General features: G+C 57.7%; 48 protein-coding genes (1 of these 48 running past the window's edge). 31 read left to right on the top strand and 17 right to left on the bottom strand.

Going from position 1 to position 57671, the window contains the following annotated elements; all coding sequences use genetic code 11:
* On the bottom strand, nt 1-396 hold a 396-nt coding region (locus AC5FXY_RS17675), incomplete at its 3' end, for a hypothetical protein (protein WP_493558035.1).
* A gap of 232 nt (nt 397-628) precedes the next feature.
* A complete protein-coding gene (locus AC5FXY_RS17680; protein ID WP_493558036.1) occupies nt 629-1099 on the bottom strand; it encodes a DUF4199 domain-containing protein in 471 nt (156 codons plus the stop codon).
* A gap of 308 nt (nt 1100-1407) precedes the next feature.
* Here AC5FXY_RS17680 and AC5FXY_RS17685 point away from each other — a divergent pair, with 308 nt between their 5' ends.
* Both AC5FXY_RS17685 and AC5FXY_RS17690 read left to right on the top strand, forming a co-directional pair.
* The gene (locus tag AC5FXY_RS17685) at nt 1408-3033 is read left to right on the top strand and encodes an ABC-F family ATP-binding cassette domain-containing protein (protein WP_493558037.1); all 1626 of its coding nucleotides are present in this window, start codon (nt 1408-1410) and stop codon (nt 3031-3033) included.
* A 69-nt stretch (nt 3034-3102) separates the two neighbouring features.
* Nucleotides 3103-4020, top strand: coding sequence for a hypothetical protein (locus AC5FXY_RS17690; protein WP_493558038.1), 918 nt, complete (start codon nt 3103-3105; stop codon nt 4018-4020).
* Between the two features lie 100 nt (nt 4021-4120).
* Here AC5FXY_RS17690 and AC5FXY_RS17695 read toward each other — a convergent pair whose 3' ends face one another.
* Complete coding sequence (locus tag AC5FXY_RS17695) at nt 4121-4282, bottom strand: lmo0937 family membrane protein (protein WP_493558039.1); 162 nt, start codon at nt 4280-4282, stop codon at nt 4121-4123.
* 339 nt (nt 4283-4621) lie between these two features.
* Between AC5FXY_RS17695 and AC5FXY_RS17700 the strand changes: the two genes are divergently transcribed.
* From AC5FXY_RS17700 to AC5FXY_RS17710, 3 genes are all read left to right on the top strand, one after another.
* The gene (locus tag AC5FXY_RS17700; RefSeq protein WP_493558040.1) at nt 4622-5512 is read left to right on the top strand and encodes a 3-hydroxybutyryl-CoA dehydrogenase; all 891 of its coding nucleotides are present in this window, start codon (nt 4622-4624) and stop codon (nt 5510-5512) included.
* A 249-nt stretch (nt 5513-5761) separates the two neighbouring features.
* Nucleotides 5762-6304 carry a peptide-methionine (S)-S-oxide reductase MsrA gene (gene msrA, locus AC5FXY_RS17705; protein ID WP_493558041.1) on the top strand — a complete coding sequence of 181 codons (543 nt, stop codon included), beginning with the start codon at nt 5762-5764 and terminating at the stop codon, nt 6302-6304.
* A gap of 177 nt (nt 6305-6481) precedes the next feature.
* The gene (locus AC5FXY_RS17710; protein WP_493558042.1) at nt 6482-7426 is read left to right on the top strand and encodes an isoaspartyl peptidase/L-asparaginase family protein; all 945 of its coding nucleotides are present in this window, start codon (nt 6482-6484) and stop codon (nt 7424-7426) included.
* Nucleotides 7427-7490: 64 nt separating this feature from the next.
* On the opposite strand, the gene AC5FXY_RS17715 is transcribed toward AC5FXY_RS17710, so the two are convergent.
* On the bottom strand, nt 7491-8315 hold the full coding sequence (locus tag AC5FXY_RS17715) for a 2,3,4,5-tetrahydropyridine-2,6-dicarboxylate N-succinyltransferase (protein ID WP_493558043.1): 825 nt from the start codon (nt 8313-8315) through the stop codon (nt 7491-7493).
* Nucleotides 8316-8409: 94 nt separating this feature from the next.
* Between AC5FXY_RS17715 and AC5FXY_RS17720 the strand changes: the two genes are divergently transcribed.
* The 4 genes from AC5FXY_RS17720 (at nt 8410) to mnmE (ending at nt 12999) form a co-directional block, all read left to right on the top strand.
* On the top strand, nt 8410-9624 hold the full coding sequence (locus AC5FXY_RS17720; protein ID WP_493558044.1) for a glycosyltransferase family protein: 1215 nt from the start codon (nt 8410-8412) through the stop codon (nt 9622-9624).
* A 75-nt stretch (nt 9625-9699) separates the two neighbouring features.
* Entirely contained in the window at nt 9700-10710 is a 1011-nt protein-coding gene (locus AC5FXY_RS17725; protein ID WP_493558045.1) for a 3-oxoacyl-ACP synthase III family protein, read from the top strand.
* Between the two features lie 166 nt (nt 10711-10876).
* The gene (locus AC5FXY_RS17730; RefSeq protein ID WP_493558046.1) at nt 10877-11536 is read left to right on the top strand and encodes a metal-dependent transcriptional regulator; all 660 of its coding nucleotides are present in this window, start codon (nt 10877-10879) and stop codon (nt 11534-11536) included.
* A gap of 80 nt (nt 11537-11616) precedes the next feature.
* A complete protein-coding gene (mnmE, locus tag AC5FXY_RS17735) occupies nt 11617-12999 on the top strand; it encodes a tRNA uridine-5-carboxymethylaminomethyl(34) synthesis GTPase MnmE (protein ID WP_493558047.1) in 1383 nt (460 codons plus the stop codon).
* Between the two features lie 295 nt (nt 13000-13294).
* On the opposite strand, the gene AC5FXY_RS17740 is transcribed toward mnmE, so the two are convergent.
* Nucleotides 13295-14191 carry an aldo/keto reductase gene (locus AC5FXY_RS17740; protein WP_493558048.1) on the bottom strand — a complete coding sequence of 299 codons (897 nt, stop codon included), beginning with the start codon at nt 14189-14191 and terminating at the stop codon, nt 13295-13297.
* A 282-nt stretch (nt 14192-14473) separates the two neighbouring features.
* Here AC5FXY_RS17740 and AC5FXY_RS17745 point away from each other — a divergent pair, with 282 nt between their 5' ends.
* On the top strand, nt 14474-15760 hold the full coding sequence (locus tag AC5FXY_RS17745; protein WP_493558049.1) for a citrate synthase: 1287 nt from the start codon (nt 14474-14476) through the stop codon (nt 15758-15760).
* 144 nt (nt 15761-15904) lie between these two features.
* Here AC5FXY_RS17745 and AC5FXY_RS17750 read toward each other — a convergent pair whose 3' ends face one another.
* From AC5FXY_RS17750 to lepA, 7 genes are all read right to left on the bottom strand, one after another.
* Nucleotides 15905-16261: a hypothetical protein gene (locus tag AC5FXY_RS17750; RefSeq protein ID WP_493558050.1), complete on the bottom strand. Its 357-nt coding sequence runs from the start codon at nt 16259-16261 to the stop codon at nt 15905-15907.
* A 96-nt stretch (nt 16262-16357) separates the two neighbouring features.
* Nucleotides 16358-16732, bottom strand: a complete 375-nt coding sequence (locus tag AC5FXY_RS17755; RefSeq protein ID WP_493558051.1) for a hypothetical protein — start codon at nt 16730-16732, stop codon at nt 16358-16360.
* Nucleotides 16733-17054: 322 nt separating this feature from the next.
* Nucleotides 17055-18995 carry an OmpA family protein gene (locus tag AC5FXY_RS17760; protein ID WP_493558052.1) on the bottom strand — a complete coding sequence of 647 codons (1941 nt, stop codon included), beginning with the start codon at nt 18993-18995 and terminating at the stop codon, nt 17055-17057.
* A gap of 11 nt (nt 18996-19006) precedes the next feature.
* Nucleotides 19007-19588 carry a 7-carboxy-7-deazaguanine synthase QueE gene (locus AC5FXY_RS17765; RefSeq protein WP_493558097.1) on the bottom strand — a complete coding sequence of 194 codons (582 nt, stop codon included), beginning with the start codon at nt 19586-19588 and terminating at the stop codon, nt 19007-19009.
* Nucleotides 19589-19803: 215 nt separating this feature from the next.
* Nucleotides 19804-20715: a bifunctional 5,10-methylenetetrahydrofolate dehydrogenase/5,10-methenyltetrahydrofolate cyclohydrolase gene (locus AC5FXY_RS17770; RefSeq protein ID WP_493558053.1), complete on the bottom strand. Its 912-nt coding sequence runs from the start codon at nt 20713-20715 to the stop codon at nt 19804-19806.
* Between the two features lie 543 nt (nt 20716-21258).
* Nucleotides 21259-21441 (bottom strand): hypothetical protein, encoded by a 183-nt coding sequence (locus tag AC5FXY_RS17775; protein ID WP_493558054.1) that lies wholly within the window; start codon nt 21439-21441, stop codon nt 21259-21261.
* Between the two features lie 99 nt (nt 21442-21540).
* Nucleotides 21541-23328: a translation elongation factor 4 gene (gene lepA, locus AC5FXY_RS17780; protein ID WP_493558055.1), complete on the bottom strand. Its 1788-nt coding sequence runs from the start codon at nt 23326-23328 to the stop codon at nt 21541-21543.
* Nucleotides 23329-23456: 128 nt separating this feature from the next.
* On the opposite strand from lepA, the gene AC5FXY_RS17785 reads away from it, so the two are divergent.
* The 7 genes from AC5FXY_RS17785 to AC5FXY_RS17815 all read left to right on the top strand — a co-directional run bounded on the left by AC5FXY_RS17785 (nt 23457) and on the right by AC5FXY_RS17815 (nt 32303).
* On the top strand, nt 23457-24314 hold the full coding sequence (locus AC5FXY_RS17785) for a hypothetical protein (RefSeq protein ID WP_493558056.1): 858 nt from the start codon (nt 23457-23459) through the stop codon (nt 24312-24314).
* A gap of 114 nt (nt 24315-24428) precedes the next feature.
* Entirely contained in the window at nt 24429-25292 is an 864-nt protein-coding gene (locus AC5FXY_RS17790) for a carboxypeptidase-like regulatory domain-containing protein (RefSeq protein ID WP_493558057.1), read from the top strand.
* A 26-nt stretch (nt 25293-25318) separates the two neighbouring features.
* Complete coding sequence (locus tag AC5FXY_RS17795) at nt 25319-26431, top strand: WD40/YVTN/BNR-like repeat-containing protein (protein WP_493558058.1); 1113 nt, start codon at nt 25319-25321, stop codon at nt 26429-26431.
* Nucleotides 26432-26573: 142 nt separating this feature from the next.
* Nucleotides 26574-27434 carry a carboxypeptidase-like regulatory domain-containing protein gene (locus AC5FXY_RS17800; RefSeq protein ID WP_493558059.1) on the top strand — a complete coding sequence of 287 codons (861 nt, stop codon included), beginning with the start codon at nt 26574-26576 and terminating at the stop codon, nt 27432-27434.
* A 90-nt stretch (nt 27435-27524) separates the two neighbouring features.
* Nucleotides 27525-28268, top strand: coding sequence for a DUF434 domain-containing protein (locus tag AC5FXY_RS17805; protein ID WP_493558060.1), 744 nt, complete (start codon nt 27525-27527; stop codon nt 28266-28268).
* A gap of 309 nt (nt 28269-28577) precedes the next feature.
* A complete protein-coding gene (locus AC5FXY_RS17810) occupies nt 28578-28724 on the top strand; it encodes a T6SS immunity protein Tdi1 domain-containing protein (RefSeq protein WP_493558061.1) in 147 nt (48 codons plus the stop codon).
* Nucleotides 28725-28826: 102 nt separating this feature from the next.
* Nucleotides 28827-32303 carry a methylmalonyl-CoA mutase family protein gene (locus AC5FXY_RS17815; RefSeq protein WP_493558062.1) on the top strand — a complete coding sequence of 1159 codons (3477 nt, stop codon included), beginning with the start codon at nt 28827-28829 and terminating at the stop codon, nt 32301-32303.
* Nucleotides 32304-32354: 51 nt separating this feature from the next.
* Here the strand turns inward: AC5FXY_RS17815 and AC5FXY_RS17820 are convergent, their stop codons facing one another.
* Entirely contained in the window at nt 32355-33674 is a 1320-nt protein-coding gene (locus tag AC5FXY_RS17820; RefSeq protein ID WP_493558063.1) for a P-loop NTPase family protein, read from the bottom strand.
* A 278-nt stretch (nt 33675-33952) separates the two neighbouring features.
* On the opposite strand from AC5FXY_RS17820, the gene AC5FXY_RS17825 reads away from it, so the two are divergent.
* The 3 genes from AC5FXY_RS17825 (at nt 33953) to AC5FXY_RS17835 (ending at nt 38191) form a co-directional block, all read left to right on the top strand.
* Nucleotides 33953-34558, top strand: a complete 606-nt coding sequence (locus AC5FXY_RS17825; RefSeq protein ID WP_493558064.1) for a GrpB family protein — start codon at nt 33953-33955, stop codon at nt 34556-34558.
* Between the two features lie 186 nt (nt 34559-34744).
* Complete coding sequence (locus AC5FXY_RS17830; protein ID WP_493558065.1) at nt 34745-36544, top strand: peptidoglycan D,D-transpeptidase FtsI family protein; 1800 nt, start codon at nt 34745-34747, stop codon at nt 36542-36544.
* A gap of 213 nt (nt 36545-36757) precedes the next feature.
* Nucleotides 36758-38191 (top strand): APC family permease, encoded by a 1434-nt coding sequence (locus AC5FXY_RS17835; protein ID WP_493558066.1) that lies wholly within the window; start codon nt 36758-36760, stop codon nt 38189-38191.
* A gap of 87 nt (nt 38192-38278) precedes the next feature.
* Here AC5FXY_RS17835 and AC5FXY_RS17840 read toward each other — a convergent pair whose 3' ends face one another.
* Nucleotides 38279-38785 (bottom strand): GNAT family N-acetyltransferase, encoded by a 507-nt coding sequence (locus AC5FXY_RS17840; protein WP_493558067.1) that lies wholly within the window; start codon nt 38783-38785, stop codon nt 38279-38281.
* Nucleotides 38786-39038: 253 nt separating this feature from the next.
* Here AC5FXY_RS17840 and AC5FXY_RS17845 point away from each other — a divergent pair, with 253 nt between their 5' ends.
* The 6 genes from AC5FXY_RS17845 to AC5FXY_RS17870 all read left to right on the top strand — a co-directional run bounded on the left by AC5FXY_RS17845 (nt 39039) and on the right by AC5FXY_RS17870 (nt 45558).
* Nucleotides 39039-40814, top strand: a complete 1776-nt coding sequence (locus AC5FXY_RS17845) for a peptidoglycan D,D-transpeptidase FtsI family protein (protein ID WP_493558068.1) — start codon at nt 39039-39041, stop codon at nt 40812-40814.
* 125 nt (nt 40815-40939) lie between these two features.
* Complete coding sequence (locus AC5FXY_RS17850) at nt 40940-41536, top strand: hypothetical protein (protein WP_493558069.1); 597 nt, start codon at nt 40940-40942, stop codon at nt 41534-41536.
* A 14-nt stretch (nt 41537-41550) separates the two neighbouring features.
* Complete coding sequence (locus AC5FXY_RS17855) at nt 41551-42615, top strand: OmpA family protein (protein ID WP_493558070.1); 1065 nt, start codon at nt 41551-41553, stop codon at nt 42613-42615.
* A gap of 580 nt (nt 42616-43195) precedes the next feature.
* Nucleotides 43196-43861 carry a DUF2279 domain-containing protein gene (locus tag AC5FXY_RS17860; protein WP_493558071.1) on the top strand — a complete coding sequence of 222 codons (666 nt, stop codon included), beginning with the start codon at nt 43196-43198 and terminating at the stop codon, nt 43859-43861.
* Between the two features lie 219 nt (nt 43862-44080).
* Nucleotides 44081-45175, top strand: a complete 1095-nt coding sequence (locus AC5FXY_RS17865; RefSeq protein WP_493558072.1) for a bifunctional transcriptional activator/DNA repair enzyme AdaA — start codon at nt 44081-44083, stop codon at nt 45173-45175.
* A 245-nt stretch (nt 45176-45420) separates the two neighbouring features.
* On the top strand, nt 45421-45558 hold the full coding sequence (locus AC5FXY_RS17870; RefSeq protein WP_493558073.1) for a hypothetical protein: 138 nt from the start codon (nt 45421-45423) through the stop codon (nt 45556-45558).
* Nucleotides 45559-45682: 124 nt separating this feature from the next.
* Here AC5FXY_RS17870 and AC5FXY_RS17875 read toward each other — a convergent pair whose 3' ends face one another.
* Nucleotides 45683-49000 carry a glycosyl hydrolase gene (locus tag AC5FXY_RS17875; protein ID WP_493558074.1) on the bottom strand — a complete coding sequence of 1106 codons (3318 nt, stop codon included), beginning with the start codon at nt 48998-49000 and terminating at the stop codon, nt 45683-45685.
* A 227-nt stretch (nt 49001-49227) separates the two neighbouring features.
* Here AC5FXY_RS17875 and AC5FXY_RS17880 point away from each other — a divergent pair, with 227 nt between their 5' ends.
* From AC5FXY_RS17880 to AC5FXY_RS17900, 5 genes are all read left to right on the top strand, one after another.
* The gene (locus tag AC5FXY_RS17880) at nt 49228-50235 is read left to right on the top strand and encodes an alpha/beta hydrolase fold domain-containing protein (protein ID WP_493558075.1); all 1008 of its coding nucleotides are present in this window, start codon (nt 49228-49230) and stop codon (nt 50233-50235) included.
* A gap of 243 nt (nt 50236-50478) precedes the next feature.
* Nucleotides 50479-51105: a BamJ family beta-barrel-assembly machinery protein gene (bamJ, locus tag AC5FXY_RS17885; RefSeq protein ID WP_493558076.1), complete on the top strand. Its 627-nt coding sequence runs from the start codon at nt 50479-50481 to the stop codon at nt 51103-51105.
* A 183-nt stretch (nt 51106-51288) separates the two neighbouring features.
* Entirely contained in the window at nt 51289-51813 is a 525-nt protein-coding gene (locus tag AC5FXY_RS17890) for a hypothetical protein (RefSeq protein ID WP_493558077.1), read from the top strand.
* A gap of 94 nt (nt 51814-51907) precedes the next feature.
* Entirely contained in the window at nt 51908-53878 is a 1971-nt protein-coding gene (locus AC5FXY_RS17895) for a KUP/HAK/KT family potassium transporter (RefSeq protein WP_493558078.1), read from the top strand.
* 135 nt (nt 53879-54013) lie between these two features.
* On the top strand, nt 54014-55582 hold the full coding sequence (locus tag AC5FXY_RS17900; protein ID WP_493558079.1) for a S8/S53 family peptidase: 1569 nt from the start codon (nt 54014-54016) through the stop codon (nt 55580-55582).
* 261 nt (nt 55583-55843) lie between these two features.
* Here the strand turns inward: AC5FXY_RS17900 and AC5FXY_RS17905 are convergent, their stop codons facing one another.
* Together AC5FXY_RS17905 and AC5FXY_RS17910 are read right to left on the bottom strand one after the other, a co-directional pair.
* A complete protein-coding gene (locus tag AC5FXY_RS17905) occupies nt 55844-56482 on the bottom strand; it encodes an NAD(P)H-dependent oxidoreductase (protein ID WP_493558080.1) in 639 nt (212 codons plus the stop codon).
* Nucleotides 56483-56549: 67 nt separating this feature from the next.
* Nucleotides 56550-57671, bottom strand: the 3' portion of a protein-coding gene (locus AC5FXY_RS17910) for a M61 family metallopeptidase (RefSeq protein ID WP_493558081.1). Its footprint extends 684 nt past the window's final position; 1122 of the gene's 1806 nt are visible here — the last part of the coding sequence; the start codon falls outside the window, past its right edge; it ends in the stop codon at nt 56550-56552.

Below are 57671 nucleotides of genomic sequence, written 5' to 3' on the forward strand. Positions count from 1 at the left end.
ACCCAAGCCATTGCCGGATGTGTTAGCATCGGTGGGAGACTGGTCCTTCCGCTCATCTCCTTGCAGCTGCACGAGTTGAGAAGGCGTTAGGATTCGGCGGCATTCCTGTTCGTATTGAGATTCAAGTTCAAGGATTTTGGCCTGTCGCGCTTGAGAGTCGTTGTGGAACTGCCAATCTATTTCGTCTAGCTGAGTAATCTTAATCTGGTTGATAGTTCGCAGGCGAACGAACTGCGCTTCGGTCAGGTGCAGCCGAGCGGCCATCTGCCGGGTAGCTTCTTCGGCACTGGCCATCAGCTTACGGTCTTGCGGCTGCGGAACCAGCCGGTCCTGCATCTGAGCGGACGCAGTAAATGTAATGGCGCATAGTAGCGCCGTCAGGTAAAGAAATTTCATGGTGGAGGAGCAACGAAAGGTGGAGAGCACAACGAAGCCTAGGTCATTCAGACAGCGGCTTCATTATGTACAAATATATATTAGAAGAGTTTCAAAATAAAGCAATTCTTTAACAATTTTTTATTGGCCCTTTGTTCCATTTTGATACACGCTTCCCAAACTGGAAACGCAACAAAAAAGGCCCTGCATTCGATTGCAGGGCCTTTTAATCAAATCAATTACTTGACAACCACTACTCTATGTGCTGCATTGGTTTGTGGTCGGGGCTCTTAAAATACTGCATAGCAATCAGCGAAATAATCATTCCCCCCATTGCACCTTGCAGAACGATGGCCAAGAAGGCAATAGTCACTGAAAGATCGAAGCCGAACAGGTCACGCTCCCACAGGAACTCCATAAACTGGGGGAACATCACAGCGTAGATAATAAAGAATAGGCCGAACACGGCGGAAGCCACCATGGCCGTAATAATGCCCGTACCAAAGCCGTGCAGGTAAGGCATACGGTCATGACGCGCTCTTTTGAAATGAGCTATTGCCATACATACCCCGACGGCCAGCACTACTTGGTTAAGCCAGCTATACGTGAGGTTCGAGGCGAAGCCGAATACATTAGCAATCAAAAAATAGAGAATCATGCCCGCGGCAGAAAACAAGCCGTATCGGATTCCGTTGCGTTCGGGAGAAAGAAGGGTATCAGCCATAAGGCAGTCGGATTTAGAGTTATTGAGAAGGGATGCCGACGCGTAGTTGCGTGTAAGTCATGCCACTACGTCCGTTGAGGTGCTTTGCCTTCTTAATACTGCAATTTCCCGGCTGCGGTTGTACCAACGAATGCTTTTTCGTTTCCTTCTATCGGCCAAGCGCTTGATAATGAAGTCGCAGCCCGAGGGATTTTTTAGGGCTTCGTCGTTGTTGGATATCAACTTAGGACAAAAAGCACGGCTATTTTTTAGCTACCTTTGCGCGGTTTTTCGGCGCCGGTCCGCCCCCCATTGCTCAATATTTCTGCATGATCAGCACTACCAATGTCAGCCTGCGCTATGGCAAGCGCGTGTTGTTTGAAGACGTTACCATCAAGTTCATGCCCGGCAACGTGTACGGCCTCATCGGGGCCAACGGGGCGGGCAAATCCACGTTCCTGAAAATCCTGTCGGGCGAAATAGAGCCCAACACGGGTTCCGTGGACATGCCGAAAGGTGCCCGCTTGTCGGTACTGAAACAGGACCAGTTTGCCTACGACCAGCACCACGTGCTCCAAACCGTAATCATGGGCCACCAGCGCCTATGGAAGGTGATGGAAGAAAAGGACGCCATTTACGCCAAGGCCGATTTTTCGGACGCTGACGGTGAGCGGGCGGCTGAGCTGGAGGGCGAGTTTGCCGATCTGGAAGGCTGGAACGCTGACTACGAAGCCGCTGAACTGCTCTCCGGCTTGGGCATTGGCGAAGACAAGCACTATACCCAGATGGCCGACCTCGGCACCTCGGACAAAGTGCGCGTGCTGCTGGCTCAGGCCCTGTTCGGCAACCCCGACGTGCTGCTGCTTGACGAACCGACCAACGGCCTCGATGCTGAGACCGTGCTGTGGCTAGAAAACTTCCTCGATAATTTCCAGAACACGGTAATCGTGGTCAGCCACGACCGCCACTTCCTGGACGCTGTGTGTAACTACATGGCCGACCTCGACTTCTCCAAAATCACCATGTACCCCGGCAACTACTCGTTCTGGTACGAGTCGTCGCAGCTGGCATTGCGCCAGCGTCAGGAGGTGAACAAGAAGACCGAAGACAAGCGGAAAGAACTGGAAGAATTTGTACGCCGCTTCTCGGCCAACGCTTCCAAATCCAAGCAGGCTACTTCGCGCCAGAAGCTGCTCCAGAAACTTACGTTGGAGGAGATTAAGCCTTCCTCGCGCAAGTACCCCTACATCGCCTTCAAATCGGAGCGAGAGGCTGGCAACCAGCTGCTGACAGTGGACAACCTGTCGGCGAAAGTTGACGGCGAAGTGGTTTTCCGCAATGTGTCGTTTACCCTCGATAAAAAGGACAAGGTGGCCATCGTAAGCCGTGACGACAGGGCCGCTTCCCTCCTTTTTGACATCCTGTTTGAGCAAACGAAGGCTTCTACTGGTTCCTTTAATTGGGGCACCACTATTACGCCCTCGTACTTCCCACGCGAAAACCAGGAGTTCTTCGACACCGACCTGAACCTGGTGGACTGGCTGCGTCAGTACTCCACAGAAAAGGACGAGTCGTTTATCCGGGGCTTCCTGGGCCGCATGCTGTTCTCCGGCGAAGAGTCGCAGAAGAAGTCCAACGTGCTCAGCGGGGGCGAAAAAGTGCGCTGCATGCTTTCCAAAATGATGATGGAAGCTGGCAACGTGCTCGTACTCGACGACCCGACGAATCACCTCGACTTGGAAAGCATCACGGCCCTGAACAACTCCTTGCGTGACTTCCAGGGCAGCATGCTGTTTGCCTCGCACGACTTGCAGTTCATTGATACCATCGCCAACCGTATTATTGAGTTGACGCCCGATGGAATCATTGACAAGCGTATGACGTACGAAGAGTACCTTGCCGACGAAGTCATCAAAGCCCAACGCCAGCGCATGTACCAAACGGTCGGCGCCTAACGTTTCGAAGGCCGCGGATGCAACGCTCCGCGGCCTTTTTGTTTCTTGACGTAACAAGCCTTTGCTCTTATGAAGCGTTTTCTGCTGGTCGCTGCCATGGGTGCAGCCGGGGTTCTGGCCGCCGCTCCCAATACCCAGGCGCAAGACACCCCCGTAAAACCGCAGTTGCCCACGGGCCCGCCCATGGTGCCCCCTCCCACTCGGCCACAGCCACAGCCGCCTGTGACCCAACCGCAACCTGCTGCGCAGCCTCAACCGCAGCAGCCGGTGCAGCCCCCCACCCGCTCAAATACCATCGACGACGACAACCGGCCAGCACAGCCCCTACCTGGCTCGCCGGCGCCGGCCCAACCGGCCCCCACTACGCCCGCTGGCACGGGCCGCGGCATAGATGATGACGGCCGCCCCGCCCAGCAGCTGCCACGCAATGGTACCGTGCCCGGTGCAACGGTGCAAACAGAGCGAGAGCCCAGCAAATATTTCCTGTACGGCAGCCCGTTGCGGCTCGGCTTGAGCGGCAACGACTTTAACGGAGTCAACATCTCCGCTGGTTTTGCTCCGGCGCTGGGATACCTCATAACCAATAAGCTAGCGGTAGCCGCAGGGCCGGTTTTCGTGTACCGCAACTCCTCCTTCGGGCCTGACGCGGCTACTTACGGGCTGCCAGACAATATCAAGATGTTGGACGCGGGTATCCGGGGCTTTGCGCAGCTTACGGTATTCAAAACCTTCTTTTTGCACGCCGAATACGAATCAACTCGTTCGCAAGACTTTATCTTGACGAGATTGGCTGGACAGAATCAATTCGAAGCACAAAAGGTCAAGCTGAATACGCAGGCCCTGCTGCTCGGCGGAGGCTACCGCCAGCAATTTGGTGACCGGTTTGCGGTAGACATTTCGCTGCTTTACAATGCCAACTACGATAGGAATTATTACCCCGTACTTACCCGACGTATCAGCTTAGTATACGAGTTAAAGGGTAAGTAATGGCTCCGCTTATCGGCAAGTAGTTCGTGTAAGACCACGAAAAAGGCCGTTCCCAAATGGGAGCGGCCTTTTTCGTTTTTCAAACTCAACAGATGGCGGCTTATACCGAGCCGCCGCGTATGAGACGGAGAATAATGGCAATGATGGCAATAACAAGAAGAATGTGAATCAGGTTGCCCATCCCAAAGCTATCGAAGCCTAGGAATCCCAGTAACCAGATAATGATCAGGATTACTGCGATGATGTACAGCAGGTTGCCCATGGCGGGGGAAGGTTTAGGTGAATGGTGTGGAAGAGAACGAAAGGCCTCGACCCGGATACATCCTGTTTGGGACTTGGCCGGTGAGACGTTCTGCCGGTTTGTACGCGGTGTTGTACAAAAGGATATGAAGCTGAACAAAAATTAATAAAAAATATAGCCATTTATCTATTTATCTAATTGATTCTGTGAGCTAAAACTCTTTGCCATAATTCTTGTTTAGGGCCCAAGCTCGGCCGTACGGCGGGGTTGCTGCAGTTGGGTGGCCCATTGGTTTAGGTTAGCTTTGCCGCAGCCTGCCAGCCTGGCTGCGTTATTTGCTCACTCTCCCCCTTCCCACACATGCTGAACGTCGCCGTTATTGGCTCGGGCACCATGGGCAATGGCATTGCCCACGTGTTTGCCCAGTATGGTTTCCCGGTTACCCTCATTGATATCAACCAAGCCGCGCTCGATAAAGCGGTGCTGACCATCGGCAAGAACCTGGACCGCCAGGTGGCCAAGGGCAGCCTCACCGAGGACGAAAAGACGGCTACGTTGGGTCGCTTGCGCCCCAGCACTTCGCTGGCCGAAGGCGTACGCGAGGCCGGACTGGTGGTAGAAGCCGCCACGGAGAACGTCGAAATCAAGCTGGACCTGTTTCGCCAGCTGGATGAGCTGACACCCGCTGACTGCATCCTGGCCTCAAACACCAGCAGCATTAGCATCACCAAAATTGCCGCCGTCACGAAGCGTTCCGACAAGGTAATCGGCATGCACTTCATGAACCCGGTGCCGGTGATGAAGCTGGTGGAAGTAATCCGCGGCTATGCCACCTCCGATGCCGTAACGGAGCAGATCATGGACCTCTCGCGCCAGCTGCAAAAGGTGCCGACAGAGGTAAATGACTACCCCGGCTTCGTAGCCAACCGCATTCTGATGCCGATGATCAACGAGGCTATCTACTCCCTGTTTGAGGGCGTGGCCGGCGTGGAAGAAATCGATACCGTAATGAAGCTGGGCATGGCTCACCCCATGGGCCCGCTACAGCTCGCCGACTTTATTGGGCTGGACGTGTGCCTGGCCATCCTGCGCGTGTTGCACGATGGCTTGGGCAACCCCAAATACGCTCCGTGCCCGCTGCTCGTGAATATGGTAATGGCCGGCCGCCTAGGCGTAAAGTCGGGGGAAGGCTTCTACACCCACACGCCCGGCTCCAAAGAGCTGGTGGTAGCACCGCGCTTCCGGAAGTAAGACAGAACAGATCTTTAAGAAACGGACCGTGGCCACTGCTGCGGTCCGTTTTTTTGCGGTTTAGCAAGCCGGTGCAGTCTAGGCTTCGTAGGTCGGCTGCGGTTGAAAAATCAACCGAGCTTCAAACTTTAAAAGCATCGTAAAGCTTTTGCTCGTATGCAACGCTGCTTGCTATTGCTGCCCTTACTGCTTGGCTTTACGCTGGCTGGCTTTGGGCAAGCCTCACCTGCTTCTCAATCAACGAAACGAATGGAACAAGCAACATTTGGCGCCGGCTGCTTCTGGTGCGTCGAAGCCGTATTTCAGGACCTGGATGGCGTAGATAAGGTCGAGTCGGGCTACACGGGAGGGCGCATCGCCAATCCTACCTATAAAGAGGTCTGCTCAGGCCTGACGGGGCACAATGAAGTGATACAAGTAACCTTCGACCCGACCCGAATCAGCTTCGAAGAGTTGCTGGAGATTTTTTGGAAAACCCACGACCCCACCACCCTCAACCGTCAGGGAAACGACGTGGGCACGCAGTACCGCTCGGGCGTGTACTACCACAACGACGAGCAGAAGCGCCTAGCCGAAGCTTATAAGCAGAAGCTCAACGAGGCCAATGCTTTCGGCAAGCCCGTAGTAACTGAGATTCTGCCAGCCTCCCCTTTTTATAAGGCCGAGGATTACCACCAGAACTACTACAATCAGAACATGCAGCAGCCCTACTGCCAGTTTGTGGTAAAGCCCAAGGTAGACAAGGTGCGGCAAGTATTTGCGGAGAAACTGAAGGCCGAGGTGAAGCGGTAATTTTGGCTTACGCTCAGCAAAGCCCGGCTTCGGCCGGGCTTTTTTTATGCCCTAATAGCCTGTTAAAACGCTTTTTTATAACCTCAGCACTACCAACCCTACCGGTACCCTTGCGTACCACTCCTGCCGCTCACTGACATTTTCCACACCCCATTCTTTACCTCACACAGCATCAGTATGGGCAAGTACGTCATCATCATCCATGGAGGCGCGGTAAACACAGATCCTTCCACTATTCCCCCCGAGAAGGAGGAAAGGCTAAAGCAAGGCTTGCATGAGGCTCTAATGGCTGGCTCAGAAATTCTGAGCCGGGGCGGCAGCGCCCTCGATGCCGTGGAAACCGCCGTGCAAAGCATGGAAAACAACGAGCTGTTCAACGCCGGTCGCGGCGGTATGTTCAACATCAACGGGGAAGTTGAAACCGAGGCTTCCATCATGGATGGCCAGAGCTTACGCGGCGGTGCAGTGAGCGGGCTTAAGCTCATAAAGAACCCCGTGGGCCTGGCCCGGCTGGTGATGGAGAAGTGCAAGCACACTTTCCTGACGGCCGAAGGAGCCCACGAGTTTGCCCTTTCGCAGGGCCTCACGCTACAAGACCCCAGCTACTTCAAAACCGAAGAACAGCGAGAGGAGTGGTTTGAAATTCTGCACGAAGCCCAGGTCGAACACGCCAACAAGAAAGATACCGTGGGCGCCGTAGCCCTGGACCAGCACGGCAATCTGGCTGTGGCCACCTCCACCGGCGGCATCGAGGGCAAGCTGCGCGGCCGCGTGGGCGACAGCTGCATCTACGGCGGCGGCAGCTACGCCAACAACGAAGTATGCGCCGTATCCTGCACTGGCGACGGCGAAATCATCATGCTGGGCTCACTAGCGCACGAGGTCTACGCCCTGATCAAGTACAAAGGCCTCACACTTCAGAGAGCCACGCGCGAGGCCGTAGAAATGTACGCTGACAAGCTGGCTGGTGACCGGGGTATCATTGCCATTGACCCAAAGGGCCATGTCTCCATCGACAGCAATACCAACGTGATGCGTTGTGCCTACCGCGTGGAAGAACAAGAGCCGTTCGTCGCGGTCTGGAAAAAAGAAGTGGACGAGCAGCTACGTCGGAAAAGGTAAGCCCAAACCCAACAAAAAAGCCCGATCGATTTGACCGGGCTTTTTTGTTGACAGATAGCGCAGCTTATACGGCCACGTTATGCTCGCGCAAGGCGTCGTTGAGCGACGTTTTGAGGTCGGTGCTGGGCTTGCGCTGACCGATGATCAGGGCGCAGGGCACGTGGAATTCGCCGGCCGGGAATTGCTTCGCCAACGAGCCCGGAATGACCACCGAGCGCGGCGGCACGTAACCGCGGTATTCCTTGGCTTCGGGCGTGCTTACATCGATGATGCGCGTGCTACCGGTGATGGTCACGCCGGCCCCTACTACGGCTTCTTTACCGATGTGGCAGCCTTCCACCAGAATGCAGCGCGACCCGATGAAGGCGCCGTCTTCCACAATAACCGGCGCAGCTTGCACCGGCTCCAGCACGCCGCCCAGGCCTACACCGCCCGAGAGATGCACGTGCGCCCCTACTTGCGCGCACGAGCCCACGGTAGCCCAAGTATCGACCATGGTACCCTCGCCCACGTAGGCGCCGATGTTCACGTACGAGGGCATCATGATGACGCCGGGGGCCAGGTACGCTCCGTAGCGGGCCACGGCGGGGGGCACCACGCGCACTTGCTGCTTGGCGTAGTTGGTCTTGAGCTGCATCTTATCGTGAAACTCGAAGATGCCCAGCTCGGTGGTGTGCATCTGCTGCAGCGGGAAGTACAGGATGACGGCTTTCTTGATCCAGTCGTTTACTTGCCAGCGCCCTTCTTCGGTAGCACTGGGCTCGGCCACGCGCAGCAGGCCGCGGTCGAGGTGGTCGATTACGTTGCGAATGGCTTCCTGCGTGGCCGCGTCCTGCAGGCGGCTGCGGTCGGTCCAGGCGGCTTCGATGAGGGGTTGAATGTCGGTCATAAGTCAGGCTGGGCGCGCCGGCGCGGGCCCGGTTTGGTAGGCAAAAATAACTGCCGCTTGGCAGCGGAGGCGCGAAAGTAGTAGGTTTGACCTTGTGCAGCCTTCTTCCCGTCCTGCTCCTGTTGTTTTACTGGCTTCGGTGCTGAAGCCCGTGGACGATACGCGCATGTACGAAAAGTTCGGGCTGACGCTGGCCGCGGCGGGCTACCGGGTGCACATTGCAGGCCGCAGCGCTGCTCACGCCACCAAGAAACTGACGGTGGAGCCGCACCCTATTTTCAACAACCACCGCCTCTCGGCCGACCGGCTGCGGGCCCAACTCCGCTACTGGCGCTTGCTTACGCACCGCAGCACGCGCCCCGATCTGGTAATCGTGCACGCACCCGAGTTGCTGCCGCTGACGTTGGTGTGGCAGGCGCTGGGCTCGGGTCGAAAGTTCTTTTATGATATAAGGGAGAACTACGCCCTGAACATCCAGACCCAGCAGGTCTACCGTGGTCTTGTGCAACGGCTGCTGGCTGGCGGTGTTCAGCTGATGGAAAAGCTTGCAGCGAAGCACGCCGCCACCGTTATTCTGGCCGAACGCAGCTATGCCGACGAGCTGCCTTTTCTGCCCCGGCTACGCACCATTGTACTGGAAAACAAGTATGCGCCGCCCCTTGGCGCAATCCTACCTAACACAGCTGCGCCCGTTTCCCTTCCCAGCAGCAGCCAACCTCTCCGCCTACTCTATTCCGGGACCATTTCGGCCTTGAATGGCATTTTCGATGCCATCGAGTTTGCCCGACAGTTACGTGTGGCGTGGCCGCAACTGCAGCTGACCATCATTGGGTACTGCCAGCAGCCTACGGAATTGGCGCGGCTCCGGCAACTCGTACTCGAACACTCCGGCTGGCTTCGCCTGATCGGCGGGGCTACACCAGTACCTCACCGCCTGCTGCTGGAACAGATCAGGCACCATCACCTCGGCCTGCTGCCGTATCAGGAGCACCCTAGTTCTTGGCGCTGCCTGCCTACCAAGCTGTTTGAATACCTCGCCACGTCCCTGCCCGTCCTGATTCCGCCCAATCCGCTTTGGGAAGCAGAAATTCGTTGCTATCAGGCAGGCTTGGTGGTGCGCTTTAACCAGCCGCTTTCGGCGGCCGCGGCCCACGCGCTGGCGGCCGAGCTGGGCAGCCGCCAATACTACCCGGCGGGCCCGGTTACGGCGGCTTACTGGCACTCGGAAGCTCCTCACTTGCTTGCTACCGTTGCGTCTGCCTTATCCCAATCTAATGCTACAACTGTCGGGCCCGACGCTACGTTGTAGGCGCGGCGGCAGTTATTATCTTTGACGCCTTTTTGCCTGCTTTTTCCGCTCCGATCTACACCACACCCCATCATCATGTCCCAACTTCGTACCGCTGAAATTGCCGGCGTGGGCCACTACGTCCCCTCCCGCGTAGTCACCAACGCCGACATCGAACAACTAATGGAAACCACCGACGCGTGGATTCAGGAACGCACCGGAATCCAACAGCGCCGCTGGTTTAACGAAGGCGAAGACACCACTGCCAACATGGGTGCCCGCGCGGCCCGCATGGCCCTGGAGCAAGCCGGGCTCAGCCCAGAGGATGTACAGCTCATCGTATTCGCCACGCTTTCGCCCGATTATGTATTTCCGGGCTCCGGCGTACTGATGCAGCGCGAACTAGGCATCAAGGAAAACATTCCGGCCCTCGACGTACGCAACCAGTGCTCGGGCTTCATTTACGCATTGTCGGTCGGCGACCAATTCATCAAAACCGGCATGTACGATACCGTACTGGTCGTCGGTTCCGAAATCCACTCGTCGGGTCTTGACAAGAGCACCCGCGGCCGGGGCGTTTCCGTCATCTTTGGTGATGGCGCCGGCGCCGTGGTGCTGCGCCCCAGCACCGAGGAAGGCCGCGGCATCCTGAGCACGCACCTGCATGCCCAGGGCGAATTTGCCGAAGAACTCATTACCGTGGAACCCGGCTCCAACCACGACAACCGCGTGCAACGGGTAGTCGAGAACCCCGAGGCCATGTACCCTTACATGAACGGCAACACCGTGTTCAAGCACGCCGTGACGCGTTTTCCGGAGGTAATCATGGAAGCGCTGAACGCCAACGGCTACCAGCCTTCGGACATCGATCAGCTGATTCCGCACCAAGCCAACTTGCGCATTACGCAGTACGTCGGTCAGAAAATGGGCCTGGGCGAAGACAAAGTATACAGCAACATTCAGCGTTACGGCAATACCACCGCTGCATCGGTGCCACTGGCCCTGAGCGAAGCCCTACAGGAAGGCCGCATCAAGCGCGGCGACCTGGTGTGTCTGGCCGCCTTCGGCTCGGGCTTTACCTGGGCTTCGGCCCTCATCAAGTGGTAGGCCGGTAAACACCAGCTTAGGAATGCTCAGCACTGAGTTGAGCGTTCTGAATTTTCCGGCGAGGTGGACGCGTTGCGTCTGCCTCGCTTTTTTTTGGGACCTTTGCACTCTGAGTTCTGGCTTCCCAATTCAGAATTCGTCATTCTTCATTCAGAATTAAGGAGCCTTGCCTAGCCACACCGAGGAAAACTACCTGAAGGCCATCTACAAGCTTTCCGAAGCCGAACCGGGTGCCGAAGTCAGCACCAACCGTATTGCGGAAGTGCTGCATACCCGGCCCGCGTCGGTTACTGATATGCTTCGCCGGCTGGGTGAAAAAGGCCTGCTGAGCTACCAACGCTACCGCGGCGTGCTCCTGACTCCGGAAGGCCGGCGCCTGGCGCTGCTCACTATCCGCAAGCACCGGCTATGGGAAGTATTCCTGGTGCAGAAGCTGGGCTTTGCCTGGGACGAAGTGCATGAAGTAGCCGAGGAGTTGGAGCACGTAAGTTCCGCCTTGCTGGTGCGTCGCCTGGATCAGTTTCTGGGGCATCCGCAGGTCGACCCACACGGGGACCCCATTCCACGCGAAGACGGTCAGATTCAACGTGCCCAACATCTGCTGCTTTCGGAGCTGCAACCAGGCCAGCACGGCTTTCTGGTCGCTGTCAAAAACACGAGCCAGCCGTTTTTGCAATACCTTAACAAGGTAGGCCTTGGCCTTGGCTGCGATATTAAAGTATTGGATAAGATATCATTTGACAACTCATTAGAAATAAGCATTAACCAATCATCCAAAACGCAGATTTCGGCTGAAGTCAGCCGCAACTTGTTTGTAACTTCCTAGGTGGAGCAGTAGCTGATGAGGTAGTGCCCAATCCCACTCATCCCTTCGACGCTTTATCCTTTTTCCCCTCCCGAACGCCCGTGCTACCGCTTGCTCTTTCCGATACCATTGTAGCTCTTTCCACCCCTCCTGGCGCGGGTGCTATTGCCGTCGTGCGCCTTTCGGGGCCAGCGGCCATCAGCCTCACCGCCGAGGTTTTCCATGGCAAGAAGCTGAGCGAGCAGCCAGGCAACACGCTGCATTACGGGACTATACGCGAAGGCGGTCAGCTGCTCGATGAAGTAGTAGTGAGCCTGTTTCGGGCGCCGCACTCTTACACCCGCGAAGACGTGGTAGAAATCAGCACCCACGGCTCCGACTACATTGTGCGGGAGTTGCTGGCCTTGCTCGTGCGCCGCGGCGCGCGCCTTGCCGAACCAGGCGAATTCACCAAACGGGCCTTCCTGCACGGCGCCTTCGACCTGGCCCAGGCCGAAGCTGTAGCCGACCTCATTGCCGCTGACTCCGCCCTGCAGCACCGTGTGGCCATGAATCAGATGCGCGGCGGCTTCTCGCGGGAGCTGAAGGATTTGCGCCAGCGGCTGATTGATTTCGCAGCCTTGCTGGAGCTAGAGCTGGATTTTGGCGAAGAGGACGTAGAGTTTGCCGACCGCTCGGGCCTGCAACGTCTGCTGGCTGAAGTACAAAGCCTGGTACAGCGCCTGCTGCGCTCTTTTGAGTTGGGTAACGTCATCAAAAACGGTGTCACCACGGTCATTGCTGGCCGTCCCAATGCCGGTAAAAGCACCTTACTCAACGCTTTGCTTAACGAGGAACGCGCCATTGTCTCGGCCATTCCCGGCACCACCCGCGACTTCATCGAAGACGAAGTAAGCTTGGAAGGCATCAAATTCCGCTTCGTGGATACCGCCGGCCTGCGCGAAACCACCGATACGGTGGAAGCCATTGGCGTGGAGCGCACCCGCCAGCGCATGCAGCAAGCGGCTCTGGTGCTCTACCTGTTTGACCTGACCACCGCCACTCCCGCCGAAGTAGCTGCTGATGTCGCCGCGCTGCCCCTGCCCGATGGCACTACTTTGTTGCTCGTCGGCAACAAGCTGGACGAGGCCCCTACAGAATCCGTAGCAGCGCTGCGCGACACTTACCCGGAAGTGCTGCTGCTTTCCGCCGCCCGCCACGATGGCCTGGATGAGCTGCGCCAGCGCCTGCTGGCCACCGTACGCCGCGAAGGACTTGATGCTGGTGCCGCGACCATCGTGACGAACCTGCGCCATGCCCGCAGCCTGGAGGTGGCCGGCGAAGCCTTAACCGCCGTTCAGCACGGGCTGCAATTTGGGTTGGGCACGGAGCTAGTGGCCTCCGACCTGCGCCGCGCGTTGCGCGCCCTGGGTGAAATCACCGGCGACATCAGTTCGGATGATTTGCTCGGCAGCATCTTCACGCGGTTCTGCATCGGAAAATAGGCCGGTACTGAATGCTGCACCCGCGAGGCAACGCAAGTCTAGCAGCCAGCTACTGTCCAAAAGATTGCCAGCTCCGGCAAAGCGTCACCAATACCAAGCTAGTCACGAGCCGCTTCGCCAGAACTCGGACCGCAGCTATGAGAACTTAGATTTGCTAGCAACCTGGCGCCGCCATTCAGTTGAGGCAGCGTTTCGGACGATGAGGTTTGCCCACTTGGCTAATTGAATTGTCAGCCGGCCGGCCTAAATGCTATGTCCGAGGCAGGCGTTATTGCATCTTACCCCTTTCGGGACATTACCGATGTTGTTCGTAGGCAAGCGGCTTTAGCGTTCCTGCCAGCATTTCTATTTCCGTGGAAGTCAACGAAGGCGCGGCAACAACAGCCAAGGCCTGTGTAAGTTGCTCATCGGTACGGATGCCTAGCACCACAGCGCTTACTGCCGATGAATGCATCACGAAGCCCGTGGCGACTTTAGCGGCACTGCGCCCATGGCCAGCGGCGAGCCGTACTGCGGCTGCCATCCGACCAACTTCGTCGGCCGAGTAACCTAAATAAGGCTTCGCTTCCTTACCAGCCAATAATCCTTGAGCTAGGCTGCCCCGAACCAAGACCCCGATCTGTTCCTGCTGCAACAGGTCAAGGCTGCTTTCCTCCGGTCGTCGGTCCAGCAGGCTGTATTGCATCATCACACTGGCTATACCGGAGCGCTGCGCATATTCCCGGATGACATTGGGCCGGATAGATGAAATGCCGTACGCCCTGATCTTGCCCTGCTGCTGCAGTTGCTCGAAAGCCTCAATCGTTTCCTCTATTGGATCTTCAATAGTGCCACCGTGCAGCTGATACAGATCGATGTAATCGGTCTGCAGCCGCCGTAGGCTTTGCTCCACGGCTTGCAGGATGTAGGCCTTAGTAGGATTCCAGTCCCAGCCGCTGCCATCGGGCCGCCACTGATTTCCTACTTTGGTAGCTATGACTACCTGCTGCCGCCGACCCTGAAAGGCCTTGCCGAGCGTTTCTTCGTTGAATCCACGCTGGTACAGATCAGCAGTATCGTACAGATTAATGCCCGCATCCATGGACCGGTGCAGCAAAGCAGCGTTGGCAGTGTGGTTGTCGCCCAGAGACATGCAGCCAAACCCAATGCGGCTAATCTTCAGCGGTGATTTGCCTAGGGATGTGTAGTTCATACTGATGAGGTTTAGCATGGCTCATACGCACAATCTCAGAAATGAAGCCGGCCTATCGGCACAGTCTTCTATAGCAGCTGTAAGCTTTTTTCGGAATTAATGCACTTTAATCACATCGATGTAGTAACATCTTTAGAACTGTGCATCAGGCTTAAACAAGCCGACACTTTTATTTGTACTACAACTCGGCCATCTCAATCACCGCTTTAGGTTGTACGGCAACCGTCTAATGCCGTACTTCGCCCCTGTACGCCACCTCTCCTGTCCAATAATCTGTTTGTAATGGCAGAAACCGCTGAAATCATCCTCGACGGCAAATCTTATCAGCTGCCGGTCGTTGAAGGCACCGAGAACGAAAAAGCCCTCGACATCAATAAGCTCCGCGACCAGTCGGGCTACGTCACGCTGGACTCGGGCTACAAGAACACCGGCGCCACCAAGAGTGCCATCACTTTCCTCGACGGCGAAGAAGGCATCCTGCGCTACCGCGGATACCCCATCGAGCAACTGGCCGAGCAGTCTACTTTCATGGAAGTAGCTTACCTGCTGATTTACGGCAAGCTACCTAACGAACAGGAATTAAGCGACTTCAACGGTCAGATCATGCGTCACACCCTCGTTCACGAGGACGTGCGCAAGATTTTCGACGGCTTCCCCTCGGGTGCTCACCCCATGGGCGTGCTTTCGTCGCTGGTATCGGCCCTCACGGCCTTCTACCCCGAGTCGCTGAACCCGAACCAGAGCCAGGAAGAAGTAAACCTGAACATCAAGCGCCTGATTGCTAAAATCTCGACGCTGGCGGCCTGGTCGTACAAGAACTCGGTGGGTCACCCGGTGAACTACCCGAAAAACAAGCTGGACTACGTGTCCAACTTCCTGCACATGATGTTCGCTTTCCCCACGGAAGACTACGAAGTCAACCCAGTGGTGGTAAGCGCACTGAACAAGCTGCTCATCCTGCATGCCGACCACGAGCAAAACTGCTCGACCTCGACGGTTCGCATGGTAGGCTCGGCCAACGCTTCGCTGTACTCTTCGGTATCGGCTGGTATCTGCGCCTTGTGGGGCCCGCTGCACGGCGGTGCCAACCAGGAGGTTATCGAGATGCTGGAAGAAATCAAGGCCGACGGTGGCAACACCGACAAGTGGCTGGCCAAAGCCAAAGACAAGAACGACCCGTTCCGTCTGATGGGCTTCGGTCACCGCGTGTACAAGAACTTCGACCCACGCGCTACCATCATCAAGAAGGCAGCCGACGACGTTCTGACTGCGCTGGGCATCAACGACCCTATTCTGGACATTGCCAAGCAGCTGGAAGAAGCCGCCCTCACCGATCCGTATTTCGTGGAGCGCAAGCTGTACCCCAACGTAGACTTCTACTCGGGCATCATCTACCGTGCCATCGGCATCCCGACGGACATGTTCACGGTGATGTTTGCCATGGGTCGTCTCCCCGGCTGGATTGCCCAGTGGAAAGAACTGCGCGAAAACAAAGAGCCGATTGGTCGTCCGCGTCAGATCTACGTGGGCGAAAAAGAGCGCGACTATGTACCGGTTTCGGAGCGCTAGTATCCTTCAGCCTTAACTAAATAAAAACGCCAGCCCCAAAAAGGCTGGCGTTTTCGCATTTACGTGAGCGAGTTATGGTGCGCTGTCAGATCGATGGCAATGGATAGGCGTCGTGAGCGTACGCCTACGTGCTCTTTTGTTTAGTTATTGACTGAGAGCAGTCATGTTGGAACGCGACTGCCGATAAGCCGACAGTTGGCGTGGCCAGAGAATGGCTGCTATATCCCACTCGTAACGGTCCTGAAGCTCGGCCAGTTTCAGGTCAAGCGTAGCTGGGTCGGCCGCCAGGCTGGTTTTGAGGGCTTGGGTTTCGGCCAGCATCCGCAGGTTGAGGCGGCGCACTTTCACAAACTGAGCTTCATCCAGCGGTACTTTCTCGGCCATCTGCCGGGTCATGGTCGTTGCGCGGGTTTGTAAGGTGTTATCATCACCAGCAGCCGTGGCGGGCTGCGTCATACCAAGCGAAAAGGCAACGGCCGAAATGCAGAATAGCGTTTTCATAACGGTGAGTAGTTTGAAGTGAAATGAGCGGGGTGAAAAATGAGGGGCTCTTCAGCCCCGCCACGCCGTGGTGACGGGGCCGATGAGCAAGCGCAATTAGTTGCTACCGGGCAGGCCTAGGGCGGTCATGCTTTCCTGGCTCTGCTTGTAGGCCGTGAGCTGCGTAGGACGCAGCAGGGAAGACAACTCGTAGTGGTAGCTTACCTGTGCCTCCGACATGCGGGCATCCCGGATTTCCGGATCGGCAGCGAAACGGATTTTCAGATCCTCCAGGGCCGTGAGCATGCGCAGGTTCAGCTGCTTCAACTTCACGTACTGCCCTTCGTCGAGCTTCATTTTGCTGGCCATGTTGCGCGTCAGCGCGGCAGCACGATTGTTCAACCCAGAAGGATCATTGTTTTCCGGATCAGATGCACGCGCTGCAAACTGGAGGCCCAAGGCCAAGCCGGCTAAAAGGAGGAGCTTTTTCATAGTGGTGGAGAACAAGGGTTTGACGTGTGTTGAAAGAGAGTTGGCGTTTTTTCATCGACTTATGAAGGTTTTCAAATTGACTTTCATTGGGATGGTTGACTGGGCCAAATATAGGAACAAATTTAAATCCTCAAATAATTTTTATCACTATTCTAATTGACAGCTTTTGTCAACGTAACTGTAAAAACTGATCTTCAGACTGTTAACAGCTCTATCAAAAAGCCTTACTATAGAACTCTTCCAATGCACAAAAGCACAATTGCCGCCCTCAGTAAAGAGGGCGGCAATTGTGCTTTTACGTGTATGCTGGTACTAGTCGCGGTTACAAAATCCGGAACTCGATACGCCGGTTCTGCTGCCGATGCTCGTCTGAGTCATTCGCTACCAGGGGCTTAGTCTCACCAAACCCGCGGAAGCGCAGTCGATCGGCCTTTACTCCGTGCTCTACCAGATAATTGTACACCGACTTTGCGCGGTTCTTGGAGAGTACCATGTTATCGTCGTCGGTCCCCACATCGTCAGTATGACCCGAAATTTCCACCTGCACGTCCGGATACTGCGACATAAACTTGATCAGACGGTTCAGTTCGGTGCGGGAGTTGGGCTTTAGCTTGTATTCTTTCGTGTCGAAAAAGAGGTTGTTGAGCACAATGCTGCGCCCGGCCCGCACAGGCTCCAGGTATATGTCGAGTGTGAGGGGGTCAAAGCTTCGCTTATCGGAATAATCGAAGTTGAGGCTTTTCATTAGGTACTTGTCGGCTACGGCGTACATGCCGTACTGGTGGCCTTCGTTTAGTACCACGGTGTAGTCGCCCTCCACCGGGTCGCTGGTTACGGACTGCGTCAGCTCGTCGGTGCGCAAATCGTACAGTTGCACTTCGGCCTTGATGGGCTTTTTGGTGACGGCGTCATACACACGTCCCTGCGCGTACGTGCTCTGTTCACTGGAACGTACCTCCTTGGGTACTTCAAAGCCAAACAGTTCCACGGGCCGGTCGCGCTCAGCTACCGCGGCCTCGGCAGGCCGAGTGCGCGAGCAAAAGCCGCGGCGGTTGTCAGAGGAGATAAACAGCGACGCCTCGTTTTCAAACGTGTTGAGCGGGTAACCCAGATTCTCAGGCGCCGACCACTTGCCGCCGGCCAAAGTACACTTGTATACATCGAGCCCCCCCATACCTACCAGCCCGTCGGTTACATAATACAGCGTGCTGCCACTGGCGTGGATAAACGGAGCCATGTCTTTGCCGGGGGTATTGACCGGGGCGCCCAGATTGCGCGCCAAGCTCCACGTGCCGTCTTCCTGCAGGGTGGTCACATAGATATCTTCCTGCCCCTGACCGCCGCGACGGTCCGAAGTAAAGTACAGGGTACGGCCATCAGCGGAAAGCGAAGGCTGCGAATCCCAGTTGGCAGAGTTGACGTTGCGGCCCAGGTTTACGGGCTTGCTCCAGTTGTTCCCGGTGCGCCGCGAGATGTACAGGTCGCAGTTGCCGACGGAACCGGGCCGGTCGCAGGAAGCGAATACCAAGGTTTTGCCGTCACCGGAAATGGAGCCAGCGCCTTCGTTGAACTGCGAGTTGATGGCGGCCGAAATCAATGCTGGCGGTCCAAAAGAGCCATCCTTCTCCATGCGACTCACCACGATGTCCTCGTCGGACTCGCTGGACTTGCGGGCCGTGTAGACCAAGAACCGGTTGTCGGCCGTCACAGCGGGAAAGTACTGGAAGCGAAATGCATTCAGTGGTGCTCCCAACCGCTCCGGTACCGTTCCCACGGGGTTCTGCATCGACTTCAGCGCAAATTCACAATTCTGAACCTGCCGTTCGGCTTTGGGAATAAAGCGCTGTCCTTTAGGCGCTATCTTTAAATACTTGCGGTAAGCCTCCAGGGCGGGCTGATACTCACCAAAGCCCATGGCTAGCTCGCCCAACGTGAAGTAGTCGTTCATGCGCGCCACGTCAAATGCCATCTTTTCAAGGCCTTGACGATAGGCTTCGTAGGCCGAACGGCTCTCGCCCATGGCCTTGTGCAACTGTCCTTTCAGCAGGTACGGCTCCCCCATAGAGGGAAACTTCTGGTTCAGCGTGGTGAGCGTTTCCAGCGCCTTATTGAAGTCACGGTCTTTGGCCTGCTGTTGCGCCTTGTCCCAAAGGCCTTTGGCTTTGGTATTGGCAATGGGAGTTTTCGCCTGCGCGGTAAGTGGCTGCACGGGCAGGAAGCACCCAGCAGCTACGAGGAGTAAAGGCAGCAACACACGGCGCATAAACGAGTCGGCTAGGGAATGTCGAGGTACTTATGCGTCTGCAGCGACACTTGCCAGCGGGGGTGCTGCTTGACGTAATCGATGATGAGCGGGGTGACGGCGGCGGCTTTGCTCCATTCGGGCTGCAGGAACAAGCGGCAATTTGGTCCTACCTGAGCAGCGTGTTGCTCAGCCCAATTAAAGTCGCTTTTATTGAAAACGACAACTTTCAGTTCGTGCGCCTGCTGCAGTACCTCCGGCAGCGGGGCCTTGAACTTCTTAGGCGATACACAGATCCAGTCCCACTCCCCGGATAAGGGGTGCGCACCAGAGGTTTCAATCCATGTTTGGCAGGCGGCGGCGTGCAAGGCTTGAGTCAGCGGGCCGAGGTCATGCATCAGCGGCTCACCGCCGGTAATAACGACGTTGGGCGCAGGGTGTTGTGCAGCTTGGGCTACCAGGTCGGCAATGGCCCAGCGGGGGTGCGCCTCGGCATCCCAGGATTCTTTCACGTCGCACCAGTGGCAGCCCACGTCGCAACCGCCCAGCCGGATGAAATAGGCCGCTCGGCCGGCGTTGGCACCTTCGCCCTGAATGGTGTAAAACTGCTCCATCACAGGCAAGGCCGTGGGAGTAGTAAGCAAATCGGAAGACAAAACGGGAAGCAGCGGGTGATTCAAAGCAGAAACAGGAGGCACGAAAATGAGGCGGGCCGCTCGGTCAACGGAAGTTACCCTAGTTTGGGTTGCTTCAGCCACCTTGCGGCCCGACCTTAAAAATAGAACAAGCTAATGGCTTTCCCAATTCCACCGGAAGCCAAGTTCTTGTTTTAGCGTGGGTACACTTCTCCTTTGGCGGCTTTAAGTGTGTTCAACAGCAGCATGGCAATGGTCATCGGACCAACACCACCTGGGACTGGCGTGATGTAGCTGGCCAGCGGAGCAACCGACGCAAAATCCACGTCGCCACGGAGAGCCCAGCCCGATTTCTTGGTGTCATCGGTGACCCGGGTAGTGCCCACGTCAATGATTACCGCACCGGGCTTCACCATGTCAGCCGTTACGAAGCCGGGGCGGCCCAGCGCAGCCACTAGAATATCAGCCGTGCGAGTAATGCTCGGTAAATCCTGCGTGCGCGAATGGCATAAAGTAACAGTGCAGTTACCCGGCTCCAAATTCTTAGCCAGCAAGATACTAACTGGCGTACCAACGATATTGGAGCGACCAATTACGACACAGTGCTTGCCGTCAGTTGACAGCTCGTATCGGCGAAGCAGCTCCACAATCCCAGAGGGTGTGGCGGGCAGCAAGGCTGGTAGGCCCGCTACCATGCGCCCAATGTTCATGGGGTGGAAACCATCCACGTCTTTCTCGGGCCGAATAGCTTCAATAACCTTGTTGGTATCGATGTGGCGGGGCAGCGGCAGTTGCACGATAAAGCCGTCGATTTCCGGGTCATTGTTCAGCTCATCCACTTTAGCCAACAGTTCGGCCTCGGTGATGTCGTCTTCGTAGCGAATGAGCGTGGATCCAAAGCCAGCGGCTTCGCAGGCCAGTACTTTGTTACGCACGTAGGTTTCGGAGCCGCCGTCGTGGCCGACGAGCACGGCGGCCAAATGGGGCACCTTCTGCCCGGCTTCCTTGAGCTTCGCTACTTCGGCTGCTATTTCCTGCTTGATGTCTTCGGCGGTCTTTTTGCCGTCGATGAGCTGGTAAGTGGTGGCTTCGGGAGCAGTGGTCATGGTATGTTGAGTTGTTGTTCAGTTATGCAGCGGGCAGTCAAATTAATCGCCTAGGCTCAATTCCATTACAATCGAATTATCGGGGCGTACGCAGTAACAATGGTTTTTCTGGTGGAGGATAAACCAACTGGAGTCAAAGTCTTGGTAGGGTGAAAAATCGTTTAGGATATGTAGCTCTCGCTGGTCAGCAAATCTTAAAGTTAAGTCGCGCCAATGAGTCAGTTCTACACCAGTGACGGTCTGCCCTTCCAAAGTCATAAGCCCAGATGATAGTACTTCGTCAGAGTCGTCATGCCAGCTGAGCAGCACTCGCTCACCAAGAACTATACGCCAAGCGCAGTACACCATTAGCGAAAATTCCCCCTGCTGCTCGTCTGAAGCTAGGGGTGACCCAAACTCCATCGTAAAAATGGAGCCAGTGCCATTGCCTGCACGGCTTCGCCAAGACCGAGTGCCAACAAGCCTCGTCACGAAGGCTTGCAAAGCCTCTAGGCTAATGAAAGCTTGGTGCATTGCAATGGCTTCGCAACATTTCAGCTAAGCTTACTGAGATTCCGAAGAATCAGTGGTTTCATTGCGGCGAGCAATAGCCTCGCGGCCGGCTTGTAGAATGGCGGCTTCCATGGCCGGCCAGTCGCTCCGCCACCGAAACTTCAATTCCTGGCCGCGGCGGATTTTCTCCAGTTGGGCTTCACTCGTGCAGTTCTTGGTCAGGGCGTTGTTCATATCGTTGGGTTTATCATACAGCGCTTTTGCAAGAATTGCATGAAGTGAAAAGGCAAAGGGTAAAAAAAACGCGCCGCATCCGCGGCGCGCTTCCAAAAACTAGTCGATTTTCAATACTGCGAGGAAAGCTTCCTGCGGGATTTCGACGGAGCCCACCTGGCGCATCCGTTTCTTGCCTTCTTTCTGCTTTTCGAGCAGCTTGCGCTTACGCGAAATGTCACCGCCGTAGCACTTGGCAATTACGTTTTTGCGCAGGGCTTTCACAGTTTCACGAGCTACGATCTTCTGACCGATGGCAGCCTGGATGGCAATTTCGAACATCTGGCGCGGCAACAGCTCCTTGAGCTTCTCACAAAGGCGCTTGCCCCAGTCGTAGCTCTTGGAACGGTGTACGATGGCCGACAAGGCATCGACTTTCTCACCGTTTAGCATCACGTCCAGCTTCACCATGTCGGACTGCCGGAAACCGATCAGCTCGTAGTCAAGCGAGGCGTAACCGCGCGAAATGGTTTTGAGCTTGTCGAAGAAGTCGAATACGATTTCCGACAGCGGCAACTCAAAGCCCAGTTCCACCCGCTCAGAAGTCAGGTAGCTCTGCCCTTTGATGACGCCGCGCTTCTCCATGCAAAGCGTAATAATCGGGCCCACAAACTCCGCGGCCGTGATAATCTGCGCTTTGATATAAGGCTCCTCGATGTGCTTGATGAGGTTGGGCTCGGGCATTTCGCTCGGGGCCGACACCTTGAGCTCCGCGTCGCGGTTGGTGGTTACCAGAAACTGTACCGAGGGCACGGTGGTAATCACCGTCATATTGAACTCCCGCTCCAGGCGTTCCTGCACAATTTCCATGTGCAGCATACCCAGGAAGCCGCAACGGAAGCCGAAGCCGAGGGCGGCCGAGGTTTCCGGCTCCCACACCAGCGAAGCGTCGTTGAGCTGTAGCTTTTCCATGCAGGAGCGCAGCTCTTCGTACTCGGTGGTATCAACCGGGTAGATGCCGGCAAATACCATGGGCTTCACGTCCTCGAAACCAACAATGGCTTCGGTGGTGGGACGTGCTACGTGGGTGATGGTGTCGCCCACTTTTACTTCGCGGGCTTCTTTGATGCCCGAAATCAGGTAGCCCACGTTGCCGGCCGACATTTCACCGCGAGCCTCCTGATTGAGCTTGAGCACACCGATTTCGTCGGCACCGTATTCTTTGCCCGTGGCCAGGAAGCGCAGCTTATCGCCCTTGCGCATGGTGCCGTTCTTGATGCGGAACAGGACCTCAATGCCCCGGTACGAGTTGAATACCGAATCGAAGATGAGCGCCTGTAAAGGAGCTTCCGGGTCGCCCGAGGGAGCCGGAATTCGCTCCACAATGGCGTTCAGGATATCCTCGATGCCGATGCCGGCTTTGCCGGAGGCGTGGATAATGTCCTCGTGCTTGCACCCGATCAGGTCCACGATTTCGTCCGAGACTTCCTCGGGCATGGCGTGGGGCAGATCGATTTTGTTCAGCACTGGAATGATTTCCAGGTCGGCACCGATGGCCAGGTACAAGTTACTGATGGTCTGGGCTTCGATGCCCTGCGAAGCGTCCACGATCAGCAGCGCGCCTTCGCAGGCAGCAATGGAGCGCGACACTTCGTAGCTGAAGTCGACGTGGCCAGGAGTATCAATCAGGTTGAGCGTATACATTTCCCCTTTGTAGGGGAACTGCATCTGAATGGCGTGGCTCTTGATGGTGATGCCCCGCTCCCGCTCCAAATCCATGTTATCGAGCAGCTGGGCCTGCATTTCGCGCTTCGATACCGTGCTGGTAAATTCCAGCAGGCGGTCGGCCAGCGTGCTTTTGCCGTGGTCGATGTGGGCGATGATGCAGAAATTGCGAATGTTCTTCACTCGGCGGAAATAAGGCTTTATGCAGCCGCGAAGGTAGCGGTTTGGGGCCGCAAAAACTAAGCTACTCCCCTACGAGGCCTTTGGCTGCTACTCACCAACCCCCTTATTTTAGCGGGAGTTCCGAATATATGAGCACTACCAATACTTCTGTTTCAACTGCTTCGTCGGCGTCCGACCTGCAGCAGAAATCCATAATAGCTGCCGTTAATGCCACCGCCCTGTACGTGCTGGCCTACCTCACCATTGATACGTTTCACCGCTTGGTGACCGTGTGGGTAGCCAAGCAGGAAGGAGTACCGGGTACGTGGCAGTTGGACCGGATCAAGTTTCTGCTGGCTGACTTTGAATGGTCGCGCAACCAAGTGCTGGCCGTGTACGGGCTGGCACCACTGGCTTGCTTGGCCTTTGGGGCCTTGGCGGCGTTGTGGTTCTGGCGCCAGGCGCGGTTCAAGCGGGGTTTATTTAAGCAGTACCTGATGTGGGTGGTCTTTCACTGCATCAATCTGTTTTTCGGCGCCATGGTGGCCGACACCCTCACCCAATCGGGGTTTTGGTACGCGCCTAGTTGGTTGTTTCTGGCCGGCAACGGTATCAATGTGGCGGTAGCTTTCCTGTTCGGCCTGATCATGGCGGCGCTGGGCTATTTCGCCAAAATCATTTTTCTGCAAAGCCACGATTCGCGTACCCTTATGCGCTACCGCAACCGTCGTCGGCTGATTCTTGTCACGCTGTTTCTGCCATGGCTTGCGGGTTCGTTGTTACTGACTCTGGCCAAGTATCCTGATGCATTCATTAATGAGCAACTGCACTTTGCCACCCTCCTGCTCCTTTTGGGGCCCCTAGCATTTGCCAGTCTAAATGAACTGTTCGAATTCACGATTAATGCGCCTCAGAAGACCCGCATAGCCTGGGGCTTGGTGCTGGTGATTGGCGCCTTGATGTTAGGGTCCCGCTTTATTATCGGCCACGGCATTTCTTTTGGATAGGCCTGTCCCGTGCAAGCATCCCCGACGCCCCGGTTATACCGGGGCTTTTTTTTTCGGCCAGCCAACCGACTTAACCCGAAGGCCCTCTTGAAGCTGTACCCAAAGGTTTTCTCAATGGCATTCAGATTTCTTGCTTTCTTCTGGCTTCTTGGAGCCGCCTTCACCAGCTCTGCACAACAGCTTAACGGACGCGTGGTGTCAACTAGCGGTGCACCCGTTGCCTTTGCGACAGTAGGAATAAAAGGTAAATCCGTAGGCACAACCACTAACGAAACGGGTCACTTTACCCTGGCCTTCCCCCCTTCGTTGGCAGCTTCCGATTCTTTTATCATCTCGTGTATAGGTTATCAGCCGCTGCGACTTACCCTCAACCATGCTCAGCAGCAAGCGGCAGGGTTTACGTTGCAGACCGCTACGCACCGTATTAAGGAGGTGCAGGTGCGGCACGGACGCCTGAAGCCGGCCATACTGGGAAATCGATCCGAGCGCGGCACGGCGCACTGGAGCACCGCCACCCGCGACCTTGGCAGCGTGGCCGACGACGAAAGAGGCTGGGAAGTAGCCACCATACTCCCGATTCGCCGCAATAGCTACGTCGATGGCTTCAATGTTTACATCGAGCAGAACGAGTTCCGGCACATCCGCATGCGGTTTATGCTTTACGCCGTGGAAAACGGAAAACCAGGCCAACAGCTGCTCACCGACGATATCCAGTTCACTGTTCCGCCCGGCCAAACGGGCTGGGTAAGCGTAGATCTGCGCCCTTACCAGCTACACTTAGCCAAAGGTCAAACTGTAGCGGCCGGCATTCAGTGGTTGCAGGGCGAAAAGCAAACGCCGGAAAGCCTGAAATTTGGCGGCCCCGGCACGTTTCCGTCAGTTACGCACCGGTCAGCCGTGCGCGACAAAAGCGAAGCCACCTGGCGGGTGTTTCCCATCAATGCCAGCATGTACCTGGAGTTGCAGCAGTACGACTAAGCCTGTTCTCCACGTACTTTGTGCCCATGGTACGCCTATTTACCTGCATGCAGCAGAGCCTGTTGTTTGCCGTCATTTGCACCCTCACGGCCTGCTCCAGCCCCGCTCCTTCCTGGCTACTGGTTTCTCCCCAAGGTTTTCCCACTAGCAACCATAGCGCCGGAGCCCTGCTTTTTCTCGACGACAGCACTGGCCTGATGCTGGGCAGCGCCTGGAGCGACGCGGCGCTGCTGAGCAAGAATCTGGAGGCCGAGCAAGTGTCTACCATCTTCCGCACCACCGACGGCGGCCACAACTGGAGCATGAAGGTCCTAAGCAAGGGTGCGCGGTTCATTACGGCCACCCGTGTAGGCCGAACCGCTTATGCCGTAGAGTTGCAAGAGCAAAGCCCAAGCCAGCCGCGTGATTTATCCAAACTCCTGCGCTCCACTGATGGCGGCGCTACGTGGCAGGAGCTGGGCTCGGTGCCCGCGCAGGTTTGCACGTTAGCGTTTGCTGATACCGTGCAGGGCTTTGCTATTACCAACGAGCGGCGACAAGGCCGCGCTCTGCTGTACCGCACCACCGACGGCGGCCGCCATTGGCAGCCAGCTTCACTAAATCTTCCGGGCAACGCCCACCACGGACTGTACACCCCCGACGGCTCAGCTTGGCTGCTGCTCAACTCCCCTGCCTCACCTCATTACGCCACTCACCTGGCCCGCGTGGACTGGGCTACCGGTCGCAGCGTAGTGGAAGCCTTGCCCAATGCCCGCGTCATTGTAGTGGCCGCTGACGAAGCCGGCAACCTCTGGTTGGCCAGCGACGAAACAACGGGCAGCGTCCGCCTGCTGCGCCGCGACAAAGCCTCCGGCCGCTACACCGAGGTGCATCAGTTCCGGGCCGCCGATGGCCAGCGTTTACTAGCCGAAAACCTGCACATTGCCGGCGCCAGCTTAACCCTACTTGCGGCCTCCTCCGATACCTCCGCAGCCCTCAACCGCTACCGTTGCTATTACAGCTCCGATGCTGGGGCATCGTGGCAGGAACAGGAACTACCAGTTCCCTCAAAAGTGGCTCCATACGCGTTTTTCGGACCGCACCGTGCCTGGCTGTCGGGCCTGGGGCCAGAGCTCCAAGTGCGTGCCCCCAAGCGGTAGCAGATTGTTAACGCAGGGCGGAAAACAAACTTCCTCACCACCAATCAGCTAGGGATTCGCGTAGAACCTGGCGCGGGCTGCGGAACAATTTTGCCCTGCGGGCCGCGTCCGTTTTCGCTCCTGTTTATTTTTTCTATCATCAATGGTTCGACGGCTCTTTGCCGGTGCGGCTCTGGGCCTGCTGCCCCTGCTTACCCTCGCTCAAAGCGCGCCGCTGGAAGGCCAGGTACTAAACGCCCGCACCGGTGAGCCGGTACCCTTTGCCACCTTGGGCGTGCCGCGCCGGGGCCTCGGCACCGTGGCCGACGAAAACGGCCGCTACGTGCTGCGCCTGCCGGCCGGCTCGGCTGATACGCTCGTCGTTACCAGCGTAGGCTTTGCCCGCGAGGTGGTACTCCCTGCTACACTGGCCGCTGGGCAGCGCGTGTTTCGGCTGATGCCGCAGGAGCAGCAGCTGAAAGACGTGGTAGTGGCGCACCGGCGCGTAAAGCCGGCCGTGCTGGGCCGCACCTCCGATAAAGGGGATGTGCGCTGGGTGGCCGGCTCCAGCGGCAAGCAGACCGTCGACGATGAGTGGGGCTGGGAACTGGGCACGGTGCTCACGCCCAAGCGCCCGGCAGTGCTGGAGAAGTTCTACGTCTACCTATTCGATAACCAATACGAGCACCTACGCTTCCGCCTGAACCTTTACGCATTGGCGCAGGGCGGACAACTGGGCAAGACCTTGCTGACGCAGGATATACAGCTCACGTGCGGGCCCAAGCAAAAAGGCTGGGTGGCCATCGACCTGCGCCCCTACCAACTGAACTTGAAGGCTGAGCCCGTGGTGGCCACAATTCAGTGGCTGCAGAGTGAAAAAACGGCTCCCGCCAAAAAGTACTTTTCTATTCCGGTTCAGCGTCAGCCCAAGCAAGTGATGGTGGAACGCGAAAACAGCGAAGCGCTGTGGAGCATTCACCCCATGCAGCCCAGCCTGTACTTTGAGATGCTGATGGAGCAATAGCCGTACCGTAGCCAGACGCAGAATCTGAGCCATTCTGGGTAGTCTTAGGCCATATTCCGCAACTTGCTACTACTTTCCTGCCAGCCGATTATGCGTCCTGCTGATACCCGCCACCGTGGCCCGCACCCCGCCGACACCCGTTTGTTTGCCCCGGAGTGGGTGCCGGTACTGAGTCGCGCCGTTGGGGAGCTGTCTTGGCTGTTGACGCGCGGCTACCCACCGAGCGCCACCTTGAAGCTGGTCGGCGACCGGTACGCCTTAACCGAACGCCAGCGCTGGGCCGTGGGCCGCGCTGCCTGCACCGATGAGCAGCTCGTTAGGCGCACCGCCTCACAGTTGCCGGCGATAGACCTCGGCGGCCGCCCCGTGGCCATTGATGGCTTCAACCTCATTATCATTCTCGAAACCGCTCTGAGCGGCGGCGTGGTACTTCGCGGCCGCGACGGGGCCTTGCGCGACCTATCGAGCATCCACGGCACTTACCGGGCGGTGCAGGAAACCGACCGGGCCATTCGCCTGGCTGCGGCGGCATTGCTCCCCCTGCGCCCCGGCCCCGTGCGCTGGCTGCTCGATCAGCCCGTATCCAACAGCGGCCGCCTGGCGGCGCGCCTGCGGGACTTAGGGCCCGAACTCGGGCTTCCCTGGACCGCCGAAGTAGTGATGAATCCTGACCGAGTGCTAGCCGAAACCACTGATGTAGTAGTAACCTCTGACTCGGAAGTTCTTGACCGCGCTGGTAGTTGGCTTAACCTAGCCGCCATGGCGTTAGCAGCCGAACCGCCAATTTGGCTACTCGATCTGGGAGAAGGCGGGACAGATACGGTATCAGTTTAGTAAGCCCTATGAGCATTGATAACTTCAACAGTAGCGAGTTGCTACAGGCTTGGAAATGGCTGGTCAATAAAGAGGCCCAGGTACTGTCAGCCTCACTTTTTGGCGACTTATCCTGCAGTACCCCGACGCGTCGGTGCATTGGCTGGATACTGGAGCTGGTGAGGTAACCAGAGTGGCTGAAAATGCGACTGAGTTTCAATTGTTACTACAGCAGCAAGAGAATGCAGCTTATTGGTTGCTGACTGATTTGGCGCAATACGCAGAAAAAGCTGGTTTACCCCTCGGCCCTCAGAATGTCTATAGCTTATTATGCTCCCTGTTTTAGGTGGAAAGTATCAGCCTGACAACCTTCAGCCTACTAATCTGCAAGAACACCTGAACCTCACAGGAATGATTCATGAGCGGATAAGGAACTTACCAGATGGCACTAAGGTGGTACTTAAAGCAGTTCAATAGCTCAATAAACCTACAGCCGGCCCGCGCCTAACACTTGTAAGCCTCCGCCGCCCGTTTTTCGTACTTTAGCCGCACCATTTCCCACTCGTTCGGAATCCTACCATGCACCCAGCTCCCGTAGCTCCTTATAAACCTCAGAACCACGTCCGCATCGTTACGGCGGCGGCGCTGTTCGACGGCCACGACGCGGCTATCAACATCATGCGCCGCATCATTCAGGCCAGCGGCGCCGAAGTCATTCACCTCGGCCACAACCGCTCGGTGCAGGAAATCGTGGATTGCGCCATTCAGGAAGATGCGCAGGCCATTGCCATTACCTCCTACCAAGGCGGCCACAACGAGTTCTTCAAGTACATGCACGACCTGCTCAAAGAGCGGGGCGCCGGTCATATCAAAATCTTCGGCGGCGGCGGCGGCGTGATTCTGCCCTCCGAAATCGAGGAGCTGCAGGGCTACGGCATTACGCGCATCTACTCCCCCGACGACGGCCGCGCCATGGGCCTGCAGGGCATGATCAACGACCTGCTGGAAAAAGCCGACTTCCCGACGGGCAAGAACCTGAACGGCGAAGCGGGTCACGTTAAGGAAAAAGATGCCCTGAGCCTGGGCCGCCTCATTTCGGCTGCCGAAAACTTCCCCGAGGAGTTTGAGCGGGTGAAAACCCAGCTCGTGGCTGACTTCCAGCGTGCTGAATCCGGCAGCGACCAGCGCGTCGGTGGCACGGGCGAGAAAAAAGCGCCCATCCTGGGAATCACCGGCACCGGCGGCGCCGGCAAATCGAGCCTGGTGGATGAGTTGGTGCGCCGTTTCCTGCTCGACTTTCCCGACAAGACTATTGCCATCATCTCCGTCGATCCGAGCAAGCGCAAGACGGGCGGTGCCCTGCTGGGCGACCGGATCCGGATGAACGCCATCAACAACCCGCGCGTGTACATGCGCAGCCTGGCCACCCGCCAGAGCAACCTCGCCCTGAGCCGCTACGTGCAGGACGCCGTGGACGTGGTGCGCGCCGCTGACTTCGACCTGATCATCCTCGAGACTTCCGGCATCGGCCAGTCCGACACCGAAATCATCGAGCACAGCGACGCCAGCCTCTATGTGATGACGCCCGAGTACGGCGCGGCCACGCAGCTGGAGAAAATCGACATGCTCGACTTCGCCGATGTCATCGCGCTGAACAAGTTCGACAAGCGCGGCGCCCTCGACGCCCTGCGCGACGTGCGCAAGCAGTACCAGCGCAATCATCAGCTCTGGGACCGTCCGCTGGACGAGTTGCCCGTATACGGCACCATTGCGTCCCAATTCAACGACCCGGGCATGAACCGCCTGTACCGGGCCGTGCTCAGCACCATCGAGCAGAAAACCGGGGCTACGTTTGCCTCACAGCTGGAAACCTCGGGCGCCGAAAGCGAGAAGGTGTATATCATTCCGCCCCACCGCACGCGTTACCTGTCCGAAATCACCGAAACCATCCGCCAATATGACCAGTGGGTCGATAAACAAGCCGAAACCGCTCAGCAGCTCTACGGACTCCAGCAAAGCATCCAAGCCGTCCGAAGCCTCGGAGCCGGGCAGCCTGGATCAGCTGACGGAGCCGGGGGGAGCAGCCTCAACGGACCCGAATCAGCAGCACTCGCAACCGGCCTGGAGAAAGCCTTCGAGGAAATCCGGCTCCGGCTGGACGGGCAGAACTGGCGACTCCTGGAGACCTGGCCGCAAAAAGTAGCAGCCTACAAGGCGCCGGAATTCGTGTTTAAGGTGCGCGACAAGGAAATCCGCATCAAGACGCAGACCGAAACCCTCTCCCACCTGCAGGTGCCGAAGGTGGCTACCCCGCGCTACTCTGCCTGGGGCGACCTATTGAAGTGGATGCTGCAAGAGAACGTACCCGGCGAGTTTCCTTACACCGCCGGTGTGTTCCCCTTCAAGCGCGAGGGCGAAGACCCCACCCGCATGTTTGCGGGCGAAGGCGGCCCCGAGCGCACCAACCGCCGCTTCCACTACGTATCGGCCGGCCTGCCCGCCAAGCGCCTGAGCACGGCGTTTGACTCGGTGACGCTGTACGGTGAAGACCCCGACCATCGCCCCGACATCTACGGCAAAATCGGCAACAGTGGCGTGAGCATCTGCTGCCTCGACGACGCCAAGAAGCTCTACTCCGGCTTCAACCTCGCTGACCCGGTGACGTCGGTGTCGATGACCATCAACGGTCCCGCCGCTCACCTGGCGGCCTTCTTCATGAACGCGGCCATTGATCAGCAGTGCGAGCTGTACATCAAGGAGAATGGCTTGGAGGCAGAGGTAAACCAGAAGATCGAGGCTATCTACAAGGAGTTGGGCGTGGAGCGCCCGGCCTACCAGGGCACGCTGCCCGAGGGCAACGACGGCCTGGGCCTGATGCTACTCGGCGTGACCGGCGACCAGGTGCTGCCTCAGGAAGTGTACCAGCAGATCAAAGCCCGCACGCTCTCGCAGGTGCGCGGCACCGTGCAGGCCGACATTCTGAAGGAAGACCAGGCCCAGAACACCTGCATCTTCAGCACGGAGTTCTCGCTGCGCCTCATGGGCGACGTGCAGCAGTACTTCATCACGAACAAGGTGCGGAACTTCTACTCCGTGTCGATTTCGGGTTACCACATTGCCGAGGCCGGCGCCAACCCCATCACCCAGCTGGCCCTCACGCTCTCGAACGGTTTCACCTTCGTGGAGTACTACGTGAGCCGGGGCATGGACGTGAACGACTTCGCCCCCAACCTGTCGTTCTTCTTCTCCAACGGCATGGACCCCGAGTACGCCGTGATGGGCCGCGTGGCGCGCCGCATCTGGGCCAAGGCCATGAAGCTGAAGTACGGCGCCAACGCCCGCTCGCAGATGCTGAAGTACCACATCCAGACCTCGGGCCGCTCCCTGCACGCCCAGGAAATCGACTTCAACGACATCCGCACCACGCTGCAGGCGCTCTACGCCATCTACGACAACTGCAACTCGCTGCACACCAACGCCTACGACGAGGCTATCACCACGCCCACGGAGGAATCGGTGCGCCGGGCCATGGCCATTCAGCTCATCATCAACCGGGAGTTGGGCCAGGCCAAAAACGAAAACCCCTTGCAGGGCTCGTTCATCATCGAGGAGCTGACCGACCTGGTGGAAGAAGCCGTGATGCTGGAGTTTGACCGCATCACCGAGCGCGGCGGCGTGCTGGGCGCCATGGAAACCATGTACCAGCGCGGCAAAATCCAGGAGGAAAGCCTGTATTACGAGATGCAGAAGCACACCGGCGAGCTGCCCATCATCGGGGTGAACACCTTCCTCTCCTCCAAAGGCTCGCCCACGGTGCAGCCCGCCGAGGTTATCCGCGCCACCGAGGAGGAAAAGCAGTACCAAATCACCATGCTGCAGAACCTCCACGCCCGCAACCGCGACCAGGCCGACGCCGCCCTGAAGCGCCTGCAGCAGGTAGCCGTGCAAAACGGCAACCTCTTCGAGGAGTTGATGGAAACGGTGAAGTCCTGCTCGCTCGGCCAGATTACGAATGCGCTGTTCGAAGTAGGCGGCCAGTACCGGCGGAATATGTAAAATCGACCTATAGATTAAAAAGGGCCGCGTTCGTCATGAGCGCGGCCCTTTTTAATCTATATGATCATCAATGTCAAAATCCTCGTCCTCTATCAAATCGTTTTCAATTATTTCAAGCAATCTATCAACTATAGTTTGGTCCTTTATTCCTTTCTTAAAGCTACTAGCTCTATCACCTTCCATCTGAAGAATTGCATATCCTTTTAAAAACAAGTTACTAAATCGATATTTATTAGAATTTTCATCAAAAACAAGAACTTCACTTCTTTTAATGGAGCAAAGCTCAACCAGTGCCTTTCCAACTTCTTCCTTGTTATGCTTTTTATTAGCAATGTGCATAAATATATCATCAAATGAAAATTCGTCTTTACTCACGTTAATTGAAGAGTTTATAATATCTTTATAAATATTAAATTTTACATTATTCGAAACCTTAACAGCCTTATCGTACTCAGATTTTAGTGTATCTGATTTTTCATCAACATATTTCTCAATAGCATAATCTAATTCTCTAGTGTTAATTAAAAATTGCGAGAGCTGCGTTTCACGTATATCATTAGTAAAACAAATATTTAAACATAATTGATGACATATAGAAGGAAGACCACATGAATATTTTACTATTTTATCTTTAGCTCTGACTGTAAATTTTAAATTTAATAATTTTTCACCCCTTTCTATAATAGACACAATTTCCTTATCTTGCATATAAGGAATGAAAATTTCAGAAACTCTATTATTCATTTCTTTGTCGTATTCAATAACGTGTCTAGCTGTTCCAACCGCACCTAATGCAATAAGTTTAAGATCTGGATAGTCTACAGACATATCCATAAACACCTTCATTAATTGGGATGTACGTGTTTTTTCATTTCCTTTTATTTTGTGAAAATCCTCAAGTATCCAGCAAGCCCGGGCTTCTCCAAAAAACTTGGCTAACCTTTGTGGAGTGAGCTGGGGTGGAATAAAGCTTTTAGTTGATATATTAGTTAATTTACTCAATTCACCCAAACTAACACTACCTTTAATTTCATTGTAGTTAAAATTAATAGAAGGCGCTATCTTAAATCCCTTCGTCTGAGTTTGCTCAGTATAGAAATTACCAAGCTGATCAAACCCATCTAAAATTATATTTTCGAATGTCATACCATCCATACATCTAGTTATGATGTAATTTTCATAAACTTGATTTAACTTATTTGTTAACAAAGTAGTTTTGCCACATCCTGAATGCCCATATAACACAATCTGTTTACCGGGCGTGTTTAGTGAATCAACTAAATGATTATTAATTTTAATTGCTCGTTCTACAAACGAATCAACGGCAGGAGATGTTGGAGTAAAAACTCTATTAGTCTTGTATTTCTGCATAAAAAACAAACATGTGAGATTGGACCGTATTTGACATTGATACAATAATACCGACTTTTAACGCATCAAGACAACTATATAATGATCTAACTAATTCTTTCCTCACCTGACATGAATCAAACGCAGCAAAACTAGTTACAAGCCATAACCCCAGTGGCCCCAGCCTCCCTAAGCCGCCCCAGCGGCCAGCCGGTACCGCGCCGCTGGGAGCCGCACAGACAATGCTTACCATTAGCGGGCAATAGCTTAGGCTACGTCTGCATCCTTCCACAACCTTCATGACTGCCTCAAAACCAATTGTGCTAGCGCCGTACTCGGAACAATGGCCAGTGGTGTTTCAGCAGCTGAAAAGCGTGTACGGAAGAGCCTTGTCTGGTTTAATCGAAAGTATCGAACACGTTGGCAGCACTTCGGTTCCGGGCCTGCAAGCCAAGCCGATTATCGATGTGGACATCATCATTGCGGAAGCCTGCCAGTTGGAAGCTGTCATTCCCAAACTCGCCGCTTTGGGCTGCCGCCACGTAGGCAATCAGGGAATAGCCGACCGAGAGGTGTTTAAGCGTACGTCTGCGCTGGCACCGCTTGATGGTTCCGGCAAGGAATGGCCGAACCATCATTTGTACGTGTGCCTGCGGGACAGCCTCAGCCTACAGAATCATCTTAGATTTCGGGATTACCTCCGCGCCTATCCACAGCAGGCCCAGGCATATGGCCAATTAAAGGAAGCACTAGCTGCTGCATTTCCGGGCGATATGGAGCGTTACGTGGAAGGCAAAACAACATTTATCCTTGAGGCGCTTAAGCAACTCGGATTTGCAGCAGATTCGCTTGCATGGATCAAAAGCCAAAATGCTCTTCCTGCCGGTTCTGCTTCGTCTTATTAGCTTTCAAAAAGGATTCGCAAAAGTTGCGCGGCCCTGAACGCGCTCTTCAATTACAAAATCTTCGCTACGCCCCATTTCTACTGAGGTGAGTATCTAAGCCTGACTTATCAGACATACATCTAGGAGCTCGGCAATTGCGTAGAGTAACCCAAACGTGCAAGGCTTTAACTGCTTGGAATTTGGGAAATGAGTCTACTAACAGTGTTTCTGGTGCTGGCCACCTGTTCATCACCTCAACTGCAAACTGACGTACTGACTCAGGCCCCAGACACAAGTATACAATACATCAAGAAACGCATAGTGCTGCCCGAAGTGCCGCAGCGCGGCCGTGTGCTCGACCGCCACGACTCGGTGCTGGTGGCTACCCGCCCGCAATACCTGCTGAAGCTGCCGCGCCGCCCGCCACTCGACACCCTGGCGCTGGGCCAGCTGCTCGGCTGGGGCCCGACGACTACGCGGAAGCGCATTTCCGATGCCCTGCCATACGAAAAAGCGCCAGCGGGCTACCCGGTCCAGCTTCGGCTTACGGCGGCCGAAGCGGCACGGGTACGCCGTCACAGCCGCGACTGGCCCAGCTTGACCCTGACGGAGGCCCGCCGGCGCACCTATACCACCAGCGTGGGTGCCCACGTGCTGGGCTACATGAGCGCCGAGGCAGAGGCCTTCTACAATCAAGCCAAGCGCTACCGCCGAGGCCGTTTCTACCAGTTGCGCAACGGCGGCATCGAAGCTTATTACAATGGCCTGCTCAACGGGCGCCGGGGCACCCTGCACCCGTTGGTGGACGAGCAAGGCCAGACGCACGGCAGTTGGGCGCCTGACACGGCCTTTCAAGAAGGCCAGGACCTGCACCTGACCATCGACGTGAAGCTGCAGGCCTACGCCGAAACCCTGCTGGGCCGGCGCAAGGGCTACCTGGTAGCGCTGGACCCACGCACCGGCGAAATCCTGGCGTATGTGTCGGCGCCTGTGTACAAGCCGGCTACCATTACCGCACCCGATCTGGCCGCGGTACGGGCCAAGCTGCTGCAGCAGGAAGGCATGCCGCTGATCAACCGGCCCGCCATGCGGGCCAACCCGCCCGGCTCGGTATTCAAGCTGGTGAATGCGGCCGTGGCCCTGCAGCTCGGTTCTATCAGCCCCGGCACCGGCTTCCGCTGCGACCAGTCGCTCGTCAGCTGCGTGCATCGCCACCCGGCGCCCAGCAACCTGACCGCCGGGCTGAAGTACAGCTGCAACCCGTACTTCTACCAGGTGATGCGGAAGCTAATCAACTACGTACCTGATAGTCTGGTACAGGATACCGTAGCGGCCCGGCACCAGAACCTGGCTTTGTGGCGACGCTACGTCCGCTCGTTTGGGCTGGATACGGTGCTGGGCGTAGACATCCCCCGCGAAGCGCCCGGTTTTCTGCCCACACCCGAATACTACGATAAGGCCCGGCAAACGTCCCGCTGGACCTACCGCTCCATTTACTCGCTCAGCATCGGGCAAGGCGAAATTAACCTCACTGGGCTGCAAATGGCCAACATGGCCGCCATCATTGCCAACCGTGGCTGGTACTATACGCCCCACCTGGTGCGCAGCGTCGGCGCGGGCGGGCCGCTGCCGCGCTTTACTGAAAGGCGGTACACGCTTATCGACAGCGCCCATTTTGCGGCACTCGTACCCGGCATGGTAGCCGTGATGCAGCGCGGCGGCACCGCTGATGCCTCCAGTTTGGAAGATGTGGGCATTACGTTGGCCGGCAAAACCGGTACCGTCGAAAACGATGAGGGCGACGACCATGCGGCCTTCGTCGGCTTTGCCCCCGCCGATAATCCGCAGATAGCGGTAGCGGTTTACATCGAAAACGGGGGGTTTGGGGCTGATGCAGCGGCGCCCTGTGCTGCACTGGTAGTGGAAAAGTACCTGCAAGGCAGCATAGCCGCTAAGCGCAAACGGTGGGAAGCGCGCATTCAGCATCGGGCCCGAAAAGGGTATTAATTACTGCTATTCTGTAATTGAAAGATTACTGTTTCGCTGGTTTGCACAACGACAGAACTCAACTCAGCAAGAGTCATGAACGAGCAATGGCAGTTGCGTCACTTACCTCATGCGTACGACCTCCGAAATTCGGGAAAGGAGTACGCCTCCCTTACGCCTCAGCGGGAAGCTGGAGCCGCACCAGGCGAGTAGCAAATCCGGTTACCTTGAGCAATGAACGTTCCCGAAAAGCCCTCCGGCACTAGCCCAGTAACCCTAATTCGAGCTTTTGGTGCTGTTAGCGGGATGATGCTGGTGGCGGGCATCGTAATTGGCTCCGGCGTCTTTAAGAAAATCGTACCCCTGGCGCAGAGCGGCCTAAGTGCGGAGTGGATTCTGGCCGCCTGGGTGGTGGCGGGTCTGGTTACCATCTGCGGGGCGCTAAACCTCTCGGGCATGGCCTCGCTTACCGAAGAGTCCGGTGGCGTCTACGAGTACCTGCGCCTGTCGTTTGGCAACTTCGCCTCGTTCCTGTTCGGATGGACGGACTTTGCCATCATTGGCTCGGCTTCGGTGGCGGCGCTGGCCTTCATCTTCGCCCAATCCGTCAACGCGCTGCTGCCGCTGCCTAATCCCTTGCAGGCCTGGGCGCACTTGTCCATTGGCAAGCTGATATACCCCTTCGCTGATTCCGGCATCAAGCTACTGGCCATCGGTACGGCAGCCGCCCTGGCCTTGGTGAATTACCGCGGGGTTAGCGGCAGCGGGCGGCTGAGCATCGTGTTTACGGTGGCCAAGATCGGGGGCATTCTGCTGCTCATTTTGGCGGGTATATTTCTGTCTTCGCCTACGCCGGAAGGCTCTTCGGCAGCGGTAGCGCCTGTGCGGGAGGTGTCGCTGGCCAGTGCCTTTCTGGGTGCTCTGCTCAGCGTGTTCTGGGCCTACGACGGCTGGGTGGACCTCTCCTTCGTGACGGGCGAAATCAAAAATCCGCGGCGCAATGTGCCCCGGGCCATCATCGGTGGCGTTACGGTGGCCATCGTGCTGTACGTGCTGGTCAATTACGCCTACCTGCGGGCCTTGCCCCTGGCCGCGCTGGCGGCGGTGGGCCCCAACGAAATCGGGGCGGCGGTGGCGGCCGAGGCATTGCTGGGCACCTGGGGCAAAACGGGCGTGGCGGTCCTGATTCTGGTGAGCGTATTCGGCACGTTGAACGCGGTGCTGCTCTCGCACACCCGCGTGCATTTTCGCATGGCGCAGGAAGGTTTCTTCTTTCCGTCGGCTGCGGCGGTGCACCCGCGCTACCGCACGCCCCACCGCGCCCTGCTGTTTACGCTGGGCTGGAGCACCGTGCTGATTATCTCGGGCACTTTCGAGCGGCTGACGGATCTGGTCATCTTCGCCACCTTCCTGTTTTATGGGCTGCTGGCCGTGGCGGTGGTCAAGATGCAGCGGCAGGGGCGCATCCCGGGCCCGGTGCCGGGCTACCCGTACGTGCAAATCCTGCTCATCCTGTTCGCCCTCACCTTCACCGGGCACACGCTGCTTACGCAGCCGGAGCAGTCACTCCTGGGAATGGGGCTGATTCTGACCGGGCTACCGTTTTTCGTGTATTTCCGTCGCCAAGCCCGGCTGCGGCAAGCAGGCCGAATCGGTGAGAGCATCTAAGGCTGATCAGGCGGCATCTTGCCAAAGGAGTCAAGTTCAGCCCCACTTCATCTGCCCTGGCCTGAAAGTTTAAGCCGCTATGTCCGCTTACCACAGGTCGCCTGGCTGCAGCACGTAGCACTGCAGCCCAGGTACGGCCGAAGCCATGGGCAGAAAGCCTACGCGTATCAGCAGCCGCTGCGAGGCGCCGTTATCGGGCTCAGTGTTAGCTTCGATCTGCTGCAACGCCAACTTCTCGAAGCCAAAGGCGCAGGCCGCCCGTACGGCTTCGGTCATCAGTCCCCGGCCGCGGTAATCGGGGTGCAGCACGTAACCGATTTCGCCGTGCGCATCGGCGAAGCCGCGGTAGAAACCGCAGGTACCCACCAGAGCGTTGGTATCAGCCAGCGCAACGGCCCAATGAATGGTTTGGTGGTTGCGGTAATCCTGCTCGATGCGTGCCAGCATACGCCCGGCCTGTTCGCGCGTGGCTGCGGGTAGTCCGTCGTAGAAGGTAATGGGCTGTACGGCATCGAGGTCAGTTGGAACGAGGGCGCGTAACCATAGCTGGGACGTGCGTAGCTCGGGGAAAGTGGTGAAGACATCGGGGCGCATAGGGCGTAAACTACGCAGAATACCGCGTCGCGCCTGGCCTTCGACCGGCAGCTTAGGCCCATGCTGCCGTTGCCGAATGCACTTAAGGCAATAGCTTGACCCAACTCCCCCTGACCACAAACTATATAGCATGAGTTGCCTCTGACGCCGGTTAAGTCAGAACCGCGGAAGCCGACAATGTTCAATTGCCTAGCTTTACCTCATGCGCACGGCTTACAAATTCTGGGGAAGAAGTCTTCTGGCAGCTCTAATTATGCTGGCCGCTTGTTCCTCTCCCGAGCAGCAGACGGGCGAACCAGCTCAGGACCAAAGCCCGAGCGTGCGCTACAACGCCCGCCGCGTGGTGGTGGCCGATTCGCTATACCGAGGCCGCGTGCTCGACCGCTACGACTCGGTACTGGTGGCCACCCGCCCGCAGTTCCTGCTGAAACTGCCGCGGCGCGCCCCGCTCGATACGCTGGCGCTGGGCGAGCTACTGGGCTGGGACTCGGTGACCGTCCGACAACGAATTGCCGATGCCCTCCCCTACGCTACTGCTCCGGCCGGCACGTTGGTGCAGCTCCGCCTAACCGCTGCCGAAGTTAAGCGGGTACGCCGCGACAGCGCTGCCTGGCCCACGCTGACGCTCCTCCAACGCACCCAGCGCGTATACACTACCGAGGCAGGAGCACCTGTACTGGGCTACATGGCCACCGAAGCGCAGGCCTTTTACGGTCAGGCCAAGCGCTACCAGCGCGGACGCTTTTATCGCCTGCGCACCGGCGGCGTCGAGACGTACTACAACAGCTTGCTCCGCGGCCACTGGGGCTACCTGCACCCGCTGGTGGACGCGCAAGGCCAGACGCACGGCAGTTGGGCTAAGGACACGGTTTTCCAGCAAGGCCAGGACCTGCAGCTGACCATTGATGTGAAGCTACAAACCTTCGCCGAGAAGCTGCTAGGCGGCCGCAAAGGCTACCTCGTGGCCCTGGACCCGCGCACCGGCGAAATCCTGTGCTTGGTGTCGGGGCCGGTTTACAAAGCCAGCACCATCACGGCGGCGGACCAGGCGGGCGTACGCGCCCGCTTGTTGGAGCAAGAAGACATGCCATTGCTCAACCGGCCCGCCATGTTGCCTAATCCGCCCGGCTCGGTGTTCAAGCTCGTAAATGCAGCCGTCGCCTTGCAGCTGGGCGCCATCAGCCCCGGCACCGCATTCCAATGTGACCAGTCGCTCGTCACGTGTGTGCATCATCACCCCAAACCCAGCAGCCTCACCGTGGGCCTGAAGTACAGTTGCAACCCTTACTTCTATCAGGTGATGCGCAACCTCATCGACCGAGTACCCGATAGCCTGGCTCAGGATACCGTGGCGGCCCGCCACCAGAACCTGGGCCTGTGGCGCCGCTACGCCCGGTCATTTGGGCTGGATACGCTGCTGGGAGTGGATTTGCCGCGCGAAGCCCCCGGATTTCTGCCCACCCCGGCTTATTATGACAAGGCCCGCCGCACCCAGCGCTGGACCTATCGCTCCATCTACTCCCTCAGCCTAGGGCAAGGCGAAATCAACCTAACCGGCCTGCAAATGGCCAACCTGGCAGCCATCATAGCCAACCGTGGCTGGTACTATCCCCCGCATTTAGTACGCAGCGTAGGCAATAGCGGCCCGCTCCCGCGCTTCCGCGAAAAGCGATACACCCTCATCGACAGCGTACACCTGGCGGCGCTAGTTCCGGGTATGGTGGCCGTTATGCAGCGCGGCGGTACCGCCGATGCCTCCAGCCTAGCCGATGTGGGCATTACGGTAGCGGGCAAAACGGGCACCGTGCAAAACAACCAAGGCGACGACCACGCCGCCTTCGTCGGCTTCGCGCCGGCTGATAATCCCAAGATTGCCGTAGCGGTTTACCTCGAAAATGCGGGCTTCGGGGCTACGGCCGCTGCGCCCTGCGCCGTGCTGGTGATGGAAAAGTACTTGCGCGGCAGCATTGCTCCCCGCCGAAAACGCTGGGAAGCGCGCATCCAGCGCCGCGCCCGACGGGAAGAATAGAAGCGCTGTTACTGATCCTGTACCAAGTGCAACAGGGGGCTTGCTCCGCTTTTACCTGTATACCCCGAGCGTATCGTTGCGCGGACCTTCCAAAACTTACCCTTGGCCTTCAGTCAATAGCATCGATGGCAATTTGGCAATACCGCCTTACCGTTATACCTAAGCAATCCGTTCTTAAGCGTTATAGCAGCCTCCCAGATCGGCTGTTTATTGACCGGGAAGGCTGGAAAGCTTACTGGACCTGTCAGCCAGAACCCGGTAGCGCTGCTGCCCCAACGTTCGAAGATGCTTACACAATGGAGTGGTGGACAGAAGTCTATCTTCCAGCAACGGTCATCCGGAATCAAATCGACGAATTGATTGGGGTGCGCGGGGAAAACTGGTCTTCCGCTTATGTCAGCTGGAAGAGCGATGAAGAGGTTGTTGACCACGATTGCAGCATCAGCCTGAAGGCGGGTACGGATGAAATCGATGACTTCGAATTCCGAACGGATTTGCGCGATGCAGATCAAGCGCATCGGTTCTTAGCCGGTATGCTGACAATCTGCCGAGCCCACGACCTATTGGTGATGGACGACGCCGGCATGTTGTTCGAACCAGATTTCAGGCAATTGTTAACTTCCATTGAACATTCCCGGGCAGTCCAGTTCTTGACCAACCCAGTTGAATACCTAACGACCCTTGTCAAACGACTACAGGACCAGCAAGGTGGAATAGAGTAAAACCCCTGAGTGACATGAAATTCAGCATTTGGTTTGGCGGAATGCTCATGCTGCTGGCCCACCTGGCGGAAGGCCAATCCTTGGCAGGCATCTGGCAGGGAGTCGAGCTGGACTCGCAGGAGCCGGGCGCCAACTGGCCCGTAGTGCTTCGCCTTCAGAACGGCAAGGGCGACGGCCTGTTTGGGGTGCAGTACCAGGAAGCCGGCGGGCGCCCGGGCGTGACGGTGACTTTTCAGGTGCAAGCCACGCGTACCCAGGAAGGGTTGCGGCTGCAGCACCTGCGCAAGCTAAACGAAACCGGTGCCACACCCTTCAGCTACTGGTGCGACGGGCATATCAATTTCACCTACGACCCCGAGCAGGAAAAGCTGACCGGCCGCGCCACCTACCGCCCCGTGGGCAGCTGCGACCACGGCACTTACACGCTGTACCGCGTCAAGCTCAAATCGGCAGCTACGGTCCCGGCCGGGACCGAAACGACGATTCGCGTATCGGGCCGCGAGGTGCGCTGGTACGCCGATGCCGACCTGAAGCAGCCCCTACATACCGGCAACAGCTACCGCACCAAGCTTAGCAAAACCACCACCTTTTACCTCACCCAAGGCTACTACGCCTCCCGCGAAAGCGCCGTGGTGCCCATTACTATTGCAGTAAGCGGCGCCGTCCCCAAACCAGTTCCCACGCCCAAACCAGCACCCGCTGACACCGCCCGCCCCCTACCCGCGCCGCCCGTGGTGACGGAGCAGCCCATAGTGCTGCCCAGGGTGCTGTTTAAGCTGGGCACTCCCGAGTTGTTGGCCGAGGCTTACCCAGCCCTGAATCAGCTGGCTACGGAGCTAAAAGCCCGGCCCGAACTGCGCCTGCAGATAGCTGGTCACACCGACCGCATCGGGGAACCCGACAAAAACCAAATGCTATCGGAGCAGCGGGCCGAAGCTGTAAAGGCCTACCTGGTGAAAGCCGGAGTTGCGGCAGCTCGCCTGAGCACCATTGGGTACGGCGATACGCGGCCGCTCTATCCCTCGCCCGATGCCCGCAACCGCCGCGTGGAAGTGGCGGAAATCAAGCCCGGGTCGTAAATGCAGGCCTGCTCAGCCGTGAGCCACTAACTCCGGCAGCGGCTACTACCCGTGACCTACGCTAACTGCCTTGCGCAACGGGGTATAGCACCTCTCCACAGCAGCAGCTACTCTCCTTTTCATACTTGCTTCGCGACCCACCCAGCCAAGTATGCGTGGTCAGGCGCAAGACTTCGGTGCTTTGCATAACTAAACTGCACTAATTACCAATGCATTATAAACACTTTAACCTCTGCACTCAAAAGATAATCGGCCGTACTAGTGGGTAATCCATTCACTAATCCCACGTCGATTGCGTTTTCTCAGCACCTTGTTTCAGCCTGTTTGCTCACCAGTCAAAGCCGGTGGCGTCATTGGACTATTGTTACTGAGCGGGCTCAGCGAAGCCCTGGCAAAGCCTGGCCTATTGGCAGCGCCCGACACGCTAACGGTACAGCAGCGGCGGAACAGGCAACTTGCACTCGGAACAGGGTTCGTGGTGGGCTACGCGGTGTCATTGAAGCTGCTCAGCGACGCGTAGTACAAGCAGCACCCACCGGCCCGCTTCCGCTTCTACGACGACCGACACCACTGGAAGCAAATGGACAAAGCCGGTCATGTCTGGACAGCCTTTCATGAAAGCCGGTTCGGGGTCGACGCTCTGCGTTGGGCCGGTACCTCCGAGCAAAAGGCCATTTGGTACGGGAGCATGGTAGGCTTGGTGCTTCAAACGCCCATCGAAATCTTCGATGGCTACAGCGAGGACTACGGCTTCTCCAACAGTGACATGCTGGCCAATGCGGCCGGTTCGGCGGGCGTACTCGCCCAGCAGCTGGCCTGGGGCGAAATTCGCCTCATGCCCAAGTTTTCCTTTAAGCGCATGGAGCACCCCACGACCCGGCTCGAAAACCTGGGCGACAGCTACATCGGGCAGATGCTCAAAGACTACAACGGGCAAACCTACTGGCTGTCGGCCGACGTTGCCCGCTTTCTGCCGCAGGGCACGCGCTACCCCCGCTGGCTGAATGTGGCAGTGGGCTACGGTGCTGAGGGCATGGTGGTGGGCGACCCACTTCTCAACCGCGAGTTAGGCTACCGCCCTTTCCGCAAGTTTTACCTCTCCCCAGACCTTAACCTGGGCGGTATACGCACGCACAATCCCGCACTGCGAAAGGCTTTCTACGTGCTAAGCATTTTTCGCGTGCCCGCACCGGCATTGCAGTACAGCTCCCGGCGCGGCTTGGTTTTCCGCACGCTGTATTATTAAATCACTCGGCGAAAAGCCAGGATTGAGCCGATGGGCGTTCGGAAACAGCGGCTGCTGACTTAAGATTGAGCGGCCTGACGAGCAGTCGAGCGAAATTCCAAAAATGCTTGTTCAGTTTCCGGTTGCTGATCTTCCACAGCTACGGGTTATTTGGGGATATATCACGGCTGCAAACTTCTGCGTGCACAATGCGCCCCCCAAACCCAGCTGAACCTTCTCATGAGTAGTATCACCGCGCTTGAGCTTACGGCTACCGAGTGCTACACGGCATTGGTCGCCAAAAACCCATCGTATGAAGGCCGCTTTGTGGCGGCGGTCAAGACCACGGGCATTTTCTGTCGGCCTACCTGCACCGCACGCAAGCCCAAACCGCAAAACGTAGAGTTTTTTGCTACCGCCAAGGAAGCGCTGCTGAGCGGTTACCGTGCCTGCAAAGTATGCACGCCCCTCGCACCTTCGGCTGATGCAGGCCCTGAGTTTGCTCAGAAGCTGATCAAGCAACTCACCCACCAGCCATGCGCCCGCATTACCGACCGGCAGTTGCGTCAGCAGGGCTTAGAACCGGCTACCGTGCGGCGCTGGTTTCTGCGCCAGCACGGCATTACCTTTCAGGCTTATCAGCGGCTCCAGCGCATCAACATGGCCTTCAAAAAGCTCCAACAAGGTGAATCGGTAACTGCGGCAGCCTTCGACAGCGGCTACGAGTCGCTGAGCGGCTTTCAGGATTCGTTTAAGGCCGTGTTTGGGGTAGCCCCGAATCACAGCCGCACCCAGCAAGTCATCAACCTGACGCGAATCGAAACGCCGCTGGGCACCATGCTGGCCTGTGGCACGCCCGAGGGCATCTGCCTGCTCGAATTCACCGACCGTCGCATGCTGGAAACTGAGCTTAAAGACCTTGCCAGCCGCCTCAACGCGACCCTCGTGCAAGGCGAAAACCCACACTTTGCCCAGCTACGGACGGAGCTAACGGAATACTTTGCTGGCATCCGGCAGGCATTTACCGTGCCCCTCATTACGCCCGGCACCGTGTTTCAGCAAGCCGTGTGGCAGGAGCTTAGGCAAATACCCTACGGCACCACACGCTCCTATGGGCAGCAAGCCCAGGCTCTGCATAAGCCCGAAGCAGTCCGCGCCGTGGCCTCGGCCAATGGCATGAACCGCGTGGCCATTATCGTGCCTTGCCACCGCGTCATTGGGGCCGATGGCAAGCTGACGGGCTATGCCGGCGGCTTGTGGCGCAAAAAGTGGCTCTTGGAGCTGGAGCAGCGTCACCGCCCACTGGTAGCCGGCCAACAAGGAGTTCTGTTTTAGGACCACGCTGCGGTTGCTACTTCTGCATAGTAATGCACTGCGTAGCTACTGCCCCACCCAAGCACAAGCAAAGCCGAACCCGAAGGTGCAATGCCCTTGAGGCGTGACTCTTTTCCCTTCCTCAAATGTTTTTTCCTTCATGCTGAGCTGTTAACCAAACAATGATGCATGCATAACAACCAATTAATAATTTAGCCGTATCTTTGCACCAAGATTCTGAACTTCACCAACATACAATATATAAAATGAAGAAGACCACCGCTATTTCGACGCTGTTGCTGATGGGTGGCCTGGGGTCCTTGGGACTGTGGGCGGCTCGTGCCCTGCAATTCAACCTGCACATTGACTCGCTCGATGAAGATCTGAGCGACTACTGCTGCTAGCACAGCGTTGTTTCCGGGACTCTATGAGTTGAAGCCGGCCCTGCGATGCGCAGGGCCGGCTTTTTTGTATGGCCTAACTGCAGGCAAGCGCGAAAGGCCTGACATATCGGACGGTGGTTCTTACTTACCGGCCGTCGGCTACGCCCCAAATGGTGACCGGCCCCAGCAGCCCCGAATCGGTTAGCACACGCTGGGCGCCGTTGAAGGGCGGGATATGAGCATCAAGGATTTTGAGCCCTCCTGCCTCGTCGCCCAGCAGGCGGTTGGTCCACTGATTGGTGACTTTGATTATTAAGCTATTCTTCCCGGGCTTTAGTGCTGAGGTAATGTCTACTTGGTATGGCGGCATCCAAGCCACAGACAGGGGCCTTCCGTTTAAAGTCACCTCTGCCAAGTCCCCTACCCGACCTAAGTCCAACATCAGTTTCTGGCCAGCCTTAAACCAGCTGCGGCGGGCCGAAATAGTTCGGGAATAAGTCGCAGAGCCAGAGAAGTACTTTACGCCGTCATTGGAGTGGTGGGTCCAGGAAATGAGCTGCGGAAGTTGCAGGTGAGCGGGTGCCCCCAGGTTTGGCGGAAACGCCACGTTCCAAGGCCCCACCAGGGTGACTAGCAAGGTTTCGGCTTTAGTTGGACCCATGACTGCGGACTGAGCAGCGGCGCCATCGAACACCACAAACACCGCCTGCGAGGCGGCCAGCGACAAGGCAACCGTGGTGAAGCCAGCGTCACTGGAATAGGCCACCGGCTCGGTGCTGCCATCCTCCGGGTGCCAGAGCATGGCTTGCCTGCCACTCACCCGAAACCGCGCCGTCAGCTGTTGCGGGAGGTCGGAACGGTTTACTACGAAATAAAGGTCAGCCGTTTCGGTTTGGCGATGAATCCAGGATACCGGTGCATCCGGGGCGTGGCTGCATTCCAGGTCGGGCCTGACATGCAAGGCCGCCAATACCTCCGCCACTGGCCGGCCCCAATACACCTGCCCCTTGCCGTAACGCCGCTGGGTGCGACTGCGGCCCTCCAGGTCACCCCAAAGTTGTTGCGCGTATTCCTGCAGATCGGCTTCGGCCTGCGCATCGTCGGCTAAGCTGGGCGTGCTGAGTGGCCGTGGACCGATGATGGTAGCACCAGCCGCTACCAGCTCCCGCAGCTTGCGCAGCACTGGCAGGGTCATCTGCTGGGTTTCGGGCAGCACCAGCACGGCGTAGCTAAGGCCATCGGGCAGCGCGAGGCGGCCGGAGGTGCTTACCGCAAGGCGATGCAGCAGCACGTCGGCATTGAGGTAATCATACTGATAGCCAACGGGCGGCGCGGGCTGCAGGCCTGCGCCCCAAAAAGGCATGGTGGCGGGCGCGCCTTCGTTGAGTAGGTAAGCCACATCGGCCACGTAGCGCCCTTGCTGCAGTAAGTGGCTGGTGCGGGCTAAGTAAGTCATCAGCGGCCGGGCCTGCTCGGCCCAGGTGATATGGCGGTGCAGGTGGGTGCCCACCATGGTATTGCCGGGCTTGGCTTCGAGCGGTTGGTGAGCTGAGGTATGAAACACCAGCCGGTTGATGCCCTGCGTAAACCAATAGTCGCTGAGCTTTTTCAGCGCAAACGGCGACTCGTATTCTCCGCCCGTAAAGGCCTCAGCCGCCACGATGGGCTTACCGTACACGTGGCCCGCCGATGCCGCCCCGCGCACATCCTCATAGTACATAGCCGAAGGGTGCAGGTCGCGCGCCCAAAACTCCCCCATCGGAATATCCACGAACTTCTTGTTGAGCAACGCGTCCTCCAGGCTTTCTAAAGACACGCCACCCGCCTCGCCGTAGGTTTCCAGCCCCTGCCGGTGCAAAAATTCGGTGACGACACCGTAATGGTTTTCGGCGAACATATCCACCAGCGTGCGTCTAAAGTCCCAAAGCACCCGGTCGCTGCGGGAAGCGCTGCCCACTATCCGGCCGGCCAGGGCGGGCAGGTAAGGAGTGAGGTCGTAACCGCGGCGCTGCTGGAACTCGGGCAGCATTTCATCGGTCCAATTCTGAATGCCAGCCTCCCAGCTGTCGAGCATTACGTAGTGCAGGCGCTTGCCGTAGAGCGGGCCCAGGGCCTGTGCCAGGGGAGCAGTGTAGGCCTGCAAATAAGCCTCGGTATGTTGGCGGCTGAGCTTATCCACCTCGTAGCCCAGCCCAGCGGGCACTGGCGGACGATTTTTGGCGCCGGTAAGTGAGTAGCCAAAGCGCATAATCGTCCACTGCCCGGTAGGGACTTTCCACCGCAGCGTGCCGTCGGGGCTCAACAACGGTGTCAGTACCAATACTTCCCGCGGATCAATAGCAAGAGCCGGTGCTACCGCTGGGGTTTCGGTGGCTTCGTACTCAAAGAGAAAGTTGAAGCCGGCTTTGTCTTCCCAGCGGTGGACGCGGGCGCCGGTGTGCAGCTTGACTTCGTTGAGTTGGTAGGCCGTATCGGGCTGAGCCGTGGCTTCGGCCATGATTTCGGCGGGCTTTAGCGGGGCACCGGTTAGCTCAAGGCGAAAGTAGCGGACCGTGGTTTCGGGAAAGGCAAATGTGCGTACGGAGCCGGGCCGGTAGCTTTGCTTGCCGGGCAGCACGGCCAGGGTACGAAAGTGCTGGCCGTCATCAGAAGCCAGTACGCGCCCCTGCGGTATGCCCCTGCGCCCAGCCACCGTGAAGGCCCTGGCTTTAACTGGTTGCGAGTAGCTCAGTTGCACCCAGGCCGCAGCACCTTTCGTGGCCGGACGAACCAGCGTGGCCGTATTTAAATCATCGTCCAGCAAGGCTTTACCATCCAGCGGACCTTGGCTGCTGCTGATGGCCGGCACCGGGGCAGGTAGCTCGCCGGCGGGGGTCCTGAAGGCCACCACGGCGCAGTCGGCGTAAAACGGCGGATGGTCTTTGTCTTGCTTGCCGCGCGTGGCCAGGTTCCGAATGGGCCCTTGCTGGGTAGGTGGCAGCGGCAGCTTACCCACAAACTCACGGCCGCCGCTCACCTGCGTTTCGCTCCACACCAGCTTTTTCATGGCTTGCTCGGGCTTCACCCAAGGGCCGCCGGTAAGGCTCCAGCCGGGCGAGCTGAAGATGCCCAGCTCCAAATCGAGCCGTTCGGCTTCGGCCGCGGTGTGGCGCACGGCTTCCAGCCACTGTGGCGAGCCGAAAACGGTTTTTTGGGGCACTTGCTGGCCTGTACCGTAGGCCACGTCGGACAGCTGCAGCCCGGCAATGCCCACGCGCTTCATCCACTCCAGGTCCTTGGTAATCCCTTCCAGCGACACGTTGCTGTGCGTCCAGTGCCACCAGGTCCGCGGCCAGGCAGCCGGTGGCGGATTCTGAAATTCAGTTACCAGAGTCCTTGACGGTGCCTGGGCCCTGGCCATTTCGCTCAGCGCCAACAGGCTACTCGAGGCCACCAGCAGGAACGTTAAAATGCGAGCCTTCATTAGTGAGGGTGTGATGTTAAGCGCCTCGCCTGGCAACCTGGCGGCCTGGTTTGGTCGCGTTTTCCTGCTGTGGCACCGATGCTACCGGGAAGTAGCAGCCGAACATTTGTCCAAGCTTCCTGTACTTGCCTGCCAGTACAGGAGAGTATTTGCCGATGCAGGGCTTACTTTTTGCGCATCGTTCAGCAAAGCCCTCGTTCTGGCTTACCGTTCATTCGTCGTTTTTGATGATAGCCCAACTCCGCTTAGTCCGTCGCATCGGCACTGGATTATCCGTGCTAGCCCAGCTAGCCTGTGCCCGGGTTGGTATGGCCCAGCAGGCCACCGTGCCCCGCGATACTTCCTTCACGGTGCATAGCGCCTACGTCAAGGCCAAAAAGCAGTACCCGGATATTACAGTCGCCCGCCCGCCAGTACCGAAGCACGTCCGCTCGCAGCGGGATGTGACGTACTGCACCCTGCCCAGCGGCCGGGCGCTGAAGCTCGACGTGTTCCACCCCAAGGCCAAGCGCAAGCAGCAGTTTCCGGCGGTGCTGGTGATTCACGGCGGCGGCTGGCGCTCCGGCGACCGGTCGCAGCACGTGCCGCTGGCCCAGCAGCTGGCAGCGCGGGGCTTCGTGGCCGTCACGGCCGAGTACCGCCTTTCCACGGAGGCGCAGTACCCGGCGGCCGTGCAGGACCTGAAGGCAGCCATCCGTTGGATGCGGGCCAACGCCAGTACCTACCCCATTGATACCAGCCGCGTAGCCGTGTGGGGCTTTTCGGCCGGCGGGCAGCTGGCGGCGCTCATCGGTACCACCAACGGCGACCCGCAGTTTGAGGCCGGCAATTGTTTCCGTACCCGTTCCAGCGCGGTGCAGGCCATTGTAGATGCCGATGGCACGCTGGCTTTCATCCATCCGGAATCCGGCGAGGGCGACGACCGCAAAGGCCCTTCGGCGGCCACGCACTGGTTCGGGTTTCCCAAAACCGAACGTACCGAAGTCTGGCACCAGGCCGGGGCCCTGAACCACGTCTCGGCCCAGACGCCGCCTATCCTGTTCATCAACAGCGCCGTGGACCGCATGCACGCCGGCCGCGACGACATGCGCCGCCAACTCGACGGCTTCGGCGTCTACAGCGAAGTGCAAAGCTTCCCCAATACCCCGCACACCTTTGTGCTGTTCAATCCCTGGTTTGAGCCCACCCTTAAATACACGGTGGATTTTTTGAACCGGGTGTTTGCAAAACGGTAGGTTGACAAAGCCAACTTAACCTGCTTCTGCTAAAGCCTTCGCCGCCACTACTACCTGTTACAGTGGCTTTTCCAGCTGCTGTAGCCGAACCCTGCCCGAAGCCAACCTTGCCGGCACTGCGAAGCCTGCAATTTTTCTGCACCTTCGTCCCGCCGGGCGCGTACTGCCCGGTAGCCGGCCGCTAACCTTCGCTGGGCAGGCCGGGCTCATTCAATCAGCGAAATCCGTGTAATCAGTCACAAAATGGAACTGAACTCGCTCAAGCAGCAAATCAGCTACATCATCGGCCGCGACCTGGCCCGCAACTTCGCCCAGCAGGGCCTGGATCTGGACATCGACACGCTGGCCCAGAGCTTGAAAGAAGCCCTCGGAGGCCAGCAGAGCCGCCTCACGCCGCAGCAAATGCAGGCCGCCATGCAGCAGTTTCAGCAGCAGATGGAAGCCCAGCAGCCGCAGGGCAACGGCGGCCAGTCGGCCGAGCAGAACAAGCAGGAAGGCGAAGCTTTCCTGGCGCAGAACAAGGGCAAGCAGGGCATTCATTCGCTGCCGAGCGGCCTGCAATACGAGGTGTTGCAGGAAGGCTCGGGCCAGAAGCCTTCGCTGAAAAGCTCCGTCACCACGCACTACCACGGCACCCTCATCGACGGTACCGTATTTGATTCGTCGTACGAGCGCGGCCAGCCGGCCACCTTCCCTGTCAACGGCGTAATTGCCGGCTGGACGGAGGCCCTGCAGCTGATGAGCGAAGGCTCGAAGTACCGCCTGTACATTCCCTCGGACTTGGCCTACGGCACCCGCGGTGCAGGCGCCGACATCGGTCCGAATGCTACCCTGATTTTCGACGTAGAGCTGTTGAAAGTCAATAACTAGGTAGTGAGGTACACGTGACAGGTGGCAAGTGAAATGCATACGGAACGGCAAGTCGTGTCGAGCAACGCGGGACATATGAGTCGGCAGTTTGTTGCCTCAAATATCCCGCGTTGCTCGACCTGACAATTGCTTGGCTCCGCATCACTTGTCACCTGTCACGTATCGCCTCATCACTTAGCCACCATGGAACCGATTTCTTACGGCTTCGCTCCTCCCCCCTTGCCGCCGCCACGCCCCCCAGTGCAGAGCGAAGACGGTCGTTGGCACCTCACCGATGATGAGCTGACCATTGAGGGGCGCTCTTACGCCTTGCTGGAGCTGGAACGCGTGACGGTGCAGCAAGTGCGCTGGCTGCTGTGGATCATGCTAGGCGCCTTGGTGCTGGGCGGCTTCACGTTGGCGTTTCTCCAAAACTGGATTCGCACGCCCACCGCCATGCTGGGCATGGGCAGCGGCGCGCTGTTGCTGGCCTGGGGCAGCCGCGGGGCCAACCGTGTCCGCCTGCACCGCCTAGGTCAGGCCGAGGCACACCACGCTCTTTCCGGCGATACGCAGGCTTGGCAAAAGCTGGCCGCCGAAACCAACATGCGCATTCACCTGCGCCACCAGCGTGCCGCGGCCGAAGCAATGGCGCTGCTGCAAGCTGCCACCGCGGAAGCAGCCGACTCCTTTGTATCCCAAGAGCCGGCGCCCGACGACATACTCTAGCTTGGCTCTTTGCCGGTCGCCCGTCTGCGCTCAGTGCATTACCTTTGCGCGCCTCTTTTTCAAGTGGCTACTAATTAGCCGTCGTCGCGACGTCATGAGTGACACCACATCTTTAGCCGAGGCGAAAAATTCGACCTCCCATCACGCCCACACCGCAGTATCCACGGCGGGCTTGCTCATTGCCTTAGGCATCATTTACGGTGACATCGGCACGTCGCCGCTCTACGTAATGAAAGCCGTGGTACCGGGCCGCATCGATGCCGACCTGATCTACGGCGGCATTTCGTGCGTGCTTTGGACGCTCACGCTCCAGACCACCATCAAGTACGTGCTGCTGACGCTGAACGCTGATAACAACGGCGAGGGCGGCATCTTCTCGCTTTATGCTCTTGTACGGCGCCGCGGTGCCTGGCTTTCGGGCGTTGCCATCGTAGGAGGCGCGGCCCTGCTCGCCGACGGCGTGATTACGCCACCGATTTCGGTATCGTCGGCCATCGAGGGCCTAGAAGCGCGCTACCCCGAGATTCAGACGGTGCCCATTGTTATTGCCATTCTGGTCGGACTGTTCCTGCTCCAAAGCTTTGGCACTCAAATCGTAGGCAAGGCTTTCGGTCCGATCATGTTCCTGTGGTTTTCCATGCTGGCCACGCTGGGCATTTCGGGCATCATGCAGCACCCCGAAATTCTGAAAGCCATCAACCCTTACTACGCCTACAACCTGCTGGTAAACACGCCGGGCGGTTTCTGGCTGCTAGGCGCGGTATTTCTGTGTACCACCGGGGCCGAGGCTTTGTATTCCGACCTGGGCCACTGCGGCAAGAACAACATTCGCATCAGCTGGATATTTGTCAAAACCTGCCTGCTGCTCAACTACTTCGGCCAAGGCGCCTGGATGATTTCGCACGAAGGCGAAATGCTCGATGGCCGTAACCCGTTCTATGAGCTAATGCCCGAGTGGTTTCTGCTCATCGGCGTAGGCGTGGCCACCATGGCGGCCATCATTGCCTCGCAGGCGCTGATTACGGGTTCCTTTACGCTAGTATCGGAAGCTATCCGGCTGAACATGTGGCCCAAGGTGAAGCTGAACTACCCCACGGACGTCAAGGGGCAGCTGTACGTACCGAGCATGAACCGCCTGCTGCTGCTGGGCTGCATCGGCATTGTGCTGTACTTCCAACGCTCCGAAAACATGGAAGCCGCCTACGGCCTGGCCATCACCATCACCATGATGATGACCACCCTGCTGCTCTCCATGTGGCTGCGTGCCCGCCGCGTGGCCATGCCGCTGGTGGTCCTGTTTCTGGTCGTTTACGGGGCTATCGAGGGTTCCTTCCTGGTGGCCAACCTCATTAAATTTCCGCACGGCGGCTGGGTGTCGGTGGCCATCAGCCTGTGCCTGATTGCGGTGATGTACGTCTGGCTGCGGGCCTATTACATCAAGCGCCGCCTGACGGAATTTGTGCGCGTAGATCCATATATGGATGCCTTGAAGGAGCTCAGCGCCGATGAATCGGTACCGAAGTACTCTACGCACCTGGTGTTCATGACCTCAGCCGAACGGCAAACGGAAATCGAGTCGAAGATCATCTACTCAATCTTCCAGAAGCGCCCCAAACGAGCTGACATCTACTGGTTTGTACACGTAGACACCACCGATCAGCCTTATACCATGGAGTATAAGGTGACTGAGCTGGCCAATGACGACGCCTACCGCATCACGTTCCGTCTGGGTTTCCGGGTAGAGCAGCGCATCAACCTATACTTCCGCAAAGTGGTGGAAGACCTCGTGCGCAACAAGGAGGTAGACATCACCTCGCGCTACGAGTCGCTGAGCAAGCAGCACGTAACCGGCGACTTCCGTTTCGTGGTGTTGGAGAAGTTTCTGTCGGTAGAAAATGAGTTTCCGCTCGTCGAAAACTTGGTGATGCAGTCGTACTTCTACATCAAGCAGTTCATCGCTTCTGAAGACAAGTATTTTGGGCTGGATACTTCCTCGGTCAAGATCGAGAAAGTACCCTTGGTGATTACGCCCACGCGCAAAGTCGACTTAAAGCGCGTGTACTAACGCCGACTTGTTGAGCTATCAAAAGGCCGTTTCCAATTCTGGAGGCGGCCTTTCTCATTTTAGGACAAACTACCACTTGTATTTATCCAATTATTTTATTGACTTAAGCTCTTCCACAACCTAACCACCGTTCGTATGCGAAATTTTACAACGTACCCGGCAGCCTTTGCGCTGCTGTGGCTAGGCGCGTGTCAGAGCGCCGAAAAAGAGCAGGTGCAGCCCGAGCCGGAAGTCGTAGGCGAGGCACTAAGCACAAGCCAGCTCGATGATCTTATCCTGACAAAAGCCCGCCAGACCGGCACCTATGACTGGCGCCAAGCCACCGACCACGTGGTGTGGAGCGCCTTGAAACGCTCCGACCAAGTGCTGAGCGTAGGGTACGCTCCGGTGGGCCGTTGCGGCTCCGATGTGCCCCTGCCCGCACGAGCGGCCGATGACCCGGCCTACCAGCAGGCCCGCCAGCAGGTGCTTAATCTGATCCTGGCCGCCGAGCGCGCCGCCGACCCGACTATCACTCTGGAGCGGCTGCTGGTGTTTGAGGAAGAAACCCTGCCCGTGCTCAACGTACGCGTGCAACAGTTGCGCACGGTGCAACAGCTGCGACGCGCGGCCACGGTGCGCTACGCCGAGCCCATGGGCTACGAACCCTATCATCCCACAGTGGCCAATGCCCAACGAACCTTGAGCAGCAGCGGCTGCGGCTCCAACACGGCCACCCCCAACCTCATTGCCGGTTCCGACTACACCGTACTTAGCAACGGCAGCAAGTCCTCCTGGAACCACGCCGATGCCTACCACGGCATCCGGGCAGCGTGGTCACAGAGCACGGGCGCCGGTATCAAGATGGTAATCATTGATTCGGGGTCCTCCAATGCGCAGGAGAATCTGGGCACGGCCTTCAATCAGGGACTGAGTTCGGGCCGCACCATCGAGCGGCTCGTGACGCTGCCTCGCAACACTTTCTTTGGCATCCCGACAGGTTCCATTGAGACGCCGGATGACGGCTGCGGGCACGGCACCAGCATGGCCGGTGCTGCCGCCGCCCCACGCGGCACCGACGGGGCGGCGGTGGGCGTGGCTTATAATGCCAACCTCATAACTGTGCGGGCCGCGGCGGACGTGTTCCTGGATGAAAGCCGCGAGGTAAAAGGCGTGTCCGACGCTTTCACGCTGGCTGCCAACCGCGCCGATGTGCGCATCATCAGCATGAGCATGGGCCGCGTTACCAGCTCTTCGCAAATGGCCGATGCCATTCGGTATGCTTACTCGCGCGGCAAGCTCATTTACTGCGCTGCCGGCACTTCCTTTGACTGGTCGGCGGGCATAGTGGGCGTCATCTTCCCCGCCAGCATGAGTGAGGTGGTGGCCGTAACCGGCGTGAAAGACAACCTTACCCAGCGCTGCGACGAGTGCCACGTGGGCTCGGGCGTGGAGTTTGTGGTGGTGATGCAAAAGGCCAGCAACAACCTGCGCCCCCTTTCCCTAGCCATGAGCGGCGACGCGCCCAGCACGGTAGGCGGCTCGTCGGTAGCTACGGCCACCATGGCCGGTATGACGGCCGTGGTCTGGAGCAAGTATCCGAACGAAAGCCGGGACCAAATCAAACAGCGGCTGGTATCGGCCAGTTCCAACGCTACGCGCAGCAACACTTTCGGCTGGGGCCGCGTGAACGTGGCCCGCGCCTTGGGCGTGCAGGCGCTCTAGCTTTCGGGGCTTTAAGCCAAACGGCCCGCTCCTACGGTGTAGGTGCGGGCCGTTTTTGTTGCCGCTGAGCTTAGAGCGTTCGACCGATTGATCGAGCAACGAAACAAAAGCCAAGTGGAGGGCAGTCAGGGCATATCGTGTGCTGATGTGCAAGAGTAATCTTAACCGTGGACTCCTACGCAGCTTTGCCTTTCGACGAGCTTGACATGATAGACTTTGATATCAAAGGGCAAACGTTGTTTCGTATGCTTGTCAAAAGCCTTAAAAAAGGCGCTTGCGCTGGTTCAGGTTCAGCAGCAAACTAACAAACTCCTCCTCTGCCGCCGCCCGCTCTTCCGCGCTCAGGCGTTTGGCCCCGCCGATCATGAACGGCTCGTAGACCTCCATCCCGCAGAATGCTAGTGTGCCACGCAGCACGTGACTTAGCGTCGACTCCAGCGTGGGCAAGGTGGTTCCATCCCACAGCGAATTGGGGGTGCCCGAGGTCAGCGAAACCAGAGCTTGCTTGCCGGCCAGTTCCTTGGTGCCACCATAGGCAAAGCCCAGGGCCAGCACACGGTCAAACCAGCCCTTGAGGATTGCGGGTACGGAATGCCACCACAAAGGAAATTGCAGGATTAGCAAATCGCACCGCCGCAGCTTGGCTATTTCAGCCTGAATTTCGGGGGTAAACTGACCATCGGCAGTGGCGGCCCGCTGAGCGGCTTGCAGGTCAAAGAAATCGGCATCGATGGCCGGTTCAAAATCTGTGCGGCCCGCTACAGCTCCGAAGCCTTGCTGATACAAGTCAGACACTTCTACGAAGTGGCCAGCGGCTGTCAAGGCACTGGCAGCCAAGCGGGTTAGATGACCATTGTAAGAGGCCGGCTCGGGGTGAGCCAGCACAATAAGAACATTCATTGGAGTACAAAACAACCGCCGACGGCTTCGGCAGCACGTCGGCGGATGAGGGAATCATAACCGGGATTTATTGAGCCAGCTGCAGCCACTTGCGGCGCACGGCCAGTTGCTCGGAGGTGGCGTTGTCGGCCATCTCGATGCGGTAGCGCTGAGCGGTGCTGGCCAGCAGCGGGAACGACAGCTCCCGCAGCTGCCCATCGCGCGAGACGAGCAGGCGCACTGCGCTGCCCACGGGACGGGCGCTGGTGTAGCGGTTCACGTCGTCGGTGACGCGCATGCCGTCGAGGGCCAGAATTTCATCGCCCACGTTCAGGCCACCTTGCCACGCGCTGCCGTCGCGCAGCACACCTGTCACCATGGCCCGGCCGCTACTAGTCGATACCGTGGCACCAAGGTTGGCATCGGGCTGGCCAGCGGTGTTTACGAGGCGCAAGCCCGCGTAACCTAGTGCCCCCTCGTAATCAAGACGGGTAGTGCCGTACACGCTGCGCTTGAAAAAGTCATCGAAGCGCCGACCGGCTACTTTGGCCACGGCATCCTGAAATTCGGCATCGGTAAAGCCCCGGCCCAGTTTTTTGTAGTACTGGTCGTAGAGGTAGCGCATCACGTCGTCGAGGCTTTTCTGCCCGCCGGTAGCGTTGGCAATCGACAAGTCCAGCACCGCACATATCAGCTCGCCTTTGTCGTAGTAACTGATGGCGGCGTTAGGCGAGTTTTCGTTAGGCCGGTACTGCTTGATCCAGGCATCAAAGCTGGCATCAGCGGCCGACTGCACGCGGTTGCCGGGCGTATTCTCAACGCGTGTGATGCCGGCGGCCAGCTGATCGAGGTACTGCTGCGGCTTCTGGAAACCAGCGCGTTGTACTATCTGATTCGAAACGTACTCTGTGCCGCCTTCGCTTAACCAGAGCATGCTGGTGTAGTTTTCTCGGTCGTAATCAAACGGCCCGAGCGCGATGGGCCGGATGCGCTTCACGTTCCAAAGGTGAAAATACTCGTGCGCCGCCAGGCCCAGCAGGCCGAAGTAACCGGCATCGGTGTTGTAGGCATTGCGCGATACCTGCAGCGTAGTGGAGTATAAGTGCTCCAATCCGCCGCCACCACGCTCCAGATTATGCACGATGAACAGGTAGCGGTCCAGAGGATTCTGCCCGACCACGCGCTGCGAGGTTTCGCAAATGCGCTTGAA

Source organism: Hymenobacter sp. FMD4, from assembly GCF_058932745.1.

Coding starts and splice junctions, on each gene's coding strand:
- AC5FXY_RS17680 (WP_493558036.1), bottom strand. CDS start 1,099: ATGGCTGATACCCTTCTTTCTCCCGAACGCAACGGAATCCGATACGGC.
- AC5FXY_RS17685 (WP_493558037.1), top strand. CDS start 1,408: ATGATCAGCACTACCAATGTCAGCCTGCGCTATGGCAAGCGCGTGTTG.
- AC5FXY_RS17690 (WP_493558038.1), top strand. CDS start 3,103: ATGAAGCGTTTTCTGCTGGTCGCTGCCATGGGTGCAGCCGGGGTTCTG.
- AC5FXY_RS17695 (WP_493558039.1), bottom strand. CDS start 4,282: ATGGGCAACCTGCTGTACATCATCGCAGTAATCCTGATCATTATCTGG.
- AC5FXY_RS17700 (WP_493558040.1), top strand. CDS start 4,622: ATGCTGAACGTCGCCGTTATTGGCTCGGGCACCATGGGCAATGGCATT.
- msrA (WP_493558041.1), top strand. CDS start 5,762: ATGGAACAAGCAACATTTGGCGCCGGCTGCTTCTGGTGCGTCGAAGCC.
- AC5FXY_RS17710 (WP_493558042.1), top strand. CDS start 6,482: ATGGGCAAGTACGTCATCATCATCCATGGAGGCGCGGTAAACACAGAT.
- AC5FXY_RS17715 (WP_493558043.1), bottom strand. CDS start 8,315: ATGACCGACATTCAACCCCTCATCGAAGCCGCCTGGACCGACCGCAGC.
- AC5FXY_RS17725 (WP_493558045.1), top strand. CDS start 9,700: ATGTCCCAACTTCGTACCGCTGAAATTGCCGGCGTGGGCCACTACGTC.
- AC5FXY_RS17740 (WP_493558048.1), bottom strand. CDS start 14,191: ATGAACTACACATCCCTAGGCAAATCACCGCTGAAGATTAGCCGCATT.
- AC5FXY_RS17745 (WP_493558049.1), top strand. CDS start 14,474: ATGGCAGAAACCGCTGAAATCATCCTCGACGGCAAATCTTATCAGCTG.
- AC5FXY_RS17750 (WP_493558050.1), bottom strand. CDS start 16,261: ATGAAAACGCTATTCTGCATTTCGGCCGTTGCCTTTTCGCTTGGTATG.
- AC5FXY_RS17755 (WP_493558051.1), bottom strand. CDS start 16,732: ATGAAAAAGCTCCTCCTTTTAGCCGGCTTGGCCTTGGGCCTCCAGTTT.
- AC5FXY_RS17760 (WP_493558052.1), bottom strand. CDS start 18,995: ATGCGCCGTGTGTTGCTGCCTTTACTCCTCGTAGCTGCTGGGTGCTTC.
- AC5FXY_RS17765 (WP_493558097.1), bottom strand. CDS start 19,588: ATGGAGCAGTTTTACACCATTCAGGGCGAAGGTGCCAACGCCGGCCGA.
- AC5FXY_RS17770 (WP_493558053.1), bottom strand. CDS start 20,715: ATGACCACTGCTCCCGAAGCCACCACTTACCAGCTCATCGACGGCAAA.
- AC5FXY_RS17775 (WP_493558054.1), bottom strand. CDS start 21,441: ATGAACAACGCCCTGACCAAGAACTGCACGAGTGAAGCCCAACTGGAG.
- AC5FXY_RS17785 (WP_493558056.1), top strand. CDS start 23,457: ATGAGCACTACCAATACTTCTGTTTCAACTGCTTCGTCGGCGTCCGAC.
- AC5FXY_RS17790 (WP_493558057.1), top strand. CDS start 24,429: ATGGCATTCAGATTTCTTGCTTTCTTCTGGCTTCTTGGAGCCGCCTTC.
- AC5FXY_RS17795 (WP_493558058.1), top strand. CDS start 25,319: ATGGTACGCCTATTTACCTGCATGCAGCAGAGCCTGTTGTTTGCCGTC.
- AC5FXY_RS17800 (WP_493558059.1), top strand. CDS start 26,574: ATGGTTCGACGGCTCTTTGCCGGTGCGGCTCTGGGCCTGCTGCCCCTG.
- AC5FXY_RS17805 (WP_493558060.1), top strand. CDS start 27,525: ATGCGTCCTGCTGATACCCGCCACCGTGGCCCGCACCCCGCCGACACC.
- AC5FXY_RS17810 (WP_493558061.1), top strand. CDS start 28,578: ATGCTCCCTGTTTTAGGTGGAAAGTATCAGCCTGACAACCTTCAGCCT.
- AC5FXY_RS17815 (WP_493558062.1), top strand. CDS start 28,827: ATGCACCCAGCTCCCGTAGCTCCTTATAAACCTCAGAACCACGTCCGC.
- AC5FXY_RS17820 (WP_493558063.1), bottom strand. CDS start 33,674: ATGCAGAAATACAAGACTAATAGAGTTTTTACTCCAACATCTCCTGCC.
- AC5FXY_RS17825 (WP_493558064.1), top strand. CDS start 33,953: ATGACTGCCTCAAAACCAATTGTGCTAGCGCCGTACTCGGAACAATGG.
- AC5FXY_RS17830 (WP_493558065.1), top strand. CDS start 34,745: ATGAGTCTACTAACAGTGTTTCTGGTGCTGGCCACCTGTTCATCACCT.
- AC5FXY_RS17835 (WP_493558066.1), top strand. CDS start 36,758: ATGAACGTTCCCGAAAAGCCCTCCGGCACTAGCCCAGTAACCCTAATT.
- AC5FXY_RS17840 (WP_493558067.1), bottom strand. CDS start 38,785: ATGCGCCCCGATGTCTTCACCACTTTCCCCGAGCTACGCACGTCCCAG.
- AC5FXY_RS17845 (WP_493558068.1), top strand. CDS start 39,039: ATGCTGGCCGCTTGTTCCTCTCCCGAGCAGCAGACGGGCGAACCAGCT.
- AC5FXY_RS17850 (WP_493558069.1), top strand. CDS start 40,940: ATGGCAATTTGGCAATACCGCCTTACCGTTATACCTAAGCAATCCGTT.
- AC5FXY_RS17855 (WP_493558070.1), top strand. CDS start 41,551: ATGAAATTCAGCATTTGGTTTGGCGGAATGCTCATGCTGCTGGCCCAC.
- AC5FXY_RS17860 (WP_493558071.1), top strand. CDS start 43,196: ATGGACAAAGCCGGTCATGTCTGGACAGCCTTTCATGAAAGCCGGTTC.
- AC5FXY_RS17865 (WP_493558072.1), top strand. CDS start 44,081: ATGAGTAGTATCACCGCGCTTGAGCTTACGGCTACCGAGTGCTACACG.
- AC5FXY_RS17870 (WP_493558073.1), top strand. CDS start 45,421: ATGAAGAAGACCACCGCTATTTCGACGCTGTTGCTGATGGGTGGCCTG.
- AC5FXY_RS17875 (WP_493558074.1), bottom strand. CDS start 49,000: ATGAAGGCTCGCATTTTAACGTTCCTGCTGGTGGCCTCGAGTAGCCTG.
- AC5FXY_RS17880 (WP_493558075.1), top strand. CDS start 49,228: ATGATAGCCCAACTCCGCTTAGTCCGTCGCATCGGCACTGGATTATCC.
- bamJ (WP_493558076.1), top strand. CDS start 50,479: ATGGAACTGAACTCGCTCAAGCAGCAAATCAGCTACATCATCGGCCGC.
- AC5FXY_RS17890 (WP_493558077.1), top strand. CDS start 51,289: ATGGAACCGATTTCTTACGGCTTCGCTCCTCCCCCCTTGCCGCCGCCA.
- AC5FXY_RS17895 (WP_493558078.1), top strand. CDS start 51,908: ATGAGTGACACCACATCTTTAGCCGAGGCGAAAAATTCGACCTCCCAT.
- AC5FXY_RS17900 (WP_493558079.1), top strand. CDS start 54,014: ATGCGAAATTTTACAACGTACCCGGCAGCCTTTGCGCTGCTGTGGCTA.
- AC5FXY_RS17905 (WP_493558080.1), bottom strand. CDS start 56,482: ATGAATGTTCTTATTGTGCTGGCTCACCCCGAGCCGGCCTCTTACAAT.